Origin of the sequence: Shewanella sediminis HAW-EB3 (genome assembly GCF_000018025.1) — a bacterium.
GTDB classification, from domain to species: Bacteria; Pseudomonadota; Gammaproteobacteria; order Enterobacterales; family Shewanellaceae; genus Shewanella; species Shewanella sediminis.
The window spans coordinates 1,787,813-1,845,483 of the sequence record NC_009831.1 but is presented as its reverse complement, the minus strand read 5'-3'; the positions used below and the strand labels follow the sequence as shown (position 1 = coordinate 1,845,483).

At 45.9% G+C, this 57,671-nt stretch carries 45 protein-coding genes and 3 tRNA genes (2 of these 48 running past the window's edge); 20 read left to right on the top strand and 28 right to left on the bottom strand.

Annotated elements, in window-relative coordinates:
• The 9 genes from SSED_RS08015 to SSED_RS07975 all read right to left on the bottom strand — a co-directional run.
• Nucleotides 1–231: the beginning of a SurA N-terminal domain-containing protein gene (locus tag SSED_RS08015; protein WP_012141892.1), read on the bottom strand. 1,635 nt of this gene lie to the left of the window's left edge; the window shows 231 of its 1,866 coding nt (coding positions 1–231); its start codon is at nucleotides 229–231; the stop codon falls past the left edge of the window.
• Nucleotides 232–439: 208 nt separating this feature from the next.
• Entirely contained in the window at nucleotides 440–799 is a 360-nt protein-coding gene (hbs, locus tag SSED_RS08010; RefSeq protein WP_223295990.1) for a non-specific DNA-binding protein Hbs, read from the bottom strand.
• Between the two features lie 186 nt (nucleotides 800–985).
• On the bottom strand, nucleotides 986–3,331 hold the full coding sequence (lon, locus tag SSED_RS08005; RefSeq protein WP_012141890.1) for an endopeptidase La: 2,346 nt from the start codon (nucleotides 3,329–3,331) through the stop codon (nucleotides 986–988).
• A gap of 150 nt (nucleotides 3,332–3,481) precedes the next feature.
• Nucleotides 3,482–4,759 carry an ATP-dependent protease ATP-binding subunit ClpX gene (clpX, locus tag SSED_RS08000; protein ID WP_012141889.1) on the bottom strand — a complete coding sequence of 426 codons (1,278 nt, stop codon included), beginning with the start codon at nucleotides 4,757–4,759 and terminating at the stop codon, nucleotides 3,482–3,484.
• A gap of 83 nt (nucleotides 4,760–4,842) precedes the next feature.
• Complete coding sequence (clpP, locus tag SSED_RS07995; protein ID WP_012141888.1) at nucleotides 4,843–5,454, bottom strand: ATP-dependent Clp endopeptidase proteolytic subunit ClpP; 612 nt, start codon at nucleotides 5,452–5,454, stop codon at nucleotides 4,843–4,845.
• 90 nt (nucleotides 5,455–5,544) lie between these two features.
• Entirely contained in the window at nucleotides 5,545–6,849 is a 1,305-nt protein-coding gene (gene tig, locus SSED_RS07990) for a trigger factor (RefSeq protein ID WP_012141887.1), read from the bottom strand.
• Between the two features lie 253 nt (nucleotides 6,850–7,102).
• Nucleotides 7,103–7,178: transfer RNA gene (locus tag SSED_RS07985), tRNA-His, on the bottom strand.
• A gap of 8 nt (nucleotides 7,179–7,186) precedes the next feature.
• A tRNA-Arg gene (locus SSED_RS07980) sits at nucleotides 7,187–7,263 on the bottom strand.
• Between the two features lie 90 nt (nucleotides 7,264–7,353).
• Nucleotides 7,354–7,430: transfer RNA gene (locus tag SSED_RS07975), tRNA-Pro, on the bottom strand.
• Nucleotides 7,431–7,978: 548 nt separating this feature from the next.
• Between SSED_RS07975 and folD the strand changes: the two genes are divergently transcribed.
• Complete coding sequence (folD, locus tag SSED_RS07970) at nucleotides 7,979–8,833, top strand: bifunctional methylenetetrahydrofolate dehydrogenase/methenyltetrahydrofolate cyclohydrolase FolD (RefSeq protein WP_012141886.1); 855 nt, start codon at nucleotides 7,979–7,981, stop codon at nucleotides 8,831–8,833.
• 108 nt (nucleotides 8,834–8,941) lie between these two features.
• On the opposite strand, the gene cysS is transcribed toward folD, so the two are convergent.
• On the bottom strand, nucleotides 8,942–10,321 hold the full coding sequence (gene cysS, locus SSED_RS07965; protein WP_012141885.1) for a cysteine--tRNA ligase: 1,380 nt from the start codon (nucleotides 10,319–10,321) through the stop codon (nucleotides 8,942–8,944).
• A gap of 269 nt (nucleotides 10,322–10,590) precedes the next feature.
• Here cysS and SSED_RS07960 point away from each other — a divergent pair, with 269 nt between their 5' ends.
• Nucleotides 10,591–11,085, top strand: coding sequence for a peptidylprolyl isomerase (locus SSED_RS07960; protein WP_041421595.1), 495 nt, complete (start codon nucleotides 10,591–10,593; stop codon nucleotides 11,083–11,085).
• 9 nt (nucleotides 11,086–11,094) lie between these two features.
• Nucleotides 11,095–11,823 (top strand): UDP-2,3-diacylglucosamine diphosphatase, encoded by a 729-nt coding sequence (locus tag SSED_RS07955; RefSeq protein WP_012141883.1) that lies wholly within the window; start codon nucleotides 11,095–11,097, stop codon nucleotides 11,821–11,823.
• Between the two features lie 78 nt (nucleotides 11,824–11,901).
• Here the strand turns inward: SSED_RS07955 and miaE are convergent, their stop codons facing one another.
• A complete protein-coding gene (gene miaE / locus SSED_RS07950) occupies nucleotides 11,902–12,678 on the bottom strand; it encodes a tRNA isopentenyl-2-thiomethyl-A-37 hydroxylase MiaE (RefSeq protein ID WP_012141882.1) in 777 nt (258 codons plus the stop codon).
• Between the two features lie 365 nt (nucleotides 12,679–13,043).
• On the opposite strand from miaE, the gene SSED_RS07945 reads away from it, so the two are divergent.
• Nucleotides 13,044–13,640: a Yip1 family protein gene (locus SSED_RS07945; protein ID WP_012141881.1), complete on the top strand. Its 597-nt coding sequence runs from the start codon at nucleotides 13,044–13,046 to the stop codon at nucleotides 13,638–13,640.
• A 168-nt stretch (nucleotides 13,641–13,808) separates the two neighbouring features.
• On the opposite strand, the gene glnS is transcribed toward SSED_RS07945, so the two are convergent.
• The 3 genes from glnS to SSED_RS07930 form a co-directional block, all read right to left on the bottom strand.
• Nucleotides 13,809–15,479: a glutamine--tRNA ligase gene (gene glnS, locus SSED_RS07940; protein WP_012141880.1), complete on the bottom strand. Its 1,671-nt coding sequence runs from the start codon at nucleotides 15,477–15,479 to the stop codon at nucleotides 13,809–13,811.
• Between the two features lie 162 nt (nucleotides 15,480–15,641).
• Nucleotides 15,642–17,936, bottom strand: coding sequence for a Fe(2+) transporter permease subunit FeoB (gene feoB / locus SSED_RS07935; protein WP_012141879.1), 2,295 nt, complete (start codon nucleotides 17,934–17,936; stop codon nucleotides 15,642–15,644).
• Nucleotides 17,929–18,183 carry a FeoA family protein gene (locus SSED_RS07930; protein WP_012141878.1) on the bottom strand — a complete coding sequence of 85 codons (255 nt, stop codon included), beginning with the start codon at nucleotides 18,181–18,183 and terminating at the stop codon, nucleotides 17,929–17,931. The genes feoB and SSED_RS07930 overlap by 8 nt, the downstream gene beginning before the upstream one ends.
• A gap of 427 nt (nucleotides 18,184–18,610) precedes the next feature.
• Here SSED_RS07930 and SSED_RS07925 point away from each other — a divergent pair, with 427 nt between their 5' ends.
• From SSED_RS07925 to SSED_RS07865, 13 genes are all read left to right on the top strand, one after another.
• The gene (locus SSED_RS07925; protein WP_012141877.1) at nucleotides 18,611–19,576 is read left to right on the top strand and encodes a DmsE family decaheme c-type cytochrome; all 966 of its coding nucleotides are present in this window, start codon (nucleotides 18,611–18,613) and stop codon (nucleotides 19,574–19,576) included.
• A gap of 15 nt (nucleotides 19,577–19,591) precedes the next feature.
• Nucleotides 19,592–21,727 (top strand): MtrB/PioB family decaheme-associated outer membrane protein, encoded by a 2,136-nt coding sequence (locus SSED_RS07920; protein WP_012141876.1) that lies wholly within the window; start codon nucleotides 19,592–19,594, stop codon nucleotides 21,725–21,727.
• Between the two features lie 137 nt (nucleotides 21,728–21,864).
• Entirely contained in the window at nucleotides 21,865–23,802 is a 1,938-nt protein-coding gene (locus SSED_RS07915) for an OmcA/MtrC family decaheme c-type cytochrome (RefSeq protein ID WP_041421594.1), read from the top strand.
• An 80-nt stretch (nucleotides 23,803–23,882) separates the two neighbouring features.
• Nucleotides 23,883–26,036 carry an OmcA/MtrC family decaheme c-type cytochrome gene (locus SSED_RS07910; RefSeq protein WP_049772106.1) on the top strand — a complete coding sequence of 718 codons (2,154 nt, stop codon included), beginning with the start codon at nucleotides 23,883–23,885 and terminating at the stop codon, nucleotides 26,034–26,036.
• A gap of 480 nt (nucleotides 26,037–26,516) precedes the next feature.
• The gene (locus SSED_RS07905; protein WP_012141873.1) at nucleotides 26,517–28,733 is read left to right on the top strand and encodes an OmcA/MtrC family decaheme c-type cytochrome; all 2,217 of its coding nucleotides are present in this window, start codon (nucleotides 26,517–26,519) and stop codon (nucleotides 28,731–28,733) included.
• 434 nt (nucleotides 28,734–29,167) lie between these two features.
• Complete coding sequence (locus SSED_RS07900) at nucleotides 29,168–31,150, top strand: OmcA/MtrC family decaheme c-type cytochrome (protein WP_012141872.1); 1,983 nt, start codon at nucleotides 29,168–29,170, stop codon at nucleotides 31,148–31,150.
• Nucleotides 31,151–31,229: 79 nt separating this feature from the next.
• On the top strand, nucleotides 31,230–32,231 hold the full coding sequence (locus SSED_RS07895; protein WP_012141871.1) for a DmsE family decaheme c-type cytochrome: 1,002 nt from the start codon (nucleotides 31,230–31,232) through the stop codon (nucleotides 32,229–32,231).
• A 15-nt stretch (nucleotides 32,232–32,246) separates the two neighbouring features.
• Entirely contained in the window at nucleotides 32,247–34,358 is a 2,112-nt protein-coding gene (locus tag SSED_RS07890) for an MtrB/PioB family decaheme-associated outer membrane protein (protein WP_012141870.1), read from the top strand.
• 299 nt (nucleotides 34,359–34,657) lie between these two features.
• Complete coding sequence (locus SSED_RS07885) at nucleotides 34,658–35,317, top strand: hypothetical protein (protein WP_012141869.1); 660 nt, start codon at nucleotides 34,658–34,660, stop codon at nucleotides 35,315–35,317.
• Between the two features lie 43 nt (nucleotides 35,318–35,360).
• The gene (locus SSED_RS07880) at nucleotides 35,361–36,005 is read left to right on the top strand and encodes a uracil-DNA glycosylase family protein (protein WP_012141868.1); all 645 of its coding nucleotides are present in this window, start codon (nucleotides 35,361–35,363) and stop codon (nucleotides 36,003–36,005) included.
• 132 nt (nucleotides 36,006–36,137) lie between these two features.
• Entirely contained in the window at nucleotides 36,138–37,118 is a 981-nt protein-coding gene (locus SSED_RS07875) for a sensor domain-containing diguanylate cyclase (RefSeq protein ID WP_223295958.1), read from the top strand.
• 178 nt (nucleotides 37,119–37,296) lie between these two features.
• Nucleotides 37,297–38,070 carry a hypothetical protein gene (locus SSED_RS07870; protein ID WP_041421593.1) on the top strand — a complete coding sequence of 258 codons (774 nt, stop codon included), beginning with the start codon at nucleotides 37,297–37,299 and terminating at the stop codon, nucleotides 38,068–38,070.
• 199 nt (nucleotides 38,071–38,269) lie between these two features.
• Entirely contained in the window at nucleotides 38,270–39,427 is a 1,158-nt protein-coding gene (locus SSED_RS07865) for a sugar diacid recognition domain-containing protein (protein WP_012141865.1), read from the top strand.
• Between the two features lie 41 nt (nucleotides 39,428–39,468).
• Here the strand turns inward: SSED_RS07865 and SSED_RS07860 are convergent, their stop codons facing one another.
• Nucleotides 39,469–41,217, bottom strand: a complete 1,749-nt coding sequence (locus SSED_RS07860; protein ID WP_012141864.1) for a phospho-sugar mutase — start codon at nucleotides 41,215–41,217, stop codon at nucleotides 39,469–39,471.
• 526 nt (nucleotides 41,218–41,743) lie between these two features.
• Between SSED_RS07860 and SSED_RS07850 the strand changes: the two genes are divergently transcribed.
• Nucleotides 41,744–42,073 (top strand): DMT family transporter, encoded by a 330-nt coding sequence (locus SSED_RS07850; RefSeq protein WP_012141863.1) that lies wholly within the window; start codon nucleotides 41,744–41,746, stop codon nucleotides 42,071–42,073.
• A 67-nt stretch (nucleotides 42,074–42,140) separates the two neighbouring features.
• Nucleotides 42,141–42,989 carry an RluA family pseudouridine synthase gene (locus tag SSED_RS07845; protein WP_012141862.1) on the top strand — a complete coding sequence of 283 codons (849 nt, stop codon included), beginning with the start codon at nucleotides 42,141–42,143 and terminating at the stop codon, nucleotides 42,987–42,989.
• Between the two features lie 56 nt (nucleotides 42,990–43,045).
• Here the strand turns inward: SSED_RS07845 and SSED_RS07840 are convergent, their stop codons facing one another.
• The 7 genes from SSED_RS07840 to SSED_RS07810 all read right to left on the bottom strand — a co-directional run bounded on the left by SSED_RS07840 (nucleotide 43,046) and on the right by SSED_RS07810 (nucleotide 51,809).
• Nucleotides 43,046–43,498: a GFA family protein gene (locus SSED_RS07840; RefSeq protein WP_223295957.1), complete on the bottom strand. Its 453-nt coding sequence runs from the start codon at nucleotides 43,496–43,498 to the stop codon at nucleotides 43,046–43,048.
• A gap of 154 nt (nucleotides 43,499–43,652) precedes the next feature.
• Nucleotides 43,653–44,750, bottom strand: a complete 1,098-nt coding sequence (gene oleD, locus SSED_RS07835) for a 2-alkyl-3-oxoalkanoate reductase (RefSeq protein WP_012141860.1) — start codon at nucleotides 44,748–44,750, stop codon at nucleotides 43,653–43,655.
• 5 nt (nucleotides 44,751–44,755) lie between these two features.
• Nucleotides 44,756–46,513, bottom strand: a complete 1,758-nt coding sequence (gene oleC / locus SSED_RS07830; RefSeq protein ID WP_012141859.1) for an olefin beta-lactone synthetase — start codon at nucleotides 46,511–46,513, stop codon at nucleotides 44,756–44,758.
• 96 nt (nucleotides 46,514–46,609) lie between these two features.
• Nucleotides 46,610–47,497, bottom strand: a complete 888-nt coding sequence (locus tag SSED_RS07825; protein WP_012141858.1) for an alpha/beta fold hydrolase — start codon at nucleotides 47,495–47,497, stop codon at nucleotides 46,610–46,612.
• A 163-nt stretch (nucleotides 47,498–47,660) separates the two neighbouring features.
• Complete coding sequence (locus SSED_RS07820) at nucleotides 47,661–48,710, bottom strand: 3-oxoacyl-ACP synthase III (protein WP_012141857.1); 1,050 nt, start codon at nucleotides 48,708–48,710, stop codon at nucleotides 47,661–47,663.
• Nucleotides 48,711–48,969: 259 nt separating this feature from the next.
• On the bottom strand, nucleotides 48,970–50,250 hold the full coding sequence (locus SSED_RS07815; RefSeq protein ID WP_012141856.1) for a methyltransferase: 1,281 nt from the start codon (nucleotides 50,248–50,250) through the stop codon (nucleotides 48,970–48,972).
• A 380-nt stretch (nucleotides 50,251–50,630) separates the two neighbouring features.
• On the bottom strand, nucleotides 50,631–51,809 hold the full coding sequence (locus SSED_RS07810) for a hypothetical protein (protein WP_012141855.1): 1,179 nt from the start codon (nucleotides 51,807–51,809) through the stop codon (nucleotides 50,631–50,633).
• A 300-nt stretch (nucleotides 51,810–52,109) separates the two neighbouring features.
• On the opposite strand from SSED_RS07810, the gene SSED_RS07805 reads away from it, so the two are divergent.
• Nucleotides 52,110–52,358, top strand: a complete 249-nt coding sequence (locus tag SSED_RS07805; RefSeq protein WP_012141854.1) for a DUF1289 domain-containing protein — start codon at nucleotides 52,110–52,112, stop codon at nucleotides 52,356–52,358.
• 83 nt (nucleotides 52,359–52,441) lie between these two features.
• On the opposite strand, the gene SSED_RS07800 is transcribed toward SSED_RS07805, so the two are convergent.
• The 6 genes from SSED_RS07800 to pstA form a co-directional block, all read right to left on the bottom strand.
• Nucleotides 52,442–52,804: a YajD family HNH nuclease gene (locus SSED_RS07800; RefSeq protein WP_012141853.1), complete on the bottom strand. Its 363-nt coding sequence runs from the start codon at nucleotides 52,802–52,804 to the stop codon at nucleotides 52,442–52,444.
• Nucleotides 52,805–52,999: 195 nt separating this feature from the next.
• Nucleotides 53,000–54,967, bottom strand: coding sequence for a BCCT family transporter (locus tag SSED_RS07795; RefSeq protein ID WP_041421591.1), 1,968 nt, complete (start codon nucleotides 54,965–54,967; stop codon nucleotides 53,000–53,002).
• Between the two features lie 156 nt (nucleotides 54,968–55,123).
• Nucleotides 55,124–55,390 carry a hypothetical protein gene (locus SSED_RS07790; RefSeq protein WP_041421590.1) on the bottom strand — a complete coding sequence of 89 codons (267 nt, stop codon included), beginning with the start codon at nucleotides 55,388–55,390 and terminating at the stop codon, nucleotides 55,124–55,126.
• A gap of 14 nt (nucleotides 55,391–55,404) precedes the next feature.
• Entirely contained in the window at nucleotides 55,405–56,115 is a 711-nt protein-coding gene (phoU, locus tag SSED_RS07785; protein WP_012141851.1) for a phosphate signaling complex protein PhoU, read from the bottom strand.
• Nucleotides 56,116–56,234: 119 nt separating this feature from the next.
• Nucleotides 56,235–57,053, bottom strand: a complete 819-nt coding sequence (gene pstB / locus SSED_RS07780; RefSeq protein WP_012141850.1) for a phosphate ABC transporter ATP-binding protein PstB — start codon at nucleotides 57,051–57,053, stop codon at nucleotides 56,235–56,237.
• Between the two features lie 119 nt (nucleotides 57,054–57,172).
• Nucleotides 57,173–57,671: the 3' end of a phosphate ABC transporter permease PstA gene (gene pstA / locus SSED_RS07775; protein WP_012141849.1), read on the bottom strand. The gene runs 1,154 nt beyond the window's last position; the window shows 499 of its 1,653 coding nt (coding positions 1,155–1,653); its start codon lies beyond the right edge, outside the window; its stop codon occupies nucleotides 57,173–57,175.

The window sequence follows — 57,671 nt, the reverse complement described above, 5'->3', positions numbered from 1 at the left end:
TAACGCTGCAAACATCTCGCCTAGCTGTTGCTCTAAACGAGCGCGCTCATTTTGATAGGCTTGTTCTAAGGCTGATTCACTGATCTCTTCACCATTAACGGTGGCAGCGGCTGCCTCTGTAGATGATCCTAGGTAACTACTCACGCCAGTAAATGCAAAGGAAAGTATTACTAGAACCAGAATGCTTTTTGCAATCACGCCCTGTGAGCCTTCGCGAATCTTTTCTAACATCTGATATCTCGCTCGTTGCGATTAATAAATAAAAAGGCGCATCACTTTGGGAGATGCGCCTTTTCGTAAACTTTAGGTGGTTAGCATTTAGGTGTTGCTAAGTGCCTACCTTGTCTCATTATTCGTAAAAAGCACCGCTAAAGCAGTGCTTATCATTACGACGCTCTCTATGAATGCATGAAGCTTCACAAAGTGCGGTAAAACTGATTTAGTTTACAGCGTCTTTCAGAGCTTTACCTGCTTTGAATGCAGGAATATTAGCTGCTGCGATTTTGATCTCTTTACCCGTCTGTGGGTTGCGACCAGTACGCTCAGCGCGTTGACGCACTTCGAAAGTACCAAAACCAACAAGAGAAATCTTATCGCCTTCTTTTAAGCCGTCAGTTACAGCTCCAATGAAAGAATCTAATGCACGGCCAGCAGCGGCTTTAGAAATGTCAGCACCAGAAGCGATTTTCTCGATTAGTTCAGATTTGTTCATGTCATCCCCTTGAATGTGATTTTTTTGCGCCGCAACCGAATCCTTCTCTGGAGCGGTCTGCGGAGGCTTTTTATAACAAGCTTGAATCTAAAGTTCAAGATCTATAGGAAAAGCAAATAAATAAAATTGGAAATAGCTCAAAACCAGTTGCCATAAGGGCTTGAGGGGTTTGAGCTCTCCACGGACTTAGGCTACCACAGGTAGAGACTTTAAAAAGCCCCTTTTTGCATTTTTTTTAACGCAATCCTGCATTTTCTTGCGTTAGCCCAAACTTTAGACGACTTCGAAGCCTTCAACTGGTCGTTCTAGCGCCAATTTAAGCACTTCGTCCACCCAGCGAACAGGATAAATCTTCAGGTCGGCAACAACATTTGCCGGGATCTCTTCCAAATCTCTCTCATTTTCCTTTGGAATCAACACAACTTTAGTTCCACCACGATGCGCGGCTAAGAGTTTTTCCTTAAGACCACCAATAGGCAGTACCTCGCCTCGCAAGGTAATTTCACCTGTCATTGCCACATCGGCGCGTACAGGATTGCCTGTTAAGCTAGATACTAACGCCGTGCACATGGCTGCACCTGCAGATGGACCATCCTTCGGTGTTGCGCCTTCAGGTACATGCACGTGAATATCACGTTTCTCGTAGAAATCAGGGTTAATACCTAACTGCTCAGCACGAGCACGAACAACCGTCATTGCAGCTTTAATTGACTCCTGCATCACATCGCCAAGCGAACCGGTATAAGTTAATTTACCTTTCCCCGGGACAGAAGTTGCCTCGATAGTCAAAAGATCGCCGCCAACTTCCGTCCAGGCAAGACCGGTCACCTGGCCGATCTGGTTATTCGACTCTGCTTTACCGTAGTCACAACGCTGAACACCCAGGAATGACTTAAGATTATCTTGTGTCACTTCAACATGCTTCACACTCTTATCAAGCAAGATCTGCTTAACCACTTTACGACAGATCTTCGAAAGTTCACGCTCAAGAGCACGCACGCCCGCTTCACGGGTGTAATAACGAATAATACCGATAATGGCACTATCGTGAACAGTGACCTCTTTTGGCTTAAGCCCATTACGTTCAATCTGTTTCTGTAGCAGATGCTGCTTAGCAATATTTAACTTCTCATCTTCTGTGTAACCAGAAAGACGGATCACTTCCATACGGTCCAGTAGCGGCCCAGGAATGTTCATCGAGTTAGATGTTGCCACAAACATCACATCAGACAGATCGTAATCAACCTCTAAGTAATGATCGCTGAAACTTGAGTTCTGTTCCGGATCAAGAACTTCTAAAAGAGCCGATGCCGGATCGCCACGCATGTCCGAGCTCATCTTGTCTATCTCATCGAGCAAAAATAGTGGATTTTTCACCCCAACTTTCGACATCTTCTGGATAACTTTACCCGGCATTGAACCGATGTAGGTACGTCTATGACCGCGGATCTCCGCTTCATCACGCACACCACCTAAGGCAACACGGACATACTTACGCCCAGTAGCTTTAGCAATAGACTGACCTAATGAGGTTTTACCCACACCCGGTGGTCCAACTAAGCAGAGAATCGGGCCTTTGAGTTGCTTAACACGACTCTGAACCGCCAGATACTCCAGGATGCGCTCTTTAACCTTCTCAAGACCAAAGTGATCCGTATCGAGTACATCTTGCGCCTTAGCTAAGTCTCGTTTGATTTTAGAACGTTGATACCAAGGTACAGAGATCATCCAGTCCACATAGCTACGAACAACAGTAGCCTCTGCCGACATAGGTGACATCATCTTTAATTTGTTCAGCTCAGCAGTGGCTTTATCTTTAGCCTCTTCGGGCATCTTAGCTTCTTCAATCTTCTTAGCTAAGCTTTCAAATTCATCATGAGACTCATCGATATCCCCCAGCTCTTTCTGAATCGCCTTCATCTGCTCATTCAGATAATACTCTCGCTGGCTCTTCTCCATCTGCTTCTTAACGCGAGAACGAATGCGCTTTTCAACCTGAAGAATATCGATTTCTGATTCCATCATCGCCATCAGATATTCGAGTCGCTCTGCGACATCTACCATCTCAAGGACAGATTGCTTATCTTCGAGTTTCAGCGGCATATGAGCAGCCATGGTATCGGCTAATCGAGGAGCCTCGTCGATGCCCGACAAGGAAGTTAATACTTCAGGTGGGATCTTCTTATTGAGCTTGATGTAACCTTCAAATTGTCCGACAGCCGAGCGAACAAGAACCTCTTCCTCTTTTTCGGCCATCGGCTCAGATTCGAGATATTGTGCCGTCGCAACGAAGAAAGATGATTCACTCGTATACTTCTCGATGCGGGCACGTTGACCCCCTTCGACTAAAACCTTGACAGTACCATCGGGTAATTTTAATAACTGTAAAATTGAGGCGACGGTGCCGACCTCAAAAATGTCATCACTGCTCGGGTCATCAAGTTCAGCATCACGCTGAGCAACTAAAATAATCTGCTTGTCTTGCTCCATTGCCGTTTCCAGACAACGGATCGATTTTTCCCGTCCGACGAATAACGGAATTACCATATGAGGATAAACCACCACATCTCTCAGTGGCAGTACGGGTAGTTCGATTCGCGCTTCACGCTCTTGTGTCATAGCTCGATTCCGTTTGATGATAATACTAATCAGTATATTGGGATGAGTTCATTGTTTTCAATGGTGATTCGTAATTATATAAGCCGAGAGTATAAAAAAGGAGCCATATAGGCTCCTCTTCAATTTACATCTTAGTCGTTAGCTGAATTATTACTCAGCGCCGGCTGCTTGAGACTCGCTATTTTCATAGATGAGTATAGGAGTTGACTCCCCTTTTACCACTGATTCATCGATGACCACCTTGGCCACATTTTCAGTCGATGGTAGGTCATACATGATATCAAGCAAAATGCCTTCAACAATTGAACGTAGACCACGAGCACCCGTTTTACGAGTCTGTGCTTTCAGTGCAATCGCTTTGAGCGCATCTTCTCTAAACTCTAACTCAACACCTTCCATGTCAAACAAGGCAGCAAACTGCTTTGTTATCGCATTTTTAGGTTCTGATAGAATTTGGATAAGTGCAGCATCATCAAGTTCTGCCAAAGTCGCTAAGACAGGTAAACGACCGATAAACTCTGGGATCAGACCGTATTTAACCAAATCTTCAGGTTCAACCTGCATCAAGATATCTGAGATTGACGCCTTGTCATCTTCGCCTTTGACCTCGGCACCAAAACCAATTCCGGTTCCGGTATGAGAACGTTGCTCAATGACCTTCTCAAGACCTGAGAATGCACCACCACAGACGAATAGAATCTTAGATGTATCAACTTGCAAGAACTCTTGCTGAGGGTGTTTACGGCCACCTTGTGGTGGAACCGCAGCAACCGTGCCTTCGATCAGCTTAAGTAGTGCCTGCTGCACACCCTCACCGGAAACGTCACGAGTAATCGACGGGTTATCAGATTTACGGCTGATTTTGTCAATTTCATCGATATAAACGATACCGCGTTGTGCTTTTTCTACATCATAGTCACACTTCTGCAGCAGCTTCTGAATGATATTCTCGACATCTTCACCAACATAACCGGCTTCAGTTAGTGTCGTGGCATCGGCCATAGTGAAAGGAACATTCAAGAAACGAGCTAAGGTCTCGGCAAGCAATGTTTTACCACTACCCGTTGGACCAATAAGCAAGATGTTACTCTTGCCCAGCTCTACGCCATCTTTAGGACCGGCATTCTTTAAGCGTTTGTAGTGATTATATACGGCCACAGAAAGGACTTTCTTAGCCTTATCCTGTCCAATGACATAATCATCCAAATGCGCTCTCAGCTCTCTTGGAGTCGGTAACTTGTCTTGATCTTGTTTCGGTGAAATCTCTTTGATCTCTTCCCTGATAATATCGTTGCAGAGCTCAACGCACTCATCACAAACATATACTGAAGGGCCAGCGATGAGTTTACGAACCTCATGTTGACTCTTTCCACAAAAAGAGCAGTACAGCAGTTTCCCGCTATCACCGTTGCTTTTGTTGTCGCCCATTACACTACCTCTTGAACAGTCTGCACTACTGCCTAAATCATCTTATTGCCCTAAACTCAGCATAGCTCAGGCAAAGGCAAAAATCAGCCTCGTTTACTCAACACTGAGTCAACAAGTCCATACTCAGCCGCTTCGGCTGCGCTCATAAAGTTATCTCTATCGGTATCGCGTTCAATAATTTCCATCGGCTGGCCCGTGTGATCGGCTAGCATCTGGTTTAATTTATTCTTGATACCTAAGATCTCTTGGGCATGGATCGCAATGTCAGATGCCTGACCCTGGAAACCACCCAATGGCTGATGAATCATCACCCTTGAATTTGGTAGACAATGACGTTTACCTTCGGCGCCACCGGCGAGTAAAAAAGCACCCATGCTGGCAGCTTGACCGATACAAACCGTACTCACGTTCGGCTTAATAAACTGCATTGTATCGTAAATAGCCATACCAGCGGTAACAGAACCACCCGGAGAGTTGATATAGAGGTAGATATCCTTATCAGGGCTCTCTGATTCCAAAAACAGTAACTGTGCAACGATAAGGTTAGCCATGTGCTCTTCAACTTGCCCAACCAAAAATATTACACGCTCTTTTAACAAACGAGAATAGATATCGTATGAACGTTCACCTTTCGCGGTTTGTTCAACCACCATAGGAACAAGTGCATTGAGTACTGATTCTGGTGCATTTTGCATTATTAATATTCCCTAAATAAAAACGGCTCGCATGAGGAACCTCATACGAGCCATTATAAATGGTGAACAACCATTTAAGTCAAGCTAAGCTTAGCCTTGTTGAGTAGCCTTGTTCATAAATTCTTCAAAATTGACTGCTTTTTCAGTTAATTTTGCAGTTTTTAACAAAGCTTCAACTGCTTGCTCTTCAAGAGCGACGTTACGCATGTTCTGCAACATCTCTTCATTGCCATTGTAATAAGCAACAACTTCACTTGGATCTTCATAAGCAGAAGCCATAGAAGCGATAAGTGATTGAACACGATCATCTTCAGCTTTCAGCTCATTAGTCTTAATGACTTCACCTAGTAACAGGCCTACTTTTACACGACGCTCTGCTTGTTCTGTGAACAGATCAGCTGGTAGTTCAGGCATGTTAGCGGCTTGGTCACCGAAACGTTGCATTGCCTGCTTACGTAGCACTTCAACTTCACCATCGATAAGAGGCTTAGGAAGTTCGATGTTGTTTTGCTCGAGCAAACCATTAAGAACCTGCTCTTTAACATTCGCCTTAAGCGCCTGTTCAAGTTCACGACCCATGTTCTTACGGATCTCAGCTTTAAGTGCTTCTAAACCACCATCTGTTACGCCGAATAGTTTAGCAAATTCGTCGTTAACTTCAGGAAGGTTAGCTGCTAGTACTTCGTTTAATGTGATAACGAAGTTTGCAACTTTACCTTTTAGGTTTTCTGCATGGTAATCTTCAGGGAAAGTGACTTCGATATCGAACTCTTCACCCGCTTTATGACCTTCAACGCCTGATTCAAAACCAGGGATCATGCGGCCGCTACCAAGTTCAAGTTCGAAATCTTCAGCTTTTCCGCCTTCAAACTCTTCACCGTCGATTGAACCAACAAAGTTGATCTTAGCTTTGTCACCGACAACAGATTCGCGCTCAACCGCTTCGAAAGTCGCGTGTTGCTTACGTAGAGTCTCGATCATTGTATCAACGTCAGCGTCAGTCACTTCTGAAGTAGGCTGCTCAACAGTGATTGCATCTAGACCTGTTAGCTCTACTTCTGGGTAGATTTCGAAAGTAGCAACAAAGTTGAAGTTTTCAGTATCTGTGTCACCGGCAACAAATGTTGGTGCGCCAGCTGGGTTCAATTTCTCAGCAATGATAGCTTCGATGAAATTGCGCTGCATCACTTCACCAGTGATGTCTTGACGAATTGCCTTGCCATAACGCTTGTTGATGACACTTACTGGTACCTTGCCAGGACGGAAACCTGGGATACGAGCACGCTTAGCTTCGTTCTTTAAACTATCTGTAACCGCTTTTTCAATCTGCTCAGCAGGAACAGAAATGGTCAGACGGCGCTCTAGGCCTTGTGTTGTTTCAACAGAAACTTGCATTTTTTTACCTCAAAATAAGTCTAACGTCTTTTCTAATAGTCGAAATATCAACTATTAAGTTATTCGTTTCTTGATCTTAAAATTTGACTAGAATGCCCAGTTAAACTGAATTCTGGCCCTAGTCGTTATAATTGATATTTATCAAGACGCGACATTATAGCCACGCTTTACAGCAGAGTCGACCTCAAAACGTGAATTTCAGGCGTAAAAAAAGCGACCTAGGGTCGCTTTTTTAACTTTCTTCATAAAGAAATGGGGTGACTGATGGGGCTCGAACCCACGACAACCGGAATCACAATCCGGGGCTCTACCAACTGAGCTACAATCACCACTGATATGGTACGCCCGGCAGGATTCGAACCTGCGGCCACCCGCTTAGAAGGCGGGTGCTCTATCCAACTGAGCTACGGGCGCTTCGAAAGTGAGTAAACTCACATCCTGAATTAGCGTTGAAAGACGAATCTTTCTAATTTACCTGCCTTGGTGAACAGATAAATTTAAATTTGGTCGGTGATAGAGGATTCGAACCTCTGACCCTCTGGTCCCAAACCAGATGCGCTACCGGGCTGCGCTAATCACCGAATTTTTCTTAATATCTTATGAGACAGTTTATGAGATTCAATTATGGGATGAATCATCTTATCTCCTCCACAACTTAAGCTGCGAGGCTTCTCGTTGAGAACGGAGCGCATCTTATCCCCTCATTTGAAATGCGTCAACGGTTTTTTTATAAAGAAAGTTTGCTTGGCTAATTAACAAACTAAACGTAAATAAAAGGTCTATCTTTTGCACTATAAGGGTATACCCAGTAAAAACCAGTCGTGCTTATAACCCAAATTGGAACAGATGAATCCCTGAGTCAAAGGTGTATACCTGATTTTACTCGCCTCTTTGCACACGCTAAACGATAACTGAGTAATAGACACTTCATGGGTCCAACCTTTCCTGACTTCAGGTGAATTAGATAAAATCTGTTGATGAGGAGAGCAGAGATAAGCCAAATCCGGTAAATTAAATTATCCGTATATTAGAACTGATTGTTACGCCGCTTAATAAATGACACTTAGAGCTTGGCCTGTTAAAATGACGCCGATTTTTTTATCGCGCCCCATAAAGGATATTCACCCCAATGACAGCTCAAAGAATCGATGGAAAAGCGATCGCTCAATCCATTCGAACACAGCTAAAAGAAAAAGTTACCGCCCGCAAAGAGGCAGGACAGAGGGTTCCTGGTTTAGCCGTGATTCTAGTCGGTGCAGATCCCGCTTCACAAGTTTATGTCGGCAGTAAGCGACGCGCTTGCGAAGAGGTCGGGTTTTTATCCCGCTCTTATGATTTAGATACCACGACATCTGAAGCAGAACTGCTTACTCTTATCGACGAATGCAACGAAGACCCGGCTATCGATGGTATCTTAGTTCAGCTGCCTCTTCCGGAACATATTGAAGAGTCGAAAGTGATCGAACGGATCAGACCCGATAAAGATGTCGACGGTTTCCACCCCTATAATGTAGGCAGACTCGCTCAGCGTATCCCAGTGCTTCGCTCATGCACGCCGATGGGTATCATGACTTTGATTAAGACGACGGGGATTGATACTTATGGTTTAGATGCTGTCATCGTGGGTGCTTCGAACATAGTAGGTCGCCCTATGAGCCTCGAACTGCTCCTCGCAGGGTGTACGACAACAACGTGTCACCGTTTCACTCGAAATCTTGAACAGAAAGTCAGACAGGCCGATCTGCTGGTTGTGGCCGTAGGTAAGCCAGGTTTCATTCCAGGAGAGTGGATTAAACCTGGCGCTATCGTCATAGATGTAGGCATCAACCGCCTCGAAGATGGCAGTTTAGCCGGTGATGTGCAATTTGATGCTGCATCAGAAAATGCCAGTTTCATCACCCCTGTCCCTGGTGGCGTAGGACCAATGACCATTGCCAGCCTGCTCGAAAATACCCTTTATGCGGCTGAGCAGTATCATGACTGAAGCTAGGTTCTAGGTTCGAGTTACGAGTTACGAGTTACGAGTTACGAGTTACGAGAGCATAAAAAAAAGCCTGCATCTGCAGGCTTTTTTTATCGGTAAGTATTAATTTTACTTCTTACGCCAGGTTGTACCTTCCGGGCCATCTTCTAAGATAACACCGAGTGCGTTCAAGCCATCACGGGCAACATCGGCAGCGGGCCAATCCTTCTCGGCTCTCGCTCTGTTACGCTCGGCAATCAGGGCTTCGATCTCCGCCACTTCATCTGTACTGCCTTCACCCTTAAAGAAAGTGTCGACATCCTGGTCCAATATACCTAATACATCGGCAAGCTCTTTAAGTTTTACACCGAGTGAAGATGCTTTAGCATTATCAGCTTCTTTTAGACGGTTTATCTCTCGAACCATCTCAAATAGCACCGAGTAAGCTTCCGGCGTATTGAAGTCATCATCCATTGCGACCTTAAACTTAGCGACATACTCATCGGCAGATGCAGCTTCAACCGACAGGTCTAAACCTTTGAGTGATGTATAGAGACGCTCAAGCGCCGACTTTGCCTGCTTAAGATTGTCTTCTGAGTAGTTCAGTTGGCTGCGGTAATGACCAGACAACAGGAAATACCTCACGGTTGCCGCATCATAGTGCTCTAAAACATCTCTGATGGTGAAGAAGTTGTTTAACGACTTAGACATCTTCTCTTTATCGACCATCACCATACCGGTATGCATCCAGTAATTTACGTACGGCGTGTTGTGAGCACAGCAAGACTGAGCAATTTCATTCTCATGGTGAGGAAATTGAAGATCTGAGCCGCCACCATGGATATCGAAATGTTGACCCAAGTGCTTAGAGTTCATTGCTGAACATTCAATGTGCCAGCCAGGGCGGCCCGGTCCCCAAGGTGACTCCCATGTAGGCTCGCCAGGCTTGGACATCTTCCACAGCACGAAATCCATTGGATCACGTTTAGTGTCTTCCACTTCGACTCGGGCACCGGCTTGTAACTGGTCTAGGTTTTGTCCGGACAGACGTCCATATTCAGGAAAAGAGGAGACACTGAACAGTACATCACCATTACCTGACACATAGGCATGTTCTTTCTCGATAAGTTTTTCAACCATATCGATAATCTCAGGTATATGTAGCGTCGCTCTTGGTTCAAAGTCGGGACGCTTCATATTAAGCGCATCAAAATCACGATGCATCTCGCCAATTAACCGTTCGGTCAATGACTCACAGCTCTCTTTATTTTCATTAGCACGCTTAATGATCTTGTCGTCAACATCGGTAATGTTGCGTAGAAAGTTCACATCATATCCGGAGTAACGCAGGTATCTCACTATCATGTCGAAAGAGACAAAAGTACGACCGTGACCGATATGACAAAGGTCATAGATGGTTATCCCACACACATACATGCCAACTTTTCCTGGCTGTAATGGTTTGAATTCCTCTTTTTGGCGGGTCAGACTGTTGTATAGCTTCAACATCGATATTCTCTAAAAACAATTAAATTAGCCGGTAAGTCTATCATCGCAAAGTATTGCTTCCAACAGTTTTAGCCAGATGTGAATGATTGAGCACAGATTTGTTTAAACAGCCTGGAGAGTACAGTTATCGGCAGAGTGAGTGGCAGTTAACTGATGCTTTTTGACTCATCATCCTCGCTATTAATTATGTCTGGCTCTTTATGCAATATGGCAATTGCGTTAGAATCCAGCCACAATTTATTATTGCTAAACTTACTGAGAATCAAAACATGATCACTCTTCACACCAACCACGGTGACATTACTCTTGAACTGGACGCAGAAAAGGCGCCAATTACCGCTGAAAACTTTATCAATTACGTAAAAGATGGTTTTTACGACGGTACTGTCTTTCATCGTGTAATCGACGGTTTCATGGTTCAAGGTGGCGGTTTCACTGAAGATATGGCTCAAAAGCGTTGCAATGAAACCATCAAGAACGAAGCGAATAATGGCCTTTCTAATGTGACCGGTACTGTCGCAATGGCGAGAACCTCAGATCCGCATTCAGCTACGGCTCAGTTCTTTATTAACATCAACGACAACACTTTCCTCGATTTCAAATCTGAATCGGCTCAAGGATGGGGTTACTGTGTATTTGCCAAAGTATCAGCAGGCATGGACGTGGTTAATAAGATCAAGGCTGTAAGCACTGGCAACCGTGGTATGCATCAAGATGTCCCTCTTGAAGCGGTTATCATTGAAAAAGTAACCATTGCTGAATAAGTCAGTTTAATGCGAACACTTTTTATTGGCGATCTGCACTTAAGTGCTGATCGCCCTGATATTACTCGTGCATTTATCGATTTTCTCGATAGCCAGCTTGATGATGTTCAAGCCCTATACATTTTAGGCGACCTGTTCGAAGTCTGGATAGGTGATGATTTGGCCGAACCTTTCGCTATCGACTTAGCTAAAAAGCTATATCGCTTATCCAAGCGTATGCCCGTCTACTACATTCATGGAAATCGCGACTTCCTTCTAGGGCATGATTACGCCCAAAAAGCCGGTATAACCTTGTTGCCAGAAATCCATTGTATCGACCTATACGGCGTACCAACGGTTATTCTCCATGGCGATAGCCTATGTACCTTAGATAAAGCCTATCAAAGGTTCAGACGATTCAGAAACCTCAAGCTTGCAAAATGGATCTATGCTCATCTGCCCCGTAACACCAGACAAAATATTGCCCGCAATATCAGAAGCAAAAGTACCCAAAGCAATATGCAAAAGAGTGTTTCTATCATGGATGTCGAGCAGGATGCGGTAGCTGCGCTTCTTAAAAGCACACAGACGGTACAGATGATCCACGGACACACTCACAGACCCGATATACACGAGATGAAATCGAGTTCAGGAGTCGCACTCAAACGTGTCGTCGTTGGTGATTGGTATGAACAAGCCAGTGTATTAAGCGTATCGGCAGACAAATTAGATCTATCAGCGATTCCTTTCGAGAAATAACCCTATTGAAGTTTCAGCCCATAATCTCCTAGAACTATACAGCTAAGCCCCAATAGGAAAATTAGTTCACCCGACGCGTTAAGCAACCGCCAAGGCAGGTACACCGCTATGAAAGTTAAACTCATCATCAATTGAAGAGATTAGATGAGCCTCACCCTCTGCAATAATCTTGATACGGTCACTGATATCTCCACCAGCAAAAGTCTCAGCCAGTTGAAGGTAGTCTTGATAGTGTCTCGCCTCAGAGCGTAACAGTGAAACATAAAATTTGTTCAGCACTTCGTCTAAATGGGGCGCTAACTTAGCAAATCGCTCACATGAGCGAGCCTCGATAAATGCACCTATTATCAATTTATCGATTAATGCGGCGGGCTCATGGGTGCGAACCATTTTCATCATCCCCTTAGCATAGCGACCGGCTCTCATGTTTTGATAGGGAATGTTCCTATCATGCATGATCTCCAGTACCTGCTCAAAATGGTGAAACTCCTCTTTTATTAATCGCACCATTTTTGCGATCAATACGGGCCCATGTTCGAAACCCTCTTTAACGATAAATCCGCCAGTGAAGTCATTTTTCTTGCTATCGCGATTTAAAAATTCAGTGATATCTCGCTCTTTACAATAAACAAATTGCTCATAGGGTTTTGCCCAGTCAAGCATCTGCAGTCCGCTCTCTCTGTCCAGGGCATATTTACGCACGAAAAACATCCCCGTTTGAGCAGCCTTAAGCTCACAATTACAATGATCGATAAGTAACGTGGCAAGATTCTCTGGCTTTATCGCTTCTTGAATCCAACTATCGGGAGTCGCACACTTTAAAAAAGCATCTATCGGGGCTAATAACTGCTGCATATCTCTCTCTAATCGTTAATTTCAACCAATACTATTGACCGTGAGGCTTGGTTCATACTGAAGAAGCAATTAATATTGAAGAAACAGTTAACCCTCTTCACCATTCAACATAAGCTCAGCACACAACATATTTTATCAGCTTTGCTCGGCGAGTTCCCTATCATAAACAAAATCAAAATCAATGCTTACTTGACTCTCAGCCGTTTATGTTCAATAAATAAACATATGCCTGACGTGTTTTTTAACCCGTCTTAGTATGCATTGGGTATCGTGAGCCGAAAGGTCTTTGGGAAATAGGCCAAAAGGCATATAGGTTCGTCTGAAGTTTGGCGAGCATAAGTTACAGCTGAACGAGGATAATTATAATGATATTAAATCACTTAATGGGGCTATACACTCATCCTAAACAAGAATGGCATACCATTGAAAAAAGCCATGAAGCACTCAAAAGTAGTCTTAGCCACGTCTTACTTGTTGCACTCATTCCAGTGATCTGCACATTTATCGCCGCCACCATGATTGGTTGGAACCTAGGCGTAGGTGAACCACTATTTCTAACCCAACAGAGTGCATTAGTCATGTCTGTGAGCATGTATTTTGGCTTGATTGCCGGTGTTTTTGCTTTAGCATACCTTGCATTCTGGATGGCCAAAACTTTCGATGCCAAACCCAGCTATACCCAAGCTCTTGAACTTGCGGCCTATACTGCAACACCGCTATTTATGGTTGGACTCGCATCTTTGTACCCTGCACTCTGGTTTATGATGGTCGTAGGCTTAATAGGGTTAGCTTATTCTGTCTATCTGCTCTATACGGGTGTACCTATCATTATGAATATTCCTGAGGAGAAAGGGTTTATCTACGCCAGTTCGGTAGTCACTGCAGGTTTAGTGCTACTGGTAGCGCTTATGGCATCGAGCGTTATTCTTTGGAGTTTTGGATTTGGCCCTATGTATCAATAGGATCCTAGACTCTAGGAACTAGAAACTAGAAACTAGAAACTAGAAACTAGAAACTAGAAACTAGAAACTAGAAACTAGAAACTAGAAACTAGAAATTTTCATAACAAAAAAGGCTTTAGGGGAAACCTAAAGCCTTTTTAATGTATCAATTTTTAAAGCAACTAACTGCTACTGAGATGAATCTCTTAGCGCGACAGTCAGGTTAAAGACCAAGCTCTCTGGCGTAGAATCTTTATTATCCGCGCAGAAATAGCCTTCACGCTCAAACTGATAAGCCTTTTCAGCTTCAGCAGTGATAAGGCCCGCTTCGACCAATCCATGAGTCACAACTAAAGAGTCAGGATTCAACACTTCATCTATTGTTTCGGCTGCAGCCGGGTTCGCATCGGTAAATAGACGATCATATAGGCGGAATTCAGCAGGCTTTGCTGTGCTGGCTTCTACCCAGTGAATGACGCCTTTAACTTTACGTCCATCACTTGGGTTCTTGCCCAGAGTCTCATCATCATAAGTACAGTAAATGGTGGTAATATTACCCTCAGCATCCTTGTCGCATCGCTCGGCCTTAATAACATAGGCGTTACGAAGACGAACTTCCTTACCTTGTACCAGACGCTTGTACTTTTTATTCGCTTCCTCACGGAAATCAGCGGCGTCGATAAAAAGTTCACGACCGAATGCCAACTCACGTTTACCCATCTCTTCATTGCTTGGATGAACCGGAGCATTGATGGTTTCAATCTGATCTTGAGGGTAATTTTCAATAATCACTTTAACTGGATTAATGACTGCCATAGCACGCGGTGCGTGCTCATTAAGCTCTTCACGAATACACGCATCCAGCATGCCGACTTCGATCATATTCTCTTGCTTGGTCACACCAATTCGCTTACAAAACTCACGAATAGAAGCTGAGGTATAACCACGGCGACGAAGGCCTGCAATAGTTGGCATACGCGGATCATCCCAACCATGAACGACGTCACGCACCACAAGATCGTTAAGCTTACGCTTTGACATCAATGTGTATTCTAAATTCAGTCTGGAGAATTCATACTGACGGGTTCTGTTCGGCGCTTTAAAATCATCCAGCTGATCGAGTACCCAATCATAAAGACGGCGATTATCCTGAAACTCTAATGTACACAATGAATGGCTGATGTTTTCAATCGCATCAGAGATACAATGGGTAAAATCGTACATCGGATAGATGCACCATTTATCACCACTCTGGTGATGGTGAGCGAAGCGAATACGATAAATAACAGGATCGCGCATGCACATAAAAGAGGAAGCCATATCAATTTTGGCCCTAAGTGCACACTCACCCTCTTTGAATTCACCTTTACGCATTTTTTCAAACAGCTCAAGGTTTTCCTGAACTGAAGTATCACGATAAGGGCTGTTCTTACCAGGCTCTTTTAGTGTGCCACGGTATTCACGGGTCTCTTCGCTATTGAGAAAACAGACATACGCTAACCCTTTATTGATCAACTCAATGGCATATTGATGTAGCTTGTCGAAGTAGTTTGATGAATAACGGATCTCACCATCCCACTGGAAACCCAGCCACTTCACATCATCTTGAATCGAATGTACATAATCGATATCTTCCTTTTCAGGATTGGTATCATCGAAACGTAAATTACATAGGCCTTTATAATCTTGCGCTATTCCAAAATTCAGGCAGATAGATTTAGCGTGACCAATATGAAGGTAGCCGTTTGGCTCTGGTGGAAAACGGGTATGTACACTTGTGTGTTTACCGCTTTCAAGATCTTCATCTATGATGTTACGAATGAAGTTACTTGGACGTACTTCGCTGTCCACATGACTCATGTGATTCCTCTTAAAGAACGATGATATTGATGTAATTAAAAAGATGATCCACTATCTCAGGGCGAGATACAACGGCTGATGTATAAAAATAACAAACAAAGCATGATAAAACAAAAAAGCAGCGAAGAATCGCTGCTTTTTAAACCATGAACTTCTTAACGCTTATTCGGTAATGATCTTTATACCCGGAATGATCGTCTGACTACGCTTGGCTTTCTGTTTTAACCAGACATAGAAAACAACTAAGGCGGTCACGAAGAAGCCAATCCAGAGACTCGACTGTAGCGGATGTGCACTAAAGGTCGCGGCCTGATAGAAGATAGTTGCCGTTCCGTAAGCTAAGCCAAATGTCCAGGTTCCGGCGAAAGCCGCCCAACGTCCACCGAACTCACCAACCAAGGCGCCCATTGCGGCAACACAAGGTGTATACAGCAAGATAAATAATAGGTAGGCGAAGGCTGCAGCAATACCAGTAAATCCAGCTTGAAGTGCAGTGAAAGTAGATGTATCAACCTCTAGCTCTTCAGATGCAACTGCAACCGATGAAACATCACCCACATCGAGCCCAAGTGGATCATTAACCTGAATACCTAACAGGTTATCAGGAATCGTTGCCAATGCTTCATTTAGTGTCTCAATGAAAGGAGCCAACTCCTCTTCACCATCACTTGGCGTGCTATAAAGGCTATTTAATGTACCCACTACCGCTTCTTTAGCAAAGATACCGGTAATGATACCGACAGTTGCAGGCCAGTTATCTTGCTCAACACCCATAGGTGCAAATAGCGGTGTTACTTTCTGGCTAGCCACACTCAAGACAGACTCAGAGCTATCTTCGTGACCAAATGAGCCGTCGATACCAATCGAATTAACGAAGTTCAATAGAGTCACAACGATAACAATGGTTTTACCTGCGCCCATTATAAAGCTCTTGGTACGCTTACCTGTACGGTTCATCACCGTCTTGAACTTTGGCTTCTCGTAGCTAGGCAGCTCCATAACAACGGCACTGCTACTTCCCGGCAATAGGGTAGAGCGAAGCAGTAAGCCTGTACCCACGGCGGCTAACACACCAATGATGTACAGCATGAATACCAGGTTCTGACCAGACTCAGGGAAGAAGGCAGCGGCAAACAGTGCATAAACGGGTAGACGAGCGCCACATGACATAAAGGGTGCCATCATGCCGGTCACTATGCGCTCACGCTCACTGCCCAGGGTTCTGGTTGCCATAATGGCAGGAACCGAGCAGCCGAAACCAACAATCATAGGAACGAACGCTTTACCGGGAAGGCCAATTCTGCGCATCAAGCCATCAACAACGAACGCCGCACGAGCCATGTACCCAGACCCTTCCAGAACCGAAAGCGCCAAAAACAGAGCTGCAATAACGGGAATAAATGTGGCTACCGTTTGAATACCCTGTCCGATACCACCGGCGATGATAGTCACTAACCAGGTGGGAGACCCCATACCAGACATCAGTGCACCAAGGTGATCGACAAAAATAGCACCGGCGGTAATATCGAAGAAATCGATAAATGAGCTTCCGACATTGATGCTGAACATAAACATCAGATACATCACAAACAAGAAGACAGGCACACCGGCAACGGGATGCAGAATCACCTTATCCAGCTTATCGCTTAGGGTTTCTGCGCCATTAGCATTTACAGATGAAGTGTAAACATTCTGAACAAAATCGAAGCGAGTTGTCGCAACCATGATCTCGATATCTTTACCCTGGCTGGATAACGACTCGGAGCATTGGTTAACTTCATCGAGCATCTGGCCATTTTTACACTTACCACAGCCTAAGCCGTTACCTAACATAGCTAGGGCACGACCGCGGCTCAGGTTGTCATCATTACTCAATAATGAATTTACACCAGTTTCAATGCGAGGGTCATAATCAAGCACCAGAGGTGCTTCAGACACTTTACCCTCAAGCAGATCGACCACTTGCGCTTTAACTTTTTCGATGTCGGCTTCATCACGGGAACAGACGCTGACAACCGGGCAACCTAATGTACGGGCCATATTTTCTGTATCGATCTCAATACCATGCTTCTTTGCTGCATCGATTTTATTGAGAACCACGACCATTGGGATCCCAAGTTCGCGAAGCTGTACAGTTAAGTAGAGATGTCTTTCGATGTTCGTCGCATCGACAAGATTGATGATGCCATCCACTTGTTGCTCTGCAAGGTACTGTTGAGCAATCTGTTCATCCAACGAACAATCACAGGTGCTGCCAGCCGGAAGAAGGTCATAGATCCCAGGAAGATCGGTGAGGTAGACATCCGCGCCATTAAGCGTAAACAGACCAGTCTTCTTTTCAACCGTCACACCAGACCAGTTACCCACTTGTTGGTTTGCGCCGGTCAGTGCATTAAACAGTGTCGATTTTCCCGCATTGGGGTTACCGACGGTGACACAATGAAATTGCTTAGGCATTGGCTTTTTCCACCTCTACTCTTTCTACATCAATTACGTCGGCTAAATCACGACGCATACACAACTTACTACCTCTGATATCGAGCTCAAGTCCCGAGCCCATCGGTGCCTTTCGGATCATCAAGAAAGAGGTGTTTGGTGTGATCCCCATGGAAAGTAGCTTACGTTTAACAACGGAGGGCAAACTTAATTGACCTACCTCAGAAATAGTGGCGTGTTCGCCGGGATTTAAATCGCTTAATTTCATTATGCTCAATTACCTTTCGACAGGTCTCAATAATTCTTAAACTCGGATCAATTCTAACGGAGGCAAAACCAGAATAACTTTACCTAGATCAATGTTTCGTAGTGAAAACGAGAATAGTTTTCAATTGTATTATCCATTATGTGACAAAAGTCTCAACTAATACACTTTAAAAACCAATTCACTCTTATTCTCAATTATAGATGAGAATGATTATCGCTCCAACACAAAAGTGATGGGTCGACTGGAAAACATTTAGCGTGACCAAGATCACACTTTTATTTTTACCAGCTAAATCATCACTCTTTACCTGGGTTATCAGATAAAAATGTTACTCATTTGTAGCTAAAATGATCTACCATTCAGTATTAGTAATTCACCAAATTACTAATATAGCTATTATTAGCATTTTAAGCGCTCAGGATGTGTGATGATGAACATGGAATCCGCTAGGTTCAAACAAAAGGTCCCTCTCTTCCTTTTATTTGCTTTAACAACAATCTGTTTCAATATATTAGCCGCGCCATGGGATGACAAAGACCCAGCCGAAGTAGAGGCGATTCTCGACAGTAAATTTGTCGAAGGAAAATACTCCTCGAAAGGTGCAGATTCTTGCCTCATGTGTCACAGAAAGAGTAGCGATGTGATGGCGCTGTTTGATGGTGTTCACGGAAACCCTGACATTAACGGCTCTCCCATGGCCGATCTTCAATGCGAAGCTTGTCACGGACCCCAGGGCAAGCATAATCGCGGCGGCAAAGAGCCCATGATCACATTCGGAGCCGACTCTCCCCTCCCCGCTCAAAAACAAAATAGTGTCTGCCTCAGTTGCCATAATGACGAGCAACGCATGGTATGGAGTGGCAATCACCATGACAATGCCGATGTGAGCTGTAGCGGTTGTCATTTAGTTCATACAGGTAAAGACCCAATTAGTGACCGCAAGCGAGAAGTCGAAGTATGCAGCTCATGTCATACCCAACAAAAAGCCGATATCCATAAACGCTCAGCCCATCCATTAAAGTGGCAGCAGATGGTCTGCAGTGATTGTCATAACCCCCACGGAAGTTTAAGTGACTCGAACCTTAAGCAGATGAGTGTTAACGAGAACTGCTACTCCTGTCACGCCGAAAAACGGGGCCCTAAACTCTGGGAACATTCGCCGGTGAGTGATAACTGCGCTAATTGTCATAACCCACATGGCAGTGTCAATGAAGGCATGCTTATCAGCAAGCCTCCTCAACTGTGTCAACAGTGTCATGCCTCTGATGGCCATGCTTCAAATGCCGTTTTTGCCAATTCAAATAATGCCTTTAATGCTGGGCAAAGTTGCATGAACTGCCACAGTCAGATCCATGGCTCTAACCATCCATCCGGCAAGCTGCTGCAGCGCTAATTGGGAGTGATAAACATGAATAAACGAATTTTAAATCCCGCTCCTTATACAGGACTGCTACCAATAAAACTAAGTTTGGTCGCCATGGCGATAGGCAGCCTATTGTCACCGGCATACGCAGATGGTTATGGTTTATCTCAGGCTAATCGTGCAGCCGTAAAACTGGATAAATGGCAGTGTAAACGCTGCAGTGTATCGACCGATACAAGGGGGTCTATAGGTGCTGGAATTGCCTATAACGATGGAACCGATAACCGTTTCGGTAATACCAGCGGCACCAATGAAGACGGCGCAGTTGGCCACCTGGAAGCCGATATTCTGTTAAAAAATAAATCCGGATATCAGACCCGAATCGAAGCCGACAAGCTTGGATATGACAGTGGCAGCGCTCAAGTGTCTACCGGTGCTCCGGGACAATATAAAGTTGTCTTAGGCTATCGGGGAATTGCTAACTACGATACCAGCAGTGCATTAACGCCCTATTTGGTTGATGGCGATAAGATGAATTTGCCGGACAATTGGCAAACAGGCGCTACAACGGGGCAAATGACTGAACTTTCAGGCAGTGCAGCCCCTGTTGCACTCAAGACTCAACGCGATAGATTTACTCTCGGAGCAGGTTATACCGGTAGCTTCTATAAGGCAGAGCTGGATTACCGACATGAAGATCGAAAAGGTAAGCGGACCTTCAGTGGTAACTTGCTGACCAACAGCGTCATGCTGGCTCAACCCATCGACGATTCGACCGATAACCTAGGGGCAAAAATCTACTTTAACGGCGCTAACTGGCTAGCCGGTGTCGATGCCATGTTAAGTCATTACAACAATGACCATGACGCCATCAATTGGCAGTCAGCCTTCACACCTACTTTTGGTGCGGCATATAGAGGACAGAGTGCGACAGCCGCCGATAACAGAGCCTACCGTATCGCGGCCAATGCGCAGCTGGGCAGTAATGGACACCAGGTACTGATGCATACCGGCTTTAGCCGTTTCAGCCAAGATGAAACCTTTCTCCCGGCAACCATCAATGGCCCATCTCCTACCCTACCGCAATCCAGTTTAGATGGGCAGGTCGACATGATAGAGATGACGCTCAAATATTCCGGACGAATTACACGAGAGCTCAGTATACGTGCAAGCTATGACTACAAGGACAGGGACAACAAAACCCGGGTTCTGAATATGCCCCAGGTGATCACTGACAGCTATTATGCCGGGACGGCTATCAATCCTGAATATGACCATACCAGGCAGAAAGCCTCCTTCGCGGCTAAGTATCGATTCAGCCGCAACATCTATCTGGATACGGGTTATCGATACGATCATAACAGATACAGCGATCTCGATAGGGAAACTCTTCAAGAATCAGGTGTATATGGAAGGCTGAACTACCGCCCTTCCCAAGCCTGGTCTTTTGGCTTAAAAGCGGACATTAAGGATAGAAGTGGTAGCGAATACGGAGTCGTGACCAGCACATCGAGTACGAGCAATCCACTGATGAGAAAATCTTACCTCGCCGATAGAGAGCATCAGGAATACCGTTTACAGGCCGATTATAATGGCTCGGGGGCATTATCTGCCAGCGCCAACTTGCACACTAGCCATGATGATTATACCGATACAAACATTGGACTTACCGACGTTAAAACATCAGGTTATTACATCTCGGCTCAGTATCTGATAGATGACGATTTAAGCTTAAATGCCTTTTTCAACCAAGATTGGCGCGATAGCGAACAGGCCGGTAGCAGTAATTTCGGCAGTGCAAACTGGTATGCCAATTTAGATGAGCGCTCCACACTCGTTGGCGCAGGGATGCAATATCAAAATCTGATAGACAGCAAGCTCTCTCTCGGGCTCGATTACAACTATTCAGATGGCCAGAGCGACACAGAGATAACTCAGGGCTTCACCTCCCCCTACGGTGATTATTTCTCGACTAAACACAATATCAATGCATTTGCCGACTATCGATTCAGTGAAAAGATGGCAATTCGTATCGATTGGATATTCGAACAATATGAAGATGCCGACTGGAGTAACCAGGGGATAACCTTAGACGCAATACCGAATGTACTTACCTTCGGCTCTCTCAGCCACGATTATAGTGCCCACTACCTTGGGTTGACGTTAAGTTATCACCTTTAAAATCCAGTTTTGACCCCTTGGATAATCAGGGAACTCGATAAAAGCATTCTTTTGGAAATATAAGATTTGGAAACATAAGATTTGAAAAGATAAGAATTAGCAAGAGCAGAATTAGCACAGATTCCAAGGAAGAGATGATGAATAAAAGCACAAAATCAAATACTGTGAGCCTGTACAGATTAATACCGTTAACCTTAACACTGCTCCTTGCGGCGTGCGGCAGCGGGGATGATGGCGCGCCGGGGAATCCCGGCGAACCTGGCGGACCACCGGCGAGTGATATTTCCACATTAATGGTTGAGGTCACTGGTGTTACAACCGATGCAGGTATCGCAACGGTAAACTATCGTGTCAGCAATCAGGACGATGAACCAGTAGTAGGCATTAGTACAGGTACGTACATTGCCGCTCAACTGCTTCCCCAAGGCTACACCAACGCCGGTAACAGCAGCCAATGGCAGTACTTTGTCTCGGAAAGCTGTTCATCGGGTTGCACCGGTGAACTGATCGATCATAAAAACGGTAGTTACAGCTATACGTTCAGTGCTGCATTTGATGGTTTAAATGATGTCAGCTATCAGCCCGGCTCGACTCAGAGGGTAATGATCAAGATTGGTGGAGACACCCTGCCCGATGGCAGCCCACTGCCAACCACTAACCAACACTTCGACTGGAGCGACAGCGGTGAGCCCGCCTATACCCGTGATCTTATCGCCATCGAGACATGTAACAGCTGCCATAACGACTTGGCTTTTCACGGTCCTTCTGGTTTCGAGAAGTACAATGAAGTTGAGACCTGTGTAACCTGTCACAACGCCGATAGGGTGAGTAACCCCGACAATATTTTTCCACAGATGATCCACACTAAACATCTGGTCGGTTTCCCGGGAGAATTAGCTAATTGCCAAACCTGCCACGCCAGCGATGAAACCTTAACCGAAAACATGAATTGGGCACGGGTTCCTGGAATGGAAGCCTGTGGTTCTTGTCATACCAATATTGATTTCCCCGCAGGCGAGGGGCACCCGGCGCAAACTGATAACAGTAACTGTGTCGCCTGTCATAACTCAGACTGGACGGCGAACGTCCATAATGATGGCGGTGACGATGAGGCGCTAGGGCAATTTAACGCTAACATAGTGAGTGCGAGCCTTACAGGCAATACAGTGACCTTTAACATCACGCTAACCAATCCTGTAACCAATACGGTTTATGCTGATAGCGCCGATAAGCTCGATTTTATCGACGATCTTCGCGTCTATGCTAATTGGGGCACCAGCTTCGACTATGCGCCTTCGGCTAAATCACTCAAGCTGCAAGACAGTTCGCCAATTTCAGGAAGTAATGGTATTTACACTTATGCAATCAGCGGTCTGACCATTCCTGCCGGAACCGAGTCCGACAGGGGAGTCTTAGCTATCCAGGGTAAGCTCTGCTCTTCACAAGGTGAATTAGGTGATTGCGAAGAGGATGCGTTCTCGACAGTAAACCTTAAATCGAGCCATCAGTTCTTCTCTGCCGCCGAGTTAACGGACACAGGCAGGAGAGTGGTTGTGACCAACGACACTTGTGGAAGTTGCCATGGCGTACAGGCCCTTAACTTCCACGGCGCACGCAATGATTTACAGGGGCAATGCCAGCTTTGTCATAACCCGAATATGATGGCCGATGCGACTGCATCTAATCCGTCTGTTTCCACGGCAGACTACAAGCACCTGATCCATTCGCTCCACAGTGCACAACGTGAGGGCTATGAGGGTCTCAATTATCCGGGACAGATCGGAAACTGTGCCCAATGCCACGCCAGTGATGACACAGGACTTCTCAGCGCGGCGCTCCCCCTAAATTTGGGTGTAAAACCATTAGCCATAGATAACGGCACCTTTACCAGTGCAACCGCAGCCATCTGCAGTGATTGTCACTTCAGTGACACAGCCAAAAATCATATGACTCAACAGGGCGCCGTATTTATGGGTAGCGAGGCCGATGCGACAGCGGGTACAGAAAGCTGTAGCACCTGTCACGGCGAAGGTGCTCCTGCAGATATATTAAAAGTGCACCCAATCAACGAATAACAATCAAAAATATCAGGCACTTATGCAATGAGCTGGTGAGTGTCCTCCCCCTTGATGATGCAAAAATGGAACGCAAAATTATGGATATAAAAAGAAAAAGTTCGACGCTTAATCTGATTGCGCTGACTTGCTCTGCCCTGCTGTTTGGTTGTGGAAGCGACGGTAAAGACGGGGAAGATGGAAAAGATGGCGTGGTCGGTGTCAATATCGATTCCACGGCGACACTGTCCGCCAATATCTCTACAGCATCGGTCACCGATGGCCTGATCACCATTAATTTTGATCTGACGAATGCCAATGGCGTCGCGGTACTGGGGTTGACCAAAGACCATGACCTGCGTTTTGGTATTGCTCAGCTCACCCGAGTCAGTGAAACCATGGGCGATACCGAAGTAGACAGAGGGTTTAACTGGCAGGCCTATATCAATGCCGAGAAGACCCCCAACCCGGATTGGATCCCCGAAGGTGAATCGCATATCAATCCTTCGAACCAATATCAGGCCAATGTTGAAAAAGCCGCCGATTGTGATGAGTGTTTCCTCGATAACGGCGATGGCAGTTATGCCTATACTTATCAGGTTAATATTGCAGAGGTGACCGAGCCTTTAACCGTTACTTACAGCGCCGACTCAACCCAAAGAGCGACCCTCGAACTTGAACTTCCTCAGGTAACGGCCAATGCCTTCCTGGATTGGCAGCCCTCGTCAGAGTCCAGCGAAGGCATTCAAACCCGGGATGTCGTCTCCATTGAAACCTGCTATACCTGTCATCAAGTCGAGAGCCTTGCACTTCATGGTGGACGAAGAATCGCAATTGAAAACTGCGCATCTTGTCATACCTCGACCTCCGGCGATCCTGAAAGCGGAAACAGTGTCGAATTTACCTATATGATCCATGCGATTCATAAAGGAAATGAGAGGATGACCAGCACAGCCGATGGCATGGTTCCTGCCCCCTATAAGATCATAGGTTATGGCGGCGGAATACATGATTATGGCAAGGTGATGTTCCCACAAGGCCCCGCCGCCGATTGCAGCTCTTGTCACGTGGAGGGAGAAGGCGCACCAGCCGATGCAGATCTGTTTAAGGCCGATCTCAGCAATACCGCTTGCGTGGGTTGTCACACCGAAAAACCATCGCAAAATCATAGTAGTACCAACTGTATAGGTTGTCACAACTCGACCGATACTTACCCCGGAACCGGCAGTGCAGAGAAACGTCACTTTGATGTAATGAAGGCCTATAGCGATGCCAGGGCGATGAGCGTTGAGTTCAGTAATATCGGTTTAACAGCCGATGGGAAAATCAAATTTGATCTGCAAATTATCGATGCTGCTGGAACAGCTATTGCGGGCGAATTTATTAACCAAGGGACTCGAGTCGTCGTCGCATGGGACAGTGACAAAGACTATCCGGCATACAATGATGCATCCTACAGCAATCGCCGCATCAAACTCAGCGAAGGCACATATGATGCGAACTCAAAGACCTTCACCATCACAGGCAATAACTTCGATATGCCGAATGATGCCGATGGCAAAACCTTCGAGCTCTGGTCTGCCGTCGAGGTCTGCTTTAACAAGGGAGGCTACGGCGTGGCAGAAGTCATGATGACTGAGTGTTCTGACAATACGCGTTCTATCGAGGTTAAAGAGGAAGCCTATCACTTTGTATGGTCCGGTACGGGTATGGATGCAGACGCTCAGGCCGCCACAAGGCGCAGTATCATAGATACGACTAAGTGTCAGGGTTGTCATAATCAAGAGGTGTTCCATTATGATAACGGCGTCAACTGTCAGACCTGTCATACATCGGACAAGACCACTAAATCAGATGACAGCTACCCCGGTGGGAAGAAACCGACCAGCTTCGCCTATAAGGCCCACGCGGCTGAGGGACACTACCTGAAATATGCAGGCGTAGAATCCGGGACAGTGCTAAAAACGGATTGTATGACCTGTCACACCGATGACGGTATAAAACTAGGTCGCGTGAGCGATAGAGTTTGGCGCTTTGGCCATAAAACCTCTGGTGAAGATATCTGGGTATCATCAGATGTGGGAACCTGTCTCTCCTGTCATCAAAAGTACCTGAGTGATGCCGGGGCCAGCCATATCGTCACTAACGGCGGTATTTTAGATGGAACCAGTGAAGAGGATGTTCAAACTCGTGCCAGCGAAGCCTGCTCGACCTGTCATACACCTGAGCAATTAATGAGCCTACATGCTCATTAAATCTCTGCAATAAGCTGAGAAAAGGGAGGCTAGCCTCCCTTTTCTTTTGCTTTATAGATTGAACTTCGGCATAAAACAGCAACCGTTCCGCTACACTTGTAAAGGCCACTTTTACATACTGGCAGTGGTCATGCTTAACGCCAGTCAAACAAGAATTTCACGTCGAAATAATTGAAAATCAACTGAACCTTAATTGAGTGGATTCTGCAACAAAATGGTTAAAATAAAAGGAATATTTATTGTTCTGTCTCAAAAACATGTCCGATCTGCCTACCCCTAAAGAAATAGTCGGACATAACTCACATAAAGCACCTAAAACACCTGCTAAAAAGTCCCTGCTTAGATAGCCTATAGGTGGAAATTAATTCCACACACTAAACACTTGTTTATTAACGATTTGATAATAAGAATCACTCTCATATAAAGATGAGCTTAATTAGATTTGTTTAGTGATGATTAAAACTATTGCAGGGAATAATCATGATGAAAAAGTTCAACTCTTTTAATGCAAAAAGGAGTGCGGCAGCCAAGGCTGTACTCAGTGCTGGGATACTCTCTTTTGCACTTGCCGGTTGCGGCAGCGACGGTAAAGATGGTGAAGATGGCAAAGATGGCGTTGTTGGCGTTAACATCGACGCAGCAAAAAGTGTAAACGCGATATTTACTAACGCAACGGTTGAGGCCGGCGTCGTAACAGTCGATTTCAAGCTTCAAAATGACAACGGTGTCGCCGTTCTTGGTCTGACCAAAGATCACGACTTACGTTTCGGTATCGCTCAACTGAGCCATGTCACCGAGATGATGGGTGAAACCGAAGTTGATAGAGGCTACCAATGGCAAGCCTATATCAATGCTGAAAAAACACCGAATCCAGACTGGGTTCCTGAAGGTGAGTCACATATCAACCCATCGAACCAGTTCCAGGCTAATGTAGAGAAAGCTGGCGACTGTGAGACATGTTTCGTCGATAACGAAGATGGTAGCTACACCTACACCTATCAGCAAAATATCGGTAGTGTCGTTGAGCCTGTCGAAGTCACTTACAATGCAGAAGAAACTCAACGTGCCACTATGGAACTTGAGCTCTCAAGCTTTGCTGCCAATGCCAACTATGACTGGCAGCCATCTACCGGCACAACCGAAGGCATTCAGACTCGTGACGTAGTTTCAATCGAAACATGTTACACCTGTCACCAGCCAGAGAGTCTCGAGCTTCATGGCGGCCGTCGAATCAACATCGAAAACTGCGCATCTTGTCACACTGGCACTTCAGGCGACCCTGAAAGTGGCAACAGCGTCGACTTTACCTTTATGATCCATGCGATCCATAAAGGACAAGAGAGAATGACCAGCACGGCTGAAGGCATGGTTCCTGCTCCATATAAAGTTATCGGATATGGTGGCGGTGTACATGATTACGGCAAGGTGATGTTCCCGCAAAAACCTGCTGCAAATTGTGCCGCTTGTCACGTTGAAGGCGAAAATGCACCTGCAAATGCCGATCTGTTTAAAGCAAATCTGAGCAACACAGCTTGTGTGGGTTGTCATACAGAGAAGCCTTCTCAAATGCACAGCAGCACTGACTGTATGTCTTGTCACATCGAAGAGGGTTATGCCCGTAGCGGTGTTGAAGCTCATGGCGATGCAACTAAAGCCTATGACGTAAGCAAGAACTACTCGGCAACATTCAGCAATATCAAACCTGAAGGTCAAGGCCTGAGCTTTGATGTACAGCTTCTTGATGATGCTGGTGCGCCAATTGCTAAAGAGTTTATCTACAAACTAGGTTATTCAAACCCATACATCGTTGTATCTTGGGATGTCGATGCCGATTACCCTGCATACAAAACGGGTAGTAAATACTCAGAGCGTCGTATCAGCTTATATGATGCATCACAGGCTACCTATGATGAAGCTAACAAGACGTTCAGTGTTGTCAGTGCAAACATAGCGCTACCAGCTGACATCAATGGTAAGAGCTTCGAGCTACTTCCTGTTGTTAAGACATGCTTTAAGAAAGGTGGCTACGGTCGTCCGCTTGTTGAGCCTATGTCTTGCTACGATGACGATGGTGTGACTATTGCCGGCAACGCAAAAGCGGCCTACATCCAAGACGAGCCAATGCGCTTCATCTGGAATAATGGTCAATCTGAAGAGCCAGCTGTCGCTCGTCGTTCAATTGTTGATGATGCCAAGTGTCACAACTGTCATGGCGCCGAGTTCTACCATGACTCTAATGGTGTCAACTGTCAGGCATGCCACACTTCAGATAAGGCTGTTAAAGAGTCTGAGCGTAATTCTGGTAAGTTTGACAAGCCAACAAGCTTCGCTTACAAAGCGCACCACGCCGAAGGTCACTACCTGAAGTATGCGGGTGTTGGTTCTAAAACGGTTGTTAAAACAGACTGTAAGACATGTCATACCGATAACGGCTTTGAGCTGGGCCGCTCTCCAGAGCGTGTTTGGAACTACCCTAACTTGGAGACATTGGATAGCACTGGTATCTTCGTTTCATCTGATGCCGGTACTTGCTTAAGCTGTCACCAGAAGTACCTTGATGATGCGGCTAAGTCTCACATTGTCACTAACGGCGGTATCCTTGACGGTACAAGTACAGAAGACGTTCGAACACGTGCGGCTGAAGCTTGCCAGACTTGTCACACACCAGAAAAAGTAATAGCACTTCACGGTCACTAATTTCGTGATAATGAAGTAGCGTTAGCGGTGATTATCTTAGTCATTTTCTAAGTCATCACCGCAACCTAAATAAGGGGAGGCATAGCCTCCCTTTTTACTGTCTACAACAGAGAAATCTCTGTTCATAAAAACAAACAAATCTGTATCATTTTCAAACAAGATATTGACCTAAATGCCGATAAAATCAGCATTTTATCGGTTTATGCTAAGCTTTCCTCCCCCCCCCATATACCCCTTTATAAATAGGCTGATCTAGGTCACACATTAAGAGCTGATTTGCAGATTTTCAGCCCCTATTACGTTAGCCTTTCATTGGGGAATTTTATTTCCAGCATTGACCTAAGTAGCACATTTATAATGAAAAAATGCAAATGAGAATCACTATCATCTTGCAGCCAGCACTTAAGCCAATGTCAAACCTATGCAGGGAAAAAATGATGAACGTAAAAAATAATAAATTTGCGCTGCTTCTGGCAGCAAGCGCCGTCTCTATGGCCTTAACTGGTTGTGGCGGCAGTGATGGTGATGATGGCAATAACGGCAATCCTGGTGGTCCGGTTGCCGAGTATATCAATACGTTAAACTTAGACGTGACTAAGGTCACCTATGTCGATGGTATGCCTAGCATCGAAGTCTTCGCCACGAACGAAGAAGATCTTCCCGTAGTAGGTCTGAAAGACTTTGAAGTTAAAAAAGTTGCTCAGCTACTTCCACAAGGCTCAACCGGTGCAGGCGATAATGCACAGTGGCAGGTTATCGGCTCACAAAAAACTTTCATCGATAACCAAGATGGCAGTTACACCTTCGACATCGAAGTTGAAGGATACGACTCAGCATTAACGCAGCGCTATAATGTGATTGCCAAGGCTTCAACACTGTTAGATGGCGTCACTACCGTTCCTCAAGCTGAGATCGCAGAAGATTTCAGTGGTGAAGGCTATGAAGCCACATACACCAAGGATATCGTCTCAACCGCTAGCTGTAATGCCTGTCATGCCGAAGGCGAGAAGATTTACCACAGCTACATGACACAAGAAACCTGTGCAACTTGTCATACTAAAGAGTACGCAGAAGAGCGTGGCAAGCCAGAAATTGAGTGGAACCACCTAGTTCACAACGTCCATAACTCTGCCAAAGGCTACAAAGCCGACAGAGATACCGGCGAGTTTACTAAAGATGCAGTGACGGCTCAGCATATCGTTCAAAATGACTGTACAAACTGTCACGTTGCGCCAGAAGATGGCACAGAAGGCTTGACCGAATGGGGTAACTGGACTCGCGTTCCAACCATGGAAACTTGTACCAGCTGTCACGTTAACATCGACTTCGAAGCAGGCAAGGGTCACTCACAGCAGGCTGACAACAGCAACTGTGTCGCTTGTCATAATGCAAGTTGGACCGAAGAGCTTCACACAGAAGATGCACTTCAGAAGAAAGCCGTTATCGATCAGATTGGCATGAATGCAACACTTACAGCGGTTCAGGATGATAAGAGTGCCAATCTGACCATCAGCTTTACCGATAGTGCCGGCAATGTACTGGATGTCACTAACTTGCTGCCAAAGATTAAGCGAGTAGAGAGCATCACAAACGTTGGCCCTAACTTCCCAATCATGGGTTACAACCCAAGTCCTGGAAATGGTGAGCACAAAGTCGCACTGGACCTTGTCCAAAGTGGCGAGCTGGCCAACAATGCTGAAATCGCCGATGGCAACTTAGTTATCAATACCGGCACTCTGCCTTTCGGTGCTGCGGGCACTGATACAGACACTGCATTTAGCTTTATCGGCCTGGAAGTATGTAGTGATGGTGCTGAACTCATCAACTGTGCAGAAGGCGTTGCAACTACCAGTATGAAAGCTGAACTTGCACATGGCACACTTTCTGGTGAAGCGCCTAGTACTCGTCATATCGATTCGGTGAACTTCGCCACTTGTGAAAGCTGTCACGGTGAAACGTTTGAGCTTCATAAAGGTTATCACGCCGGCTTCATCATGACTGAGCAACTTGGTCGCGAAGTTAACGGTCAGATGACTGTGGGTGTCGATGGCTGTGTGGCTTGTCACACACCTGACGGTACATACATGAGCGGCGGTAATAAAGGCGCATTCGAGATGAAACTGCACGTGGTTCACGGTGAGCAGGGTATCATCAAAGATTGTGCTCAGTGTCATAACGACTTTAACCTTGACGCGTTCAAAGTTAAAGGTGCACTGGCGACACCTGCAGGATACACAACTCCTATTGCCGCAACCTGTACCTCTTGTCATACGTCAGACAGCACTAAGCTTCACGCTGTTGGTCAAGGTGCGATTATCGATGGTTCTTATGAAGCTGCGAACGATGCAGCACAGCTTGAAACTTGTTTCTTCTGTCATAACCCGGCCATCAGCGATCACACTCAGGTGAAGATGTAATTTGCCAAAGCTTTGTTGAAAAGAGGGGGAGTCACCTCCCCCGTTTTCTCTCTTATTTGTGCAAATTAGGAAGCCTAATATGAAAATCACAAACAAATTTAAAACACTATCTATGGCAGTTTTACCTGCCCTTATGGTATCGGCAGTACTCTCACTCGGTTTTGCATCGACTGCAACAGCCTCTAAGTGGGATGCCAAGATGACGCCTGATGAAGTTGAAGCGACACTGGACAAGAAATTTGCCGAAGGTAAGTACTCACCTAAAGGCGCCGACTCTTGCTTAATGTGTCACCGTAAGTCTGAAAAAGTCATGGATATCTTCAAAGGTGTTCACGGCTCTATTGATTCGAGCAAGAGCCCTATGGCGGGACTGCAGTGCGAATCGTGTCACGGCCCTATGGGTAAGCATAACAAGGGTGGCAAAGAGCCGATGATCGCCTTCGGTCCAGACTCGACTCTCTCTGCCGAGAAGCAAAACAGTGTCTGCATGAGCTGTCACCAGGATGATAAGCGTATGGCGTGGAATGGTGGACACCATGACAATGCCGAGGTTGCTTGTGCCTCTTGTCACTCGGTTCACACCGACAAAGATCCGGTGCTTTCTAAAAACACTGAGATGGAAGTCTGTACCAGCTGTCATACCAAACAGAAAGCGGACATGAACAAGCGCTCCAGCCATCCAATGAAATGGGCTCAAATGGTGTGTAGCGATTGTCATAATCCACACGGCACGCTAGCCGATTCAGATCTGGTTAAGCCAAGCGTCAACGAGACATGTTATTCATGTCACGCTGAGAAACGTGGCCCAAAGTTGTGGGAGCATGCACCCGTAACTGAAGATTGTGTGACTTGTCACAACCCACACGGCTCAGTCAATGAAGGCATGCTCAAGACTCGTGCTCCACAACTTTGTCAGCAGTGTCACGCCAGCGATGGCCATGCAAGCAGAGCGAACTTCGGTAACACTGGTCAAGGTTCGAGTGTCGGTGATAATGCCTTCACGGGTGGCAACAGTTGCTTAAATTGTCACAGCAAGATCCATGGTTCTAACCATCCATCTGGCAAGCTGTTCCAGCGTTAATCAGGAGACGAGAAGATGAAATTCAAATTAAATTTAGTCACCCTCGCTCTACTTGCTAACGCAGGTGTTGCCGGAACTTTAATGACTAGTACCGCAGTCGCAGCCGAAGGCTACGGTCTTCAAAATGCGAACACGAGTAAAGTTAAGTTCGAGAAGTGGGTCTGTAAGCGCTGTGAAGTTGAAACCGGCTTTGCCGGCACAGTCGGTGTCGGCGTGGGCTACAACGACAGTGATGACATTCGTTCGGCAAATGCTTTTGCCGCCGAAGATGAGTTTGCAGGCAAGGTCGACGCCGACCTTACCTATGCAGGCAAAGGTGGTTACCGAGCCAGCATCGAAGCCGATAATCTTGGCATGGAAAATGGCCGCTTAGATATCAATGCCGGTAAAGCGGGTCAGTACAACCTGAACCTGAATTACAGACAGATTGCGACCTACAAGACTGACAGTGCAATGACCCCTTACCAAGGTGTCGGTGGAGATGACCTCACCCTACCCGGTAACTGGCAAACTGCAGGTTCCAGCAACGAGATGAGCCAGCTCTACTCCAGCTTGAACCCAACAGAGCTATCGCTTAAGCGTAAGCGCGCCGGAATGGGGATAGAGTACCAAGGTGAAGAGCTTTGGAGCACTTACGTTAACTATCAGCGTGAGGATAAATCAGGCCTTAAGCAAACATCGGGTAGCTTCTTTAACCAGTCTATGATGCTTGCCGAGCCTGTTGATTACACCACTGATACTATCGAAGCAGGCATTAAGCTTAGAGGCGACAACTGGTTTACAGCCATCAACTACAATGGCTCTATCTTCAAGAATGAATATAGCCAGTTAGGCTTCGATAACGCGTTTAACCCAACTTTCGGTGCAGCGACTCGCGGTTATATGTCACTCGATCCGGATAATGAATCTCATACTGTTTCATTGATGGGGCAAGTGACCGCCGATAAGACGATCATGAGTGGTCGTGTCCATTACGGTCAGATGACTCAAGATCAAGAGTTTGTGACTTCCGGTTATGGTTATCAAGCACCGGCTGAATCTCTCGATGGCCGTGTCGATATGACAGGGGTTAACCTCAAGTTAATCTCACGCATAAATCGTAGTGTTCGCCTTAATGCCAGTTACGACTACACAGATCGTGACAACAAGACCAATGTTGAGCAGTGGACACAGATCAGTATCGACGATGTGAATGGTCAGGCGGCTTATAACACGCCTTACGATATCACCACCCAACGCGCTAAGTTAGGTGTCGATTATCGTATTACCCGTGGAATGAAACTGGAAGCCGGCTACGATTACCGTACCGATGACCGCAGTTACCAAGATCGCGAAACCACTAACGAACATACGCTTTGGAGTAAATTCCGTCTAAGCGCGTTTGAAAACTGGGATATGTGGATCAAAGGTAGTTATGGCGAGCGTGATGGTTCTGAATATCAGGCATCTGAGTGGACTTCGTCGGAGTCAAACGACCTGTTACGTAAGTACAATATGGCCGACCGTAAGCGTACTATGATTGAAGCTCGTGTGACTCACAGTCCAATCGATACGCTTACAGTAGACTTTGGCACTCGTTACGCAATTGATGACTACAACGACACTCAAATCGGTCTGACCGAGTCTAAAGATTTGAGTTACGATGCTAGCGTCAGTTACCTACTCAACGATGATATGACTGTGACGGCCTTCTATAACCGTCAGAACATCGACTCAGATCAGGCTGGCAGCAGCAACTTCGCCGCGCCAAACTGGACTGGTACAGTCGAAGATCAGGTCGATGTTATCGGTGCAGGATTTAGCTATAACAACTTGATGGAGAAGAAGTTACGTTTAGGCGTTGACTACACTTACTCTGATTCAGACAGTAACACTCAAGTCACTCAAGGCATTACCGGTGACTACGGTGATTACTATGCTAAATCACATAACGTCAACATCTATGGTCAATACCAAGCCACACCAAAAATGGCTCTGAGATTAGATTATAAGATGGAGAAGTACCAGGATAATGATGCAGCAAATGAGATTGCACCAGATGGTATCTGGAATGTAGTCAGCTTTGGCTCTAACAGCCACGACTATACCGCACACCTCATCATGTTGAGCATGAGTTACAGACTGTAGTTGTGAAAAAGGTTATAGAGCCAGGCTCAAACAGCCAGCTCTATGACCTATCACCGCACACCTCATCATGTTGAGCATGAGTTATAGACTCTAGGTTCTAGTTTCTAGGTACTAGGTTCTAGCGACTAAGAAAGGCCGGATTCCATCTGTATGGAATCTGGCCTTTTTATATCCCACTTTCAAACCTTGAACTGGATCTGAACTTCCACTTAAATATTACTCAAGTCTCGAATTGAACTTGAATTGTGGTTCACTTTAGTAGATCGTAATGCAACTCTTTTAAAGCTTCATGAGATCCCATGCATTCAGTATTTAATCCAGCCATTACAGATACAAAAGTGTCAAAGTTAGTCTCAAATTTCATCAAAATTATTAGTTCAGCCATCAACACTCAGCGAATCTCTATAAGCGCTCTCTTATTACTTATCCCCACCCCCGCCTTCGCTTTTAGTGCTGCGGGCTCGACGGCAACGGCATTTATCATCTTAGTCTTAGGTGGCTTTACATTATTGAACCTGATATTGAATGCCCTGTTCTTTTTCGCCGGTAAATATCAGAGTCAACGCTTCAGCAAAATCCATACCCTATGCTCACTCATTATTCCATTAATCGCATTAGCCCTTACTGTGATGGATCACAGAGGCTTTGCCGATATAGCCTTCAATATAGGCTTAATTATCGTCGCCATTGCCCTGGCACTGCTTCCACTTCAACTCACCCTTAATGGACGAGCTCCGACGCCATACGGCCCGATGATTTTATCCCTTGGCGCCTTCCTGTTTCTCGCCATTGCCTACCTTATCCCTCCGGTGGCACTGTTTGCCGCCTTGGTTGCTCATGTGGCGCTGCAGAGCCAACCCGACACCAAGGCCCGTATCATCTCATTTTCAGCCTTAATCATCGGCTACCCATTGATGGCTTATTGGCTATATCAAACCCTGCAGATGTTTACCTCATAGTCGCTATAGTGACAATACTATTCTTAAATAATAGCGATGAATAATGGCGTTAAGTAATAGCGATACGCTCGACGCTTTAATCAATCAGATCTCTGCCTGTCAACTTTGTCGGGCAGAGCTTCCCTACCCGCCGAAACCGATCATTCAAGTTAGTGCAGACGCAAAAATTCTTATCGCAGGACAAGCCCCGGGACAAAAGGCCCATGAGCAGGGGTTACCTTTTAAGGATGTCAGTGGTGACAGACTCAGGAGTTGGCTCGGTGTAACAAGCTCACAATTTTACGACCCAAATTTATTTGCCATTTTGCCTATGGGATTTTGTTTCCCGGGCAATATCATTCGAAACGGAAAAAAAGCCGGCGATAAGCCTCCGATACCCCTATGTGCCAAGAGTTGGCGACAAGCGATATTGAGTCATTTAGATAAAGTCGAGCTAACAGTGATCCTTGGGCAGTACGCTATCGACTATCATCTGGATAACGATACTCCTGATTCAGACAAGTGCTCAAAAAAGTCCTCCAAGATCTCAGTTACATCAGCGGTGGCAAGCTGGAAGCAGTACTGGCCATCACAAATAGTCCTGCCCCACCCCAGCCCTCGAAATAATATCTGGCTTAAACGACACCCTGAATTTGAAACAGAGATCCTTCCTCAACTCAAACTCAGGGTTAAGAGCATCATAAGTTAGCTCTGAGATATCAACGCGTGACCTCATATTCAAGCCAGAGCAGGTAAAATCTCTTAAAATTTCGCAATAACTCACAAAAAACTCGCAGTTGGCTAAACTTAAGCATACCAGTTAATAAGATAAGGCCGCTTCGTGAGCGAATTGCCCGGTAAGACACTTCCTCCCTATCCTTACTCCTCTATTCTGAATCTTGAGATAGAGGAGATCGACTGGCAGCGTTGGCAGCGCTTAGTCAATACCGTCGCTGACATGTTTAATGCTCCTGCAACATTTATTAATCAGGCGAATCTGAAGGGCATTGAAGTCATCATTGCCTCAGAAAAGCCTGAGACCCATTATCACCCCGGAAGCAGCAATTTAAACAGTAATATCTATTGTCACCAAGTGGTTAAAAATCACTCCAAACTGTACGTCCGGGATGCTAAGTTAGATCCACAATGGAGTGATAACCCTGAATATACAGAAGATAATTATGTCTCATATCTTGGACTCCCCATCTCCTGGCCCGATGGTAGTGTGTTTGGCACACTTTGCGTATTAGACACTAAGGTAACCAATTACCCTCAAACCTACATCAATGCCCTTGGGGTAATAAAAGAGGTGGTAGATAGCGATCTACGTCATCTGTATAAAGAGAACCAACTACTCACGCTGAGCTATACGGATCCACTCACGCAAGTTTTCAATCGTCGCGGTTTTAGCGACCTGCTGCGAAGTACACAGGAGCTGGCTCATCGACTGAACCGAAAACTCATCTTACTCTACTTCGATCTCGATGAGTTCAAGCATGCCAACGACACCTTCGGCCATGATATCGGCGACATCATGCTTAAAACGTTTGCCAAAACACTCAAAAAAAATAGCCGTAGCTGTGATCTCGTTGCCAGATGGGGAGGAGATGAGTTTATCGTGTTGATCCATGCAGAGAGTGAGAGCTGTGTAAATCTGTTTACCAATAGAATGAACGACCTATTAACGGAGCAAAACCTGCAACCGGAGATCAAGTACTCCTATGGATATGCGGTGATAAACCCTGATGAAAAAATGGAATTAGAAGATCTACTCAAAATTGCAGATGATTATATGTATCAAAATAAACTAAATAAAAAGTGATCCCCGATGCCAAGAGACTGAATAATACCGCTTGATACGTTTCAAACATTATATGCCGTCACTCTTCCAGCATAAGCTTCGACAACGCCGCCACTTTACTGCATTATCGGTTGAAATTAGTAAGATAACAGGGATAAAATAACGCTAAATCGGATCAGCTATAGATGGAACTTATATCGTGGCCTCACCTCTTCGTAACACTTTTCTCGTACTTTTTATCGGCTCAATTTTAATGGCTTGCGGTGGCGGCGGGGCCAACTCGCAAACGACAACAACGCCGGAGAAATCGAGTACACATGAATTTCGAGCCGACGTAATAAACTTAATTTCGTCCCCCGATACCGCCCGGTTAAACAGCAAAGTAGACCTGTTTTATAAGAACGCAGGAATTGATGAAGTTGAGATAGCGTCAAACCTCGATTACCAACAAAAGAAGAGTACATCAAGCTTCGGCTGGAAGGGCTTGCCTAAGGCTAATCTAATTTTCACCATCAAGGATTCATATAACAATCAATCTGTGTTATCGACAACGACCATGGAGTTTAACTCAGCACAACCGAATTTTTTCCTGCTAGCAATGGGCAAGACCTCTGGTTTAGAGAAGAGAACACTACATAGGATCAATAAACTCGATGGCGCGCTAAACAGCTACCGATTCACCCATGCCAATGCTCTAGACCCTCGCAGTGTAGATATCTACGATGTAGATACCAAGCAGGCGTTAGTATTGAACCTGAGCTTCAACCACACATCGGGCGTACACGTCTATGACGAAGGCTTAGCTGAAACCTCTGTCATCGTGATCCCTTCAGGTACACAACCCAGCTTCAGCAACACCTCAAACTATCTGGTTCAAACATCACTCTCTCACCTCGGGAGTAATCACCTGAACGTGCTTATTGCAAACCCGGATTCACCATCGATCTGGTCGCTAAAACAGTATTCTGAATAGCTCCATCCCGGAGCTGAGAGGACCCTATCTATTTCATTCTATACCGAGTCTGACTTGAAGAATGAAAGAAGGGCGGCTGCCCGATTCACCTCCCACAGATCTGTCCCGCATCGGGTCACTCCCGCAAAAAAGATCACATTGAATGGCTCTCAACAATAAAATGCCTTAAGCTGACAAAAATTTATGGGAGCTCCTCATCTTGTACTTTCTTGACTCAAGTTTGGCACAGCAGATTGTCGTTCGCACGATGAAAATAATTGCCCATAATATCAATGTCATGAACCACCACGGCATTATTTTAGGCTCAGGTGATCCCCACAGAATAGGGGCAACCCATGAGGGCGCCCTGCTCGCCATCAGTCAAAATCGTACCGTCGAGATCACGGCAGCGACCGCTTCAGATCTGCACGGCGTCAAGGCAGGTATTAACCTCCCGTTGCATTATAAAGGTGAGATCATAGGTGTTATCGGTATAACCGGCGAGCCTGAATGCCTGCGCAGCTATGGCGAACTCCTAAAGATGACTGCCGAACTTATTGTCGAACAGGCTAACTCATTAGAATTGACACTGTGGCAATATAGACAGAAAGAGGAGTTTATTTTTCAACTGATCAAATCTGAAAATGGTTTTAGCACTCATCTTCTGGACTGGGCGGCTCAACTGGGAATAGATCTGAGCGAACCCCGTGTGGCCGCCGTTATTCAAGTGCAGGGAGATACGGAGCAAACCTCAGCAAACTCAATACTCAAGAAAGTGCTTAATCTATTGGAAAATCCTTCACGCGGTAACTTAGTGGCCATGACTTCAATGACAGAGTTAGTCATTTTAAAGCCCGCCTTTCTCGATGGTAAACAATGGGATCCCGAACTGGAGAGCCTTCGTATCGATAAGTTACTGACGCGCATTCCAAAAGAGATGAATGTCAGGCTTAAAATTGCCTTGGGTCACTTCTTTCCCAATGCGGCCGATATCAGCCGCTCCTACCAAACAGCCAAAGAGACACTCGATGCCGGCAAGCTGCTACGTCCGGACGAAAGTAAGTATCTTTATGAGGATTTTTCACTGTTAGTTCTGCTCTCCGGGCTAAAAGGTGATTGGCGTGGTCAGGAGTTGACTACACCTTATCAAGCCCTGCTCAACGCCGATAAGAATGGTCAACTGAATAAGACCTTATCAGTCTACTTACAACACTTTGGCGATCAGCAACTCTGCGCTAATACCCTGTTCATCCATAGGAACACCTTAAGATATAGGCTAGAGAAGATTCAGCAGATCACCGGCGTTAATATTCAGGAGCTGGACGGATTATTGCAGCTTTATTTAGGCCAGGTGCTGGTAGCCACCCGGCCCGTCTGAGCACCGATGTTTTAACAATTCGATGCTCTGATTGCTAAGCGTTATTTAGGTAACGACAATTGATGAGCGGAGATAAATCCATCCATCACCTTCTGCGCCCTGGCCTGAACACTTGTTAGAGAGTCAGTAGGTGTCATCGCTTCCACAACTTCGTAGTAACACTTAATCTTGGGCTCGGTACCGGAGGGCCTGACAATAACCCGCGCTCCTCCCTCCAGTTGATAGATGAGCACATCGCTGGCTGGCAAGGCGATAGACTCGGTGTGACCATCCTCGAACCAGCGCAGACCCGAGCTAATATCATCGGTCACCAGCACCTTCTTGCCCGCTATCGATAAAGGCGGGTTGTTACGCAGATAAGCACCAATATTGGGCGTTTCAGGTTTGAGAGCAATGCTCACCTGAGCATTAAGATGAAAACCGTGCTCGCGATATATCTCATCCAACCTATCCCAAATAGTTTGTCCTTTACTGGCAAGTTCGGCGGTCAGTTGAGCAAAAGCTACCAGTGCGGATAAGCCATCTTTATCCCAAACCATAGAGCCAACGGTATAACCCAGAGCCTCTTCATAGGCGAACAGGAAACGATTGTCATCGGTCTGCTCACTCATGCCTACATTAGTGAGCCATTTGAATCCTGTTAATGTTGTACGGCAGGTCGCATTGAAACTCGCGGCAACTTTGGATAACAGACTCGATGAGACGATAGTCGTGCAGGTCAATCTTTGACTTGAGGCTGCATGGGTAAGCAGATAATGACCCAGTAACACACCGACCTGATCGCCGGTTAACATCTGGTACTCTCCCTTTGCGGACTCATCTTTGCTCTCGTATTCGCCCTTGCGAACGGCGACGGCAAAGCGATCGGCATCGGGATCATTGGCACACGCGAGCAGGGTGTGATGTTTTTTTGCCTCGGCTATCACCCTATCCATCGCCCCTTTCTCTTCAGGGTTCGGGAACTTGACCGTAGGGAAGTCACCATCGGGTTCACGCTGTGTAGCAACCGAATACACTTGGGTCACCCCCGCATCCTTGAGCACAGTTTCCGCCATCTTTGCGCCTACGCCATGCATAGCCGTATATGAGAGGCTTACCAGATCCGGACGCGTATGATTCTGTAAAATTTCGGCTGTTCTTACCCCCTGACGGTAAGCTTCATAAAAATCAGCCTCGAGCATAGTTAAGCTGTTATCGGCTATCGTTTTTTCTAACTCCTGCATGACAATGGCTTGAGTGGCCGCCCTATCGATACAAGCCGCGATACCACTGTCATGGGGCGGGATGATCTGCGCCCCGTTGCCCCAATACACCTTGTAACCATTGTACTCGGGCGGATTATGACTGGCGGTCACCACAATTCCCGCCGCGGCGCCAAAATGAGTCACGCCAAAAGCGACGAGGGGGGTGGCCGCAACTTCAGAAGTCAAATAAACCTTAATGCCCATTGCCGTTAAAACGGCTGCGGCGTCATGGGCAAACTGTTTAGAGTCATGTCGTCCATCGTAACCAATGACGACTCCGCGGGTTTCGACATCACGAGTCTGATGTTTAAGGTACATGCCAAGCCCTGCCGAGGTCTGCTGTACGACCAAGCGGTTCATTCGCATCGGGCCCGCACCGACAACCCCTCTGAGACCCGCGGTACCAAACACTAACCGCCCAGAGAAGCGATGCCCCAGCTCGGTTTCATCATTTGCATCGATTAAACCTTGAAGCTCTTGCTTAGTGCGGGGATCGGGATCATTTTCGAGCCAATTCTTAATCTTAAACTTCAATTGCGTATCCATATTGCACTCCAGCTTTATCCAAGAGCATCGTCGCTCACCTCGCGACAACTACAAATGATTTTCATTTAGATTAATCCCGTCCAAGAATGAGGACAAGCATATTTGCATTAAATATAGAAAATGATCTGACGAAATGCCCACCCCTCCCTAAAAAACGCCCCCAAACTTCCGACATCAAGCAACATTGACAACAATAAGGTTAATTCAAGGATTATTCTTAAGGCGTTCATATGACACTCAATAAGTCTAGTCGGTATATCAGTCATTCATGATTATCAAGGTTCATAAATTGTCTTAATGATGATTGGTAAACAGATGGCGGGCAAAATGGCTCTCGAAGTCAAACAGGAATTAATCCGGTTTTCACTTTTCACTCTTGCGGATCTCATCATCGTCCGGCGAGTAACAGAAGTGATAAATCGTTTTAACCTGCTTCTCCTTTTTATCTACTTAGTGTTTTTCGGCCCTACCTTCCAGTAGGGCCATTTTTTATCGCATTAATGACCTTATCTCATGGAAGGAACATATGATGAACAGCTATCTATATCTGGCTATCGCAATTATCTCCGAGGTCATAGCAACCACCTTGCTCCCCATAACCATGGGATTTACCCGTATTCTGCCCTCGTTGGCTTGTGTTATTGGCTATGGAAGTGCATTTTATTTTCTCTCCCTTGCCACTGCCCATATCCCTACGGCCGTTGCCTATGCAATCTGGTGCGGTGCGGGCATAGTGTTGATCGCTCTAATTGGTGCACTGCAGGGCAACATGCCAAATCTGGATACGATCTTTGGTATGGTATTAATCATTATCGGTGTATCGCTGATTAATATGAATACCCCCTCGCTGCACTGATATTTAATACCAATTGCATTAAATAATGTAAAATGCGGTCGTCCCTCAGCAGCACAGATTGTTATCAATGAGCAAAAACCAAATAGAAAGCCACATTAAAGTGACCTCGTTAGCGTCGGACGCCGCAGCGTTATTGGCACTGGAATCCGGCTTATCGAAACAGTTAATCAAACAGGCCATGAATAAGGGGGCCGTCTGGTTAACGCGTGGCAAGCACACTCAAAGACTACGCCGCGCCAAGAGAGCGCTGAAAATTGGTGATGAACTCCATCTCTACTATAACCAAGAGGTACTCGAGCATGAAGTTGCCGACGCGGAGCTTATTGCTGACGAAGGGCAGTACAGCCTCTGGTATAAACCTTACGGCATGCTCTGCCAGGGTTCAAAATGGGGCGATCATACGACGATTAACCGTTACGCCGAGACCCATTTAGCCCCGGACCGTCCCGCGTTTATTATTCATAGATTAGACAGAGCCGCCACAGGGCTTGTGCTTATCGGTCACAGCAAGAAAACAACGGCAGCGTTAGCCAAGTTGTTTGAACTCAGGCTATTAGATAAATATTATCAGGTCATCGTTGAGGGGCATTTTTCAAATCATGGCGTCGATGAATTGGTGACTATCGATAGTGAAGTCGATGGCAAGCCTGCCCGTTCACATGCAAAGCAGCTCAAATATGATCCCGAGCAAAATCGTTCACTCGTGCAGGTAAAGATTGAATCCGGACGAAAACATCAGATCCGTATTCATATGGCGTCGATTGGTTACCCCGTAGTCGGAGACCGCCAGCACGGCATTGCCGATGAGTCAGAGGTAAACCTACAACTGACCTCCTGTTACCTTAAGTTTCCTTGTCCTATAACCGGCGAAGAGAAGGAGTTTGAGTTACCACAGAGGCTCAGGCCTGAGCTTTGACAATTTGTTTAATCAACGGCTTTACTGATGACTCGAACCTGAGATACAGACCAATATCAGCTGTATCTCTCCTCTATCCCCTCGAGTATGACCCAAGGTTGGGCACGCTCCTCATAGATAGCGATCTTAGGGCTAGGTAATTTAAGGCTCGAATGCTCCTCAAGAAAAGCCTGCTCATCGGCAAAGTTCCCCATAGGGATCACCACATCGGTAGCCGCACCGTCGAGAATGAACCACAAGGTTCCACCACAGTCGGGGCAAAAATGAAAACAGATCGACGAGCCACTGTCACCGATTCGGCGATAGCTTTTACTCCGCCCGACAAACTCAACACTTTCTACAGGAAATCTAACTTGAACACCAAAAGCACTGCCGGTACGTTTCTGACATGCGGTGCAGTGGCATACAGACACTCTTTTGGGCTCACCCATGGTAGTAAGAGATAACTGCCCACAGTTACAGCTGGCCGTTCTGACAAGCTTCCTATCGTCGATGGGATTTTGCATCATTCACTCCCTGAAAGTTAGATGTTGAATGTTAGTACTTACTTTTACGGGGTCACTAAGGCTATTGTTTACTAAGGCCGCGCTTAGCTATAGTCACGCTCAACTAGAGTCATACATATTTAGAGTCACAGTGCAGTGCACTTCACCTCAGCCTGTATCAAACAGGATTGGCTTCTAGGTACTCTCTCAGTTTCACCATGCCTTGGTCGATACTCACTAAGGGCGAATAACCCAGGTCTCTCTTCGCTGCCGAGATATCGAAGTAGTGACAGGTAGAGAGCTGCCTTGCGACAAAACGTGTCATCAAGGGCTCTTCTGTTTTGCCAAGCAGACCATAAATCGTTTCAAGAATCACACCGACAGCGTACGCCAGGTTAGCGGGTACTCGCTTATCGACTTCAGGCAGGTCGGCACAGGTCAATATCTTATTGAGCATGGCGGCCATAGTAATGGGCTCATCATTACTTAAGAAGTAGGCTCTGCCCGCAGCTGAGGATTGCTCTTCAGTCAGATTTAACGCCGCAAGAATATGTGCATAAGCAGCGTTGCCGACATAGATAGTATCGACAAGTTTATCTTCACGCCCCACCAACTTAAGCCGCCCTGCGCGAGCGCGTTCGATGACGCGAGGCACCAGGTGAGGATCTTCGGGCCCCCAGATAAGATGCGGCCTTAATGAGACCGTTTTTAGTTTGGATCCATTGGCATCAAGCACCATCTGCTCGGCAATCGCCTTCGACTCACCATAATAGTTGAGATACTTATCGGCATAGGGTGCCGTTTCATCGATCCCCGCCTCATCGGCGCCGGCAAAGGTAACGCTGGGGGTACTGGTATAGACCAGATATCCGATATTGAGCCGCTTACAGGCGTTAATGATATTGGCTGCACCATCGACATTGGGTGAGAAGTAGCTTTGCTTACAGCCCCACACCCCGGCTTTAGACGCGACATGAAACACCAGTTCGCAACCCTTCATCGCATCTATTACAGCAAGGTTATCGCTAATATCCCCCTGGATCATATTAACGCCCATGGCTGAAAGCTCAGGATAGGCGCCACGGGCAAAGCCGGTAACCTCAACGCCTGCCGCGATCAAACGCTGACAGATGGCCTTTCCCAGAAAACCTCCGGCCCCGGTGACAAAAGCCCGCTTAACCTGACCACTTAATTTTTTGAGCACCAATTGCTCATCAATATGGTAGTGCTCTAGAGCCATTTGCCTGTTAGAGACAGAGAGATTGCTGGCTGACATCTTAACTATTCCTTATGATTTTTCTGAGCCCAAACGGCCAATTTTTCACGGAAAATTTTTGCATTATGGCGAATATCGACAGGAAATTCAGGGTGGATAAGGAAACGCTTAATGCCGTGTGTCTGTGTATGCTTTTCGGCAATAGCATTCAGCTCTGCATAAAGCCCTGCACCGAGAGAGCATGACAGTGACTTGTTTAGCTCTAAACAGAGTAGAGGCACGACTTCCGGAACGCCCGATTGATCTTTAACTTCGATCCCCACTAACGCCGAACGTTTCACCTGCGGATGAGTATTAAAAATCCGCTCACAGGGAATAGAGAAATATCGGGCAGGCTCTCCCTTCACACTCTGACTTGTATCGACTCTGTGGGCCTTACGGCCACACATCCATAAATAACCTTCATCATCGAGATAACCTAAATCGCCCATACGATGGCGAATGGCGCTGCCATCGATTATCTTGGCCTGCTCGGTGGCGCTGTCTCGTCTGTAGTAGCTGCGACTGACCATAGGGCCTTTTACCACTATCTCACCAATTTCGCCCGGCTTTAACCTTAAATTCTCATTCCATTGTGTAATCGGCGCCTCGCTGATATCGATAATCGCGATATCTACCCCCTCTATGGGGCTTCCCACACAGATGCCGCCACCTGAGTCGGTAACCTCAGTTGTGGCAAACAGCGCCTGACTCCCCATCTTACTCAGAGGCAGAGATTCGGTTGCCCCATAGGAGTTAAGCACCTCGACGCCATCATTTAACATCTGACTAAAATGCTTAATCGAGGCAATGGTCGCCGGCGCGCCGGCAGAGATAACCCGTTTGATACTCGATAATTTATGTATCTGCGTTTGTGTTACACCCGCTTGGCCTAATCGTTCAATCAAGGCCGGATTGACGAACATATTAGAGCATTGATATTTCCCTATCGCGGCAAACAGATAATCCGGATTAGCGGTAATAGGCTTACTGGCATCCATTTCCGGCACAATTGAGGCCATACCAAGCGCCGGGCCAAACAGAGAAAACAGTGGGAAGGTCGCTAAGTCCCGTTCACCGGGGGCGATACCGTAATCATTCTTTAACGCAGTTATCTGCGCTTCAAACATCTTATGAGAATAAACCACGCCCTTTGGCGTGCCGGTACTGCCGCTGGTAAACAAGATTGCGGCCATCTCATCTTCATCGAGCCAAACCATCTCATAGGCGCTTCCAGATGAGGCTGATGTGACACCTTCCATCAAGGTATCCAGACTCACCCCACCCCATAATCCACAGCCGCCTACAGTCACAAGATGCTTAACCGAGTCTTTACCCCAGGAAAATAATCTTCTGGCCAGGTGCGCCTTAGGGATGGCGATAAATGCATCGGGCTGAGATTCGATAAAGCACTGCTTGAGATTCTTAACTCCCATTCCCGGATCCACAAGAATTGGAATAATCCCGGCTTTAAAGAGTGCGAAGGTCAGAGTGAAAAAGTCCAGGCTAGGTGTCACCATCAACACGGCTTTCATGCCACGTTTGATCCCATATGCATTTAAAGCATGGGCAAGCTTATCACTGAGACTATCGAGCTCGGCAAAGGTGAGCTCTTTATAATTTAGAGATGTAGCAGAAAATATTGAACCGGATGCGTGTTGTACCGCAACGGCAAGTTCTGTGGGGATATCTGAAGCGGCGTGATTGAGATGGCGGCAGAGATTAGCGCCGGGTTCACTGTTATTCACCTTTGAAGAGTGGCTGGCAGTTAAAGAGGCTGACATGTTCGATGACCTTTCTCAGTGCTATTCGTAAATAAGCGGTCAATATTGACCGCTTATTTTTATTTTATCCTCTCGCCGTAAAAATAACTGCGAGTATTAAACAGCGACAGGATCACTTGTCATAAAGTCTGTGATATGACCTACCACCTCATCGCCCGCATCTTCAAGAATATAATGCCCACAATCGGCAAATTCATGCACCACTGCGTGAGGCATCTCTACTTTCCACTGGTCAAGAAAGTGTTTATCGAAGACAAAATCTTTCAAGCCCCAACAGATAAGCGTAGGCACCTTGGCAAACTTTGGCAGACTCGCTGCAATTTCCGACACCAACTCATAATTTCGATCGCCAGGCTTAAGCGGTATATCCTGGACGAACCTCAATGTAGAGATACGATTGGCCCATGAATTAAAGGGAGCGACATAGGCTTCTCTGACCTCTTTCGACATAGGCTTACGTTTCACGCCAACATAGGATGCGATCGATGAAAAGGCATTAAACCCACGCACTAATGCTGTACCCAACAGGGTATTTCTGCAAATCCACAGCGGCCATGGAAAAGGTTTAGATGAAGGAAGGTGGAAGGCACCGGTATTGAGCACGACAAGACGCTTGATACGCTCAGGATAACGAGCCGCGTAACCCATACCAATCATTCCCCCCCAATCATGCACGATTAGGGTGATATTCTCTCTCACACCTAAGTGTTCGAGCAGCGCCTCAAGATCGTCAATACGATTCTTAAGGGTGTAGTCATAACCACTATCGTCGGGCTTATCCGATAAACCACAACCTATATGGTCGGGGACGATACACTGGTGATTGCCGCTCAAGGCGGTAACCACGTTACGATAATAGAAAGACCAGCTAGGATTACCATGAACCATAACAACTGGTTCACCTTGCCCTTCGTTCACGTACTGTAACTTATTGCCATTTCGGTCTAAATAATTGCGCTTGAAGGGAAACAGAGTGTCTAACATGACTCTTCCTAAATTTTCTTATTTTGATGGCCAGATTATGAGCCATAAATTATATCGTGCTAACACCGAGTCAATAAGAGAAACCCGGCAACCGTGAAAAACGAATTACCGAGTTAGCAGCTTATTATCAGTCAAGATCAGCGATAGATTAACTGACCAGGCGTTACCACTTAATTCCAAGCATCATACAGTTTAAGCCACTGCCAATACCGAGGAAACTTACCTGATCGCCCTTCTGAAGGAAACCTTGATCGTGGGCCATCGCGGCTGTAACAGGCAGAGATACCGTGCCCATATTGCCCAGCAATTGGTAGGTAGGAAACTCTTTCTCTTGAGGAATATTGAGCGCATTAAGCACTTGGCGTCGGTTTGACGCCCCCACCTGATGACAGATCACTTTGTCGACCTGCTCAACCAACCAATTTCGTTGATCTAAGAAATGGCTCCAAGTGTCACGTGCCAGTTCAACGCCCTCTTTCAGCAAGGTGACACCGTCGGTACGCATAAATTCACGATAAAGATGCACACCTGCCTCCTGTAAGCCCCACTGACAAAGATTGTGGTGTTCAGGAGCAGAACGGTGACTGGCACCTAATAGTTGGTGTTGACGTTCGCCTTGAAGAGGCAAGCTACCATCGGTCAGAAGCACCGCAACAGCACCCGAACCACCGGTAAGGGTCGCCAAAGACTGAGCATAATTCTGCATGGTAGGATCGGCCAGCATATTATCTATGGTGATATCGACAATATGACGTGCCGATTCACAAGAGACAACTAAACCGGCCTTAATCTGCCCCAACTCAATGCGGTTAGCAATATCTAAGATACCGGACAAGACACCTAAACAGGCGTTACTGATATCATAGATTGCCGTATCTTTTGACACGCCAAGTTCGGCGGCTATGCGACACGCCGTTGCAGGCTCATGCTGGTCGCGGCACACACCGGTATAGACGACTGCACCTAAATCACCAACTTGAACGCCAGTTTCATTGATGGCTTTATGCGCCGCAGCCAAGGCTCCGTCGGACAGTCTGTGGCCTTTGGGCCACCAGCGACGCTCTTGGATCCCCGTTAATGCGGCAAGCTGCCCCATAGGAATGCGATATTTCTTATATAGCGGTGCCAATCGAGATTCTAATTCGGAAGTGGACACCACTTCGGGTGCCAGTTCATATGCCAGGCTATTGATAAATACTCGGGAATATTTCATTAAACAGTATTATTTCGCTCACTATTATCGGCGCTTCGATAGCCAATAAATATTGTTATTTAGTGTTAACCCGACATTTGAGCAAGAAAAAGCTAATGATTCAATAAAAAACCGTCCAAGGTCCGATTTATTCACCAATTAACTCAATGCTTAACTACAAAGTAGCGGTTCTTTGATTAGAAAACGCTCACACAATAACCCGGCTAACCTTAATAAACAGTGACTTAGATTTAACTTTGTCATTTAAACGCTTTTTTGTTTATTTTTCGGCCTGAATTAATGAATTACGCGGTGTAACCCGCTCTGAACAAAATTTCCTGAGGGAGACACTATAGCCTTGCTCTTCAAGAAAACAAACTCTATCCAGTAACAACCAATGTTCCAGCACGGCTCGAAAAAGGTGAGCAACCAGATCGACTCTTCTGGTCAATCGCTGACGTTTCAAACCTGATTGTTCAAAATACTCAAAATTTATATTCTCTGGTAAAGGAACTGATTTTGTTTGTGCGGCCCAGAGACAAAAAGCATTAAAGTCACCACTGAGCTGACTCTGCTTTATCGAAGGAATTGGCAGGTATTTCTCGCAACCTCGAACCTCGCGCTGCAATGAATCAAATCCAAGGCGCCAGGCGATCTCCCGATGCCTCAGCTCCTGTTGCTTACTGCCGGCAATCGTACTTTGTTGCAGTGGTAATTGCAGATCATGTCGGCTCAGGCTCAGCGCGCTGTTACGCGCACCTCTGCTAAGAGCTTCGTACTCTTTGGCACGAATAAGGTGATAACAACAAGGTGAAAATGCAATATTCCTGGTCCCGGCCACTGAGGCTAACCGAATCAGCTCGACATGAAGATCACCACAAGCATGCAGTGCAACGGCCTGTTGATTAACTTTTAACTGGCTTTGCTTGGCTGCAAACGCATCGGCGCAAATGAAGGTTTGTGGTAGATGCCACTGCTCGGCAAAGTCAGTACCGGCTTCACACAAGCTTTGTTGCCACTCGAGACTGACGACAGAACGATTATGGGCCTTTGCAATCAAACGCCCTAAATGCCCCTTACCGGCACACCATTCCAACACGTCACTATCACACCGAGTTAATTGCCCTGCGAAAGCATTAATCTGTTCCCACTTACGTCCCTTAATACCCGCGCTGAAATGAGATAGCTCACTATCGGGCAGCTCTCTATGGGACAATAACGCTTTGTCTGGCTCACCGCACAATGGCGATGTGATGTCCAACAGACTCAACTCCCACTCGAGTCCAGCCTCCATCAGATCTTCAGTCAGGGAGGGCAATAGTACGGCAATAAGGGAAGACTGCCCTCTGTCGACATCATCAATATCTTCATCAGCAATCGACCAGACACGCTCGGCTAAACGCGGGAACTGAGTCCCCCATGGAAGCGACGTGCACTCGAATGCCTTAACTTGCCATAAGTCACGACTTTGAACTAACAAGGTATCAAGCCTTTTAAATAAGGCGCTTTGTTGGGTCTTGTGCGCGGTCTTTTGCTGGGGCTTTAGCGGATTGTTAGGCATAAACTGGATAGTGGTCACTCTCTTTACAAGATATCAGAGGCAGCGTTGAGCTCTACACGCAAGCTACTAGGTACTAGGTACTAGGTACTAGGTACTAGGTACTAGGTACTAGGTACTAGGTACTAGGTACTAGGTACTAGGTACTAGGTACTAGGTACTAGGTACTAGGTACTAGGTACTAGGTACTAGGTACTAGGTACTAGGTACTAGGTAGGATTATAAAGCAGAAGTACCCAGATGCATACTCGGAAAAAATCACGAGTCACGAAGAATATAAATCAATAGCTGTTAACTCAACCGCCGTCACCCGCTTTAAAATAAAGAGTTTATGGATGACAGCGTTCAGGCTCGTTCTAAACTTAAAACTTAAAACTTAAAACTTATAGCTCATGTGCTTTTTGCGCCTTCTTAACTTCCATACGCTTACCTAGCCAGACACCCAAACCTAAGGGGGCAAAGAACACCACTAGGAGGAAAAGCACAAAGTATAAGATCAAACTCTTGAGTGTTTTTGTCAGCTCTTGAAATACGACCTCGACAGTATGCTTAGAAAGTTCATCTAAATTGGCGGCAGCAGCAACACGCTCTCTTGCGACCATATCTTCTAAAGCAATACGTTCACTCTTAACCATTAACTCCAACGCTTGTCGCTCTGTAGATAACTGGGCTAATTTACTATCAGTTGAATCACTGAGCTGCTGCAATAAGGGAGTTAATTCACGACGCATATCGACAGCCAATGTCTGCATCATCTCGGGGCTTTGTGCCATAAGTTCCTGGAATTTGGCCGATGTGACGCTGATATGATTCAACGTCTTCTGTATCTCCTCGGCATTGATATTAGAGTGCAATGCATAGAGTTCAGCCTTCCAGCCAAGAATTTTTGGCATCTGCTCAGAGATCATCGCCATACGATCAGAGATATCACTCATCACCTCCGGCACTGAACCGAAGGTTGTCACCGCTTCAAATTCGTTTATCTCCCTGAATTTTAACCAATCATTAAATGCCGACTTCCGGCTAAAGGTCATCTCGGTCAGCGGATTAACAACGACGTATTGTTCGATAAAATCACGATTTTTCTGAAATTCAGTCGACGTTAGGAAGCCTTTAACTGTAGATTCAAACTGTGACTGTAATGCCCTGCTTGCCTCAATAGCGAGTGTTTGCTGTAAACCAAAAAGAGACCGACCGGCACCAGTCTCATAGAAGGCGGTCATCTGCGCCGTAAATGCCCAGGTATCAACCATTGCTGCGACAGGTGAGGTTTGAAAAATAGTCCTCTGCAGCGCCTGTTCAGAATAGATCTTCCACATCAATGCATTGGATTTGAGATAAATATATTGCTCACCGGCGTCTTCAAAGGATGCGATCTCATCGGCCGTGAGCTCGACCTTGCTATAAAAAGAACTGCTAAAATCGCGACTGAATACCCGCATATTCAATTGTTCTTGAGGCAGTGGTTCGATACCACTTTCTAGCTTAACTTCCAATAATGAACATGCTGATGTAAGCAGACCAAGCATAGCCATCACCGTTAAGCGTAATAACACTTTCATAAAGCCCCCAATTATTTTTCCAATCCATTGAAAAATTAGTATAAAAAGTAAATTAATTCGTTTGTAAGTTTAACTTATTAACCGCTTATCACCTATAAATGATCCCACTATTGGTTATTCATTAAGGTAATATTTAGTAAAAATCTAGCCCGCTTTTACTTCGCTTAAGAATGATGACTCACATAACAAACAATTCAGCCACCCCAACCACCTAACACCAATTCACCTTGAATACTATGACGAAGAACATTAAAATCACCACCAATAAGAATATGACTCTAAATTATAAATGGAAATGACATGATTCAATCTCCTTGTGTGGCGAAGTGCGGTGTAAACGAAGATGATATCTGCATGGGCTGTTATCGAAATATCGATGAAATCGTCGGCTGGAGTAAAGCCGATGATGCCTTTAAAGCCCAGGTCTGGAAGAAGATCCCCGGCCGTAAAGCTGAGTTAGGCAAAGGGCTAAACAGTGAAAAAATAAGCAAGGATAGATGGCAGGAGGTGGCTGCTCGCCTGAAGGAAGAGGCATTAGTAACAGGGTAACTCCTGCTAAAGAGATAGAGATATACCGCATATCTCTTCCTCTCAAAGCCAGAAACCCTTTCAGGTATTTTACAAGCTAACTTTTACTTTTTCATCATGCCTTTGAGGTCTGCAAAAGGATTGTAGGTTGCCGCTTCGACCTTAGCTTCTTTAGTCGCGCCGTATTGGATCAACTCTTCAAATTTAGAGTGTTCATTATCGTGGCAATATAGGCACAATAACTCCCAGTTAGACCCATCAGATGGGTTATTATCATGATTATGATCTCTGTGATGCACAGTGAGCTCACGTAAGTTGGCATTATTGAACTCTCGCGTGCAACGACCGCAGACCCAGGGGTAGAGCTTAAGCGCTTGCTCTCGATAACCCGTTTCTCGTTTCGCTTTATACTCTCTGGCTTCTGCCAATACTTTATCTAACTTACTTGGGCCTTGGTTTGCTGACATATCTTTCATCTCGAATTATGTTTAAACGCTTATTCAGACCCATTGTTAAACGAACCCCGCAGAGGCTCCTGACACGATGATTAATCGTTAAATGAGTGAATATAAAAAAACAGCCCTAATGATACCATCAGGGCTGTTTGATTTTAACCGGGTATTTGAGACAAAATATTTACCCTGTCTCGATTAACCTAGCTCTTAACCTAAGTATTCTGAACTGGATAGGTGCAGGTAATGCAGATACTTTTCATACTGGGTCACCACATCTGCCAAGATCTGATCTTGAGTGAAGCCCATCACATCATAATGTTGACCGCCATGCTCAAGGAACACCTCGACCCGATAATAATCGGTTTCACCTTCATCGAGTTCACTCTCGATTGGGTTGATGATGGTAAATGCACGTACCCGTAGACCATAGGCAAAGTCATCATATTCCTCGTTGGCGATAACGAAACGAATACGATTTTCAAAATGCAACAACTCTGCAGGGATCTCTTTACTGATAAAGCTCTTACACACCTTAGTCAGCGCCGGCGTGGCCACATTGTCGAGAAAATTTTGTGCATCTTCTTTACTCGGATGAGACACTAACACATCGATATGGTCTTCCCAATTCACGTTAGTTTTGGTGAACTGTACACTCGTATTATGAAGCTGCACGCTGTTGATCTTAAGCCAGTCATCCTGGAGTGCCTTGTACAAACCAAAACACATCAAGAGCATGACTAACAAAAAAGGCAATGCACTGGCAATCGCTACCGTTTGTAGTGCTTGCAGGCCGCCGGCAAGCAATAAAACAGAAGCGACAACGCCCTGAAGTAGCGCCCAAAAGACACGCTGCCATACAGGTGCTTCATGATCGCCACCCGATGTTAGGTTATCGATAACCAGTGACCCCGAATCGGACGAAGTAACAAAGAAGGTGATAACCAGACACAAGGCTATCGTCGATAGCAGAGTGGAAAATGGCATATGCTCAAAAAAGACAAACAAGGCAACGGAGACATCACTTGAAACAGCTTCCGTCAGATAGCTTGCACCATGGTCCATGATCGCATCTATCGCCGTGTTACCAAATACTGTCATCCACAAGAAGGTAAACGCAGTAGGTACGAATAACACACCCACCAAAAACTCTCTGATGGTACGGCCACGGGAAACTCTGGCAATAAAGGTTCCTACAAATGGGGACCATGAGATCCACCAGCCCCAGTAGAGCAAGGTCCAACCCCCAATCCAATCATTTTTCTGCTCGTAGGCATACAAGTTAAAAGTTTTACCGACAATATCACTCAAATATCCTCCGGTATTTTGTACAAAGGCCTGTAGTAGCTCAACGGTAGGTCCAAAGATCAGCACAAAAATTAGTAGTAATATTGCTAAACCTAAGTTCAATTCACTGAGTCGTTTAACTCCTTTATCCAACCCGGAGAAAACTGAGAGTGTCGCAATCAATGAAATCGCGATAATAAGCCCAACTTGGACGTAAGCATTTACCGGCACACCGAGCAGATAGTTTAGCCCTGAGTTAACTTGTAACACACCAAAACCCAGAGATGTGGCCACACCAAACATGGTTCCGATAACGGCAAATGTATCGACAGCATGCCCTATAGGCCCATAGATACGTTCACCAATCAGAGGATAAAGGGCACTTCGTGGCAGTAGAGGTAGCTTATGCCGATAGGAGAAATAAGCCAGACTAAGTGCGACAACCGCATAGATGGCCCAGGCATGGATCCCCCAATGGAAGAAAGTGATCTTCATTGCATCTTTAGCGGCCTGAATCGTCTCAGGAGTCGCATCCGGTGGAGCTAAATAGTGCATAACAGGTTCGGCAACACCAAAGAACATCAAGCCGATGCCCATGCCGGCTGAAAACAGCATGGCTATCCAGCTTTTGTAGCTGTAATCGGGTTCGGCGTGATCCGGTCCTAACTTAATATCACCGAAACGACTCACCATCACAAAGATGATAAAGATAAGGAAGATGGCAACACCTAAGATGTAAAGCCAACCGGCCTTAAGTTCGAACCAAGACTGGGCTGACTTAAATACAATTTGTGCCTGCTGTGGCCAGATAGCCCCGACAAACACCATTAACGCTATGATAAAAACGGAAGAGAAAAAAACAGGAGGATTAATACTGGTTTTGATCGACATAAAACTCTCGAAGATTAGCACATAGTTGATACAGCTCACTCAACTACAAGAGATCCCGGCCAACATTAGACGGTGAGGCATCATACAGTTTTGCATAACTGTAACTGCGCCGGAAATCACAATTTGTGAACGCCAAAAAGGCTATATACTCAGGTTTTACGCTAAGGTTCTTTTAAGCCAGGCTTCTACGCCAATGCTTTTAAACTCATCGTTAACCGAAAAGCTAAAAACAACAAATCCCATTAAATAGCGACCAAATCCAATAAATTTAATCAGTCCGGCACTATTGAATACAATCTGTCTATACACAAAGATAAGTATATTATACATTAAATTCAGCCTTAAATCTGAGCTGACGTTATAAAAACAAACAAGCAACTCCGTAGCCGCTTGTTTTAAAAAGATTTTATTTTTAGGTTTCACTATTCTTAAGCAAATTAAAAATTAAGGTCTTTCTCCATCTCTTCATAGGAGACATGGCGCACATCTTTCCCTTTCACGTAATAGATGATGTACTCACAGATATTCTGGCAACGGTCACCCACTCGCTCAACAGCCCTTGCAGCCCAAAGCACATCTAACACTTCGGGAATTGAACGTGGATCGGCCATCATATAGGTCATTAATTGGCGAATGATCCCTTCATACTCTTTATCTAACTTAATGTCTTCTTTATGCAGCTCGAGTGCCACTTCGGCGTCCATACGCGCCAGAGCATCTAAAGTGGCATTGAGCATACGCGTCGCGTGACGTCCCATGTTCTCGATGCTTACCAGTAGTGGCTGCTGGTTTTTAGAGCGTTTATCCATTGCAGCCTTAGCTATCTTCACGCAAGCATCACCGATGCGCTCCAGATCGGTAATCGTTTTCGATATCGCAAGTACTAAACGTAAATCGCTCGCAGCAGGCTGACGCTTGGCAATGATACGGGTACACTCTTCATCTATGGCCACTTCCATACCATTGACCTTATGATCGCCATCGATAACTTTCTGCGCCAACTCAGAGTCCAATGTACTTAGGGCATCCAGAGACTGTTCCAGTTGACGTTCGACTAAACCGCCCATAGCTAAGACACGATTACGGATATCATCCAGCTCGGCATTAAACTGACCAGAGATGTGCTTACTTAAATTCATATTTTCCATTGCAATTTAAACCTTTTCCAATTCTGTTAATGCCCATATATACCCAAGCCACTTCAAAATTCTCATTTCAGAGGTCGTCTGGGTACACAAGAGTCGGGTCTGAAAACTGATCAGTTCTATTACCCGTACCTACCCGTGATGTAATCTTCTGTTTTACGTTTTCTTGGCGTCGTAAATATGGTGTTAGTATCGGCATATTCAACCAGCTCCCCCATATACATAAAGGCAGTTTGATCCGAGACGCGCGCCGCCTGTTGCATGTTATGGGTCACGATCACGACTGTGTATTTAGATTTAAGCTCGGTGATCAACTCTTCAATCGTCAGTGTCGAAATAGGATCCAGGGCCGATGTTGGCTCATCGAGAAGTAAAACCTCTGGCTCGATGGCAATCGCACGGGCAATCACCAAACGCTGCTGCTGACCACCGGAAAGGCCAAACGCATTGTCATGTAACCTGTCTTTCACTTCATCCCAAATGGCGGCGCCACGCAAAGATTGTTCGGCAGCATCATCCAGTTCGCGTCGATTATTTATCCCTTGCAGACGCAAGCCGTAAACGACGTTTTCATAAATTGATTTAGGAAAAGGATTTGGACGCTGGAACACCATACCGACATTTCTGCGCAGAGAGGCGACATCGACTTGTTTGTCGTAGATATTTTGCCCGTTGAGCAAAATTTCCCCGCCAATATGGCAGTTATCAACCAGATCATTCATTCGGTTGATGCAGCGCAGCAGTGTGGATTTACCACAACCACTTGGCCCGATAAATGCGGTAACCTGTTTTTCGGGGATCTTCATCGATACATCGAAAAGTGCCTGTTTATCACCGTATTTTAGATCCAGGTTGCGGATCTCCAGGGCTGTCTCTTCCTGGCTCAAATTGTTCAGATCGACTGAATTTGTGTTCATAGCGGACTTATCTATGGAAATCATTTTATATCCTATCACTTTAACAGAGCGGCTTGGCCGCTCTATTTATGCCATTGGGTGGCGATATATACTCAAGCCACTTAAAAATGCTCGTTTCAGAGCTCCCGTTTGGGTATATGTTTTTAATGCTCAAGCGAGCGATACTTCTCGCGTAAATGGTTGCGTACGCCGATAGCAGTCAAGTTTAATGACACGATGACTGAAACGAGCAGGAACGAAGTCGCATAGACCAAAGGTCTCGCGGCTTCCACGTTAGGGCTTTGAAAACCCACATCATAAATGTGAAAACCTAAGTGCATAAACTTACGTTCCAAGTGCACAAATGGGAAATTCATGTCGATTGGCAAGGTCGGTGCTAGCTTTACGACTCCCACCAGCATCAATGGAGCAACTTCACCGGCGGCGCGGGCCACCGCCAGAATCAATCCCGTCATAATGGCCGGACTCGCCATGGGGATAACAATGCGCCAAAGTGTCTCAGCTTTTGTAGCCCCAAGCGCTAAACTGCCTTGACGTACGGCACTGGGAATGCGGCTCAGTCCCTCTTCGGTTGAAACTATCACCACAGGCAGAGTCAAAATCGCCAACGTTAATGCAGACCAGAGCACGCCCGGCGAACCA

Excerpts from the sequence above, each read along its gene's own strand:
- SSED_RS07860 (WP_012141864.1), bottom strand. The coding sequence starts at position 41,217 with ATGGATACGCAATTGAAGTTTAAGATTAAGAATTGGCTCGAAAATGAT.
- oleD (WP_012141860.1), bottom strand. The coding sequence starts at position 44,750 with ATGTCAGCCAGCAATCTCTCTGTCTCTAACAGGCAAATGGCTCTAGAG.
- SSED_RS07880 (WP_012141868.1), top strand. The coding sequence starts at position 35,361 with ATGGCGTTAAGTAATAGCGATACGCTCGACGCTTTAATCAATCAGATC.
- clpP (WP_012141888.1), bottom strand. The coding sequence starts at position 5,454 with ATGCAAAATGCACCAGAATCAGTACTCAATGCACTTGTTCCTATGGTG.
- SSED_RS07915 (WP_041421594.1), top strand. The coding sequence starts at position 21,865 with ATGAATAAAAGCACAAAATCAAATACTGTGAGCCTGTACAGATTAATA.
- SSED_RS07795 (WP_041421591.1), bottom strand. The coding sequence starts at position 54,967 with ATGTCGATCAAAACCAGTATTAATCCTCCTGTTTTTTTCTCTTCCGTT.
- feoB (WP_012141879.1), bottom strand. The coding sequence starts at position 17,936 with ATGCCTAAGCAATTTCATTGTGTCACCGTCGGTAACCCCAATGCGGGA.
- oleC (WP_012141859.1), bottom strand. The coding sequence starts at position 46,513 with ATGTCAGCCTCTTTAACTGCCAGCCACTCTTCAAAGGTGAATAACAGT.
- SSED_RS07825 (WP_012141858.1), bottom strand. The coding sequence starts at position 47,497 with ATGTTAGACACTCTGTTTCCCTTCAAGCGCAATTATTTAGACCGAAAT.
- tig (WP_012141887.1), bottom strand. The coding sequence starts at position 6,849 with ATGCAAGTTTCTGTTGAAACAACACAAGGCCTAGAGCGCCGTCTGACC.
- SSED_RS07895 (WP_012141871.1), top strand. The coding sequence starts at position 31,230 with ATGAAAATCACAAACAAATTTAAAACACTATCTATGGCAGTTTTACCT.
- SSED_RS07890 (WP_012141870.1), top strand. The coding sequence starts at position 32,247 with ATGAAATTCAAATTAAATTTAGTCACCCTCGCTCTACTTGCTAACGCA.
- SSED_RS07900 (WP_012141872.1), top strand. The coding sequence starts at position 29,168 with ATGATGAACGTAAAAAATAATAAATTTGCGCTGCTTCTGGCAGCAAGC.
- SSED_RS07930 (WP_012141878.1), bottom strand. The coding sequence starts at position 18,183 with ATGAAATTAAGCGATTTAAATCCCGGCGAACACGCCACTATTTCTGAG.
- cysS (WP_012141885.1), bottom strand. The coding sequence starts at position 10,321 with ATGTTGAAGCTATACAACAGTCTGACCCGCCAAAAAGAGGAATTCAAA.
- miaE (WP_012141882.1), bottom strand. The coding sequence starts at position 12,678 with ATGCAGCAGTTATTAGCCCCGATAGATGCTTTTTTAAAGTGTGCGACT.
- SSED_RS07850 (WP_012141863.1), top strand. The coding sequence starts at position 41,744 with ATGATGAACAGCTATCTATATCTGGCTATCGCAATTATCTCCGAGGTC.
- SSED_RS07845 (WP_012141862.1), top strand. The coding sequence starts at position 42,141 with ATGAGCAAAAACCAAATAGAAAGCCACATTAAAGTGACCTCGTTAGCG.
- SSED_RS07820 (WP_012141857.1), bottom strand. The coding sequence starts at position 48,710 with ATGAAATATTCCCGAGTATTTATCAATAGCCTGGCATATGAACTGGCA.
- SSED_RS07945 (WP_012141881.1), top strand. The coding sequence starts at position 13,044 with ATGATATTAAATCACTTAATGGGGCTATACACTCATCCTAAACAAGAA.
- SSED_RS07925 (WP_012141877.1), top strand. The coding sequence starts at position 18,611 with ATGATGAACATGGAATCCGCTAGGTTCAAACAAAAGGTCCCTCTCTTC.
- pstB (WP_012141850.1), bottom strand. The coding sequence starts at position 57,053 with ATGATTTCCATAGATAAGTCCGCTATGAACACAAATTCAGTCGATCTG.
- lon (WP_012141890.1), bottom strand. The coding sequence starts at position 3,331 with ATGACACAAGAGCGTGAAGCGCGAATCGAACTACCCGTACTGCCACTG.
- glnS (WP_012141880.1), bottom strand. The coding sequence starts at position 15,479 with ATGAGTCATGTGGACAGCGAAGTACGTCCAAGTAACTTCATTCGTAAC.
- SSED_RS07955 (WP_012141883.1), top strand. The coding sequence starts at position 11,095 with ATGCGAACACTTTTTATTGGCGATCTGCACTTAAGTGCTGATCGCCCT.
- SSED_RS07905 (WP_012141873.1), top strand. The coding sequence starts at position 26,517 with ATGATGAAAAAGTTCAACTCTTTTAATGCAAAAAGGAGTGCGGCAGCC.
- SSED_RS07920 (WP_012141876.1), top strand. The coding sequence starts at position 19,592 with ATGAATAAACGAATTTTAAATCCCGCTCCTTATACAGGACTGCTACCA.
- clpX (WP_012141889.1), bottom strand. The coding sequence starts at position 4,759 with ATGGGCGACAACAAAAGCAACGGTGATAGCGGGAAACTGCTGTACTGC.
- SSED_RS07885 (WP_012141869.1), top strand. The coding sequence starts at position 34,658 with ATGCATTCAGTATTTAATCCAGCCATTACAGATACAAAAGTGTCAAAG.
- SSED_RS07840 (WP_223295957.1), bottom strand. The coding sequence starts at position 43,498 with ATGATGCAAAATCCCATCGACGATAGGAAGCTTGTCAGAACGGCCAGC.
- folD (WP_012141886.1), top strand. The coding sequence starts at position 7,979 with ATGACAGCTCAAAGAATCGATGGAAAAGCGATCGCTCAATCCATTCGA.
- SSED_RS07815 (WP_012141856.1), bottom strand. The coding sequence starts at position 50,250 with ATGCCTAACAATCCGCTAAAGCCCCAGCAAAAGACCGCGCACAAGACC.
- SSED_RS07805 (WP_012141854.1), top strand. The coding sequence starts at position 52,110 with ATGATTCAATCTCCTTGTGTGGCGAAGTGCGGTGTAAACGAAGATGAT.
- SSED_RS07800 (WP_012141853.1), bottom strand. The coding sequence starts at position 52,804 with ATGTCAGCAAACCAAGGCCCAAGTAAGTTAGATAAAGTATTGGCAGAA.
- SSED_RS07810 (WP_012141855.1), bottom strand. The coding sequence starts at position 51,809 with ATGAAAGTGTTATTACGCTTAACGGTGATGGCTATGCTTGGTCTGCTT.
- phoU (WP_012141851.1), bottom strand. The coding sequence starts at position 56,115 with ATGGAAAATATGAATTTAAGTAAGCACATCTCTGGTCAGTTTAATGCC.
- SSED_RS07960 (WP_041421595.1), top strand. The coding sequence starts at position 10,591 with ATGATCACTCTTCACACCAACCACGGTGACATTACTCTTGAACTGGAC.
- SSED_RS07910 (WP_049772106.1), top strand. The coding sequence starts at position 23,883 with ATGGATATAAAAAGAAAAAGTTCGACGCTTAATCTGATTGCGCTGACT.